Below are 56084 nucleotides of genomic sequence, written 5' to 3'. Positions count from 1 at the left end.
CCGACGACGATGAGTGCGGCATCCGAGAGCGCGCAGATCACCGCCACGGCCAGCACGTGCTCTCGGCGAATGCCCTGCCGCAGCACGAAGAGATTCTGCGCGCCGATGGCGACGATGAGTGAGAGCCCGAGCAGGAATCCGGGGAGCAGAGCAGTGGTCACCTCTTGACGGTAAGCGTCGCGCAGGATGAAGACCAGTTCGAATTACTATCGCGTCGTAAGCTCTGCTTATGACAATCCCGATCGACCTCGCCGAGACGTTGGCCGCCGTGGTCGACACCGGAACGATGGATGCGGCTGCCCGCCGGCTGCACATCACCCCGTCCGCGGTCAGCCAGCGGATCCGCGCGCTGGAAGAGCGGGTCGGGCAGGTGCTCCTCGTTCGCGCGAAGCCGGCCCGGGCGACCGAGGCGGGCGCGCGGGTGGTGCGCCTCGCCCGGCAGTACGCGCTGCTCGCCCACGACACGCTCGTCGAGCTCGGCATCGACGGCGCGGGCGTGGCCGGCGACCGTGCCGTCAGCATCCCGCTCGCTGTCAACGCCGATTCGATGGCGACCTGGTTCCTCGCTCCGCTCGCGGACGTCGCGACGGACCATCGCGTCGTGTTCGACCTGCACCGCGACGACCAGGACTTCACGGCCGCTCTTCTGGAATCGGGGGAGGTCGTCGCGGCGGTCACCTCGCGGACCGAGCCGGTCGCCGGCTGCCGGGTCAGCGCGCTCGGCACCATGCGGTACGAGGCGGTCGCCACGCCCGCCGTCGCCGAGCGCATGGGGGAGGATGCGGCATCCGTTCCCCTCGTCGACTTCGACCGCCGCGACGACCTTCAGTCGCGCTGGTTGCGCGAGCGGGGGATCGATCCGGCGACCCCGCCCCGGCATTACGTGCCGGGTTCGAACGACTTCGCGATCGCCGTTCGCGCGGGCCTCGGCTGGGGGATGCTGCCGGAGGTGCAATCGGAGGACGCCCTTGCGGCGGGGCGGATCGTGCGGCTCGGCGGCGCCCCGATCGACGTGCCGCTCTACTGGCAGCAGTGGAACATCGATTCGCCGCTCCTGCGCGCGACGGCAGACGCTGTCGCCGCCGGCGCGCGCCGTGCGCTCCGCCCGGTCAGTCGTCGCTGACGCGCAGCACCGTCTTCCCGCGGGTGTGGCCGCTTTCGACCGCCTCGTGCGCGGCGGACGCGTCGCCGAGATCGAACACCGAATCGATGTAGACCTGGATCGCGCGCGAATCGAGCAGGCGCCCGAGGGTGGCGAGGACGTCGCCATCCGGGGCCACCTTGTAGCTCGTTGCACGCAGACCCGCCGCCTCAGCGGCCTCGGCGTACCCGGGCCACGCGCCGGTCGGCACGAGCACGTACAGCCCGCCCGGCCGCAGTACCTGCAGCGACCGCGTACCCACCTCATCGGCGGTGTTGCCGACGAGGTCGATCACGACGTCGACATCCGCGACGACGTCTTCGAACCGGGTCGTCGCGTAATCGATCACCTCGGCGGCGCCCAGCTCGCGGAGCCATGCCGCGTTGCGGCCGGATGCGGTCACCGTCACCCGTGCGCCGAAGTACGCCGCGAGTTGCACCGCGAAATGGCCGACGCCGCCGCTGCCGGCGTGGATCAGCATCCGCTGCCCCTCGTGTGCGCGCGCCGTCTCCACGACGACGCCCCACGCGGTGAGCGCGGCGAGCGGAACACCCGCGGCCTCGACGTGCGACAGGCTCGTGGGTTTGCGCGCCAGCGACTGCGACGGAGCGACGACGTACTCGGCGTACGAGCCACCCGTCCGCGGGAACGACGCCAGGCCGTACACCTCAGTGCCCGGAGAGAGCGGATGCGCCTCGTACGGTGCGGAGACGACAACCCCGCTGAAGTCGAAACCCAGGGTCGCCGGGTACGCCGCGATGGCTGCGGACAGTCCCGATCCGGCTCGGGTCTTCGTGTCGATCGGGTTGACGCCCGCGGCGACGACCCGGATGAGGAGTTCGCTCAACACCGGCGACGGCACCGGGACGTCGAGGATGTGGAGAGCATCGGTGCCGCCAGTGGCATCGATGACGGACGCCCGCATCCGGTCTGGGACCGGCTCGGCGGAGTGGTCGGTGGCGGTGGTCGGTTTCAGCGGCCGGTGGTTCATCGGTCGCCCTTTCCCGTGCGTGTCGACGTCGGCAACGCGTGCCGTTGGAACGACACCAGTCAAACCCGAGATTGTCTCAACCGTGTTACGTCGGTGATACCGCTCGGAACGATCTCGTCAAGGATTGATGCCCGACGTCAGCGCGTGCAGCAGGCGACTGAGGTTGTGGATGTCTTCGATCGGCCAGTCGACGAGGTTCTCGAGCAGCGCGTTCTCCTGCGGCAACCGAGCCGCCGTGAGGCGCTCGAGGCCGAACGCGGTGGGGGCGAGAAGGCTCGAGCGGCCATCGTTCGGATCGGGAGTGCGCTCGACGAGCCCGAGCTGTTCTAGCTCGCGCACCGTGCGGCTCAGCTGGCCCTTGTCGACCATCAGGGCCTCCGCGAGAGCGGACTGGGTCACGCTCTCACGGCGGGCGATCGTGGTGAACACCTTGTAGGCGCCCGGCAGCATCCCCGGGCTCACCCGGTTCGCGTTCTCGGTGATGACGCGCCGGAATCGGTTGATGAGCTCGCTGAACTCGCCCTCGAGGGCGCGCACCGCTTCGGTGCGCGCCTCTCGAGTCCGATCCGTGGTCATCGTTTTCACCCTAGCGGCGCGAGCCGTGAGCGTCGGATGCCGCATCCGTGGTCCGCACCGAACCGGTGAGCGTCGCCATGGCCTCGGGCACCGACACGGTGGCGAGATCGGCTTCGCTCGCCGCGATGCGCTCGCTCGTGGTCATGGTGGTCAGCGACTTGTTCGGCAGGAACACGATCGCGAGCAGGCTCAGCACCGCGAACGGAACCGCGATGAGGAACGAGTGCGAGATGCCGTTCGCGTAGATGTCCTCGAACACCACGCGCAGGGCCTCCGGCATCGCCGACACCTGCGGGAGGGTGCCGCTCTGCAGCTGCGCCGCCCAGGTCTGCGCCTGGTCACCGAGGCTGGCGAGTGCCGTCGTGATGTCGCCCTGGCGCTCGGCGACGAGGTCGACGACCCGCGTCGACAGCGCCGCGCCCATGATCGAGACGCCGATGGTGCCACCGAGGCTGCGGAAGAAGGTGACGCCCGAGCTGGCGACGCCGATCTCGCTCGGCTTGGACGTGTTCTGCACCACGAGCACCAGGTTCTGCATGGTCATGCCGACGCCGGCGCCGAGCAGGAACATGTACAGCGAGACGAGCGCGAAGTTCGTGTCGTAGTGGATGGTCGAGAGCAGGAACGATCCGGCGATCAGGAAGACGGCGCCCACGATGAGGTACGGCTTCCAGCGGCCGAAGCGGGTGATGAGCGCGCCGACGCCGATCGACGAGAGCAGCAGGCCGGCGATCATCGGGATCGTCATGACGCCCGCCTCGGTCGGGGTCGCGCCCCGAGCGAGCTGCATGTATTGACCGAGGTAGACCGACGCGCCGAACATCGCGATACCGGTCGCGATCGACGCGATGACGGCCAGCGAGAACGTGCGGTTGCGGAACAGGGTGAGGGGAACGAGCGGCTCCTTGGAACGCAGCTCGACGATGATGAACAGCGCGGTGGCGAGCACGGCGCCGCCGACCATGAGCAGCGTCTGCACGCTCATCCACTCGAACGAGTCACCCGCGAGCGTGATCCAGATGAGCAGCAGCGAGACGGCGGCCGAGAGCAGCACGATGCCGACGTAGTCGATCGACACAGTGCGCTTGGTGCGCGCCGGCAGGTGCAGCGTGCGCTGCACGAGGATCAGGGCCGCAACCGCGAACGGCAGAGCGACGAAGAAGTTCCAGCGCCATCCCCACGCATCCGTGATGACACCGCCGAGCAGCGGACCACCGACCGTGGCGACGGCCATGACGGCGCCGAACAGTCCCATGTAACGGCCGCGCTCACGCGGGCTGATGATGTCGGCCATGATGACCTGGCTGAGGGCGGCGAGGCCACCCGCGCCGAGGCCCTGCACGGCACGGAAGGCGATGAGCATCGACGGGTCCTGCGAGAACCCGGCGGCGGCCGTGGCGAGCACGAAGATGCCGATCGCGAGCTGGAACAGCAGCTTGCGGTTGAAGAGGTCGGCGAGTTTGCCCCAGATGGGGGTCGAGATCGCCGTGGTGAGGAGGGTCGCCGTGACCACCCAGGTGAACGAGCTCTGGTTGCCGGAGAGATCGTGGATGATCACCGGGAGTGAGGTCGACACGACGGTCGAGGCGAGCATCGAGACGAACATGCCGAGCAGAAGGCCGGAGAGGGCTTCGAGTACTCGGCGTCGACTCATCGGAGCGGCAGCGGCCGTATCGGCCGGCGCGATCGCAGTCATGAGAATCCTTCGCATGGAGTGGGGGAGGCGGCAACGTCGGCGCGCGGAAGTTGACCGGAGTCAACTGTTGAACTGGGTCAACTATAGGTCTAATGGTTGAGGCGCGTCAACTATTCCCACGGGTGGGCGTGACTTCCCGCGGGTGGGCGTGGCCGCCGTGCGGTCTCGCCGTGGGCTCCGCCGCCGTCGATTTGTCCATGTCGGCTCCGCAGTCGTCGGACCGGTGGGGCTGAAGTGGTGTCCTGGGGTGGATGAGGCGTCTCGGCCGCGTTCGGTCCGACGACTCGCGGGGCATGGGGAGGGGGGTGTGTCGAGCGGGCGCGGCGTGTCGCTGCCTCGAGCGGGGTGGGCTCAGGAGGGGGGCGGGTGGTCGTCGCCGGGTCGTGGGTGACCGGGCCCCGGTGGACAGAGCGGCGAGAGCGGCGTGCGGCGTGCCGGGCCACCGCGGGGCGGGGGCTAGCGACTCGAAGGGCGGCGCGGAGGAATGCGGGCGATCAGTCCGCGAGGGCGAGGGCGCGATAAGCGGAGTCGAGCGCTCGCGACCGGGTCGGGCGGGCGGCGGCTTCGGCGGCCGCGAGAAGTGCCGCATCCGTGGCCTGGGATTCTTCGCGCGGAGCACTGGCACCCTGGGGGCGGACGCCGGTCGTGCGGAAGTACAACTCGTCGATCAGTGAGGTTGCCAGCCGCACGAGTTTGGCGATCTCGGCATCGTCGCGGTCGACCCACGCGCAGCGCGGTTCGTCGTCGACAGGCACGAAGCCGTCGTGCTGCTCCCAGGCGACAAGAGTCCGCTCTGCGCCCAAGACGTGCTGCTGCCACCACACCTGGCGGAGGTAGCCGCGCGGAATGGATCGCCACGACTTGTTGGTGGTCTTGATCTCGGCCAGCGAGATCCGTCCGTCGGCGTCGACGCCGATGCCGTCGGGGGTGGCCAGATGGCGCTTCTCGACGACGGCGTGGAAGAGCGCGCTCGAGGGCAGGATGCCGTGGGTTGCGGCGACCCAGGCGGCGATCTCGGGCTCACGGCGTCGCCCGTGGTCGGTGTACGCGTTGCCGGAGAAGCGCGATCCGCCCAGCTTCTGGTCCGCGGCCTTCGCGATGGCACGGTCGCTCGTGAGGGTGGCCACATCCGTCGCCGTGATCCCTCGGGAGCGCGCTCGCAGCCAGGCCACCCGGTCGCGGGAGTCCGCGACGATGCGGGCGGCGAGTTCGGGGGTCACCGTTCGAGCGTACGCGTCCCTCCGGACGCGCCCCGCCCGCGACGCGCGGCGACACCCATCCCCGCCGGCGGACCGTCCCGCGGCTGGGGGCGGGACGGCAAGTAGGGAGAGGGAGGGGCAGGGGATTTGGCGCGGGGGAAGGGGTGGCGTATGGTGAGGGAAGCCGAAGACCGCTGGTCATCGTCGTGCGTGCAAGCGCATGATGACCGAAGCACTGCGAAAGCAGGGGCCCGCGCAGGTGTACGAACGATTCTCTTGAGAACCGAGCTCCGTGCGCTTGCGCCGGAGCTTTCTTGTTTTTGCGGGCCTGGTCTCCGGTCGGCGCCTCACCACCGTGAGGTGTCTCGTACCCACCAAGGAGTGACCATGGCGCAGAAGGATGCAACGGTCTCCGAACTCACGAAGTCATTCGAGAGCTCGAACGCCGTCCTGCTGACCGAGTACCGCGGTCTGACGGTTGCCCAGCTGAAGCAGCTGCGCAACAGCATCCGTCAGGACGCTGAGTACGCCGTGGTGAAGAACACGCTGACCAAGATCGCCGCGAACAACGCGGGGATCACTGCGCTGGATGACGACCTCAAGGGTCCGTCGGCCGTCGCTTTCGTGCACGGTGACTTCGTCGCCACTGCCAAGGCTCTGCGTGACTTCGCCAAGGCCAACCCGCTTCTCGTGATCAAGGGCGGCGTGTTCGAGGGCAACTCCCTCACCGCCGACGAGGTCAACAAGTACGCCGCGCTCGAGAGCCGTGAGGTTCTGCTGGCGAAGGCTGCGGGCATGATGAAGGCGACGATGGGCAAGGCTGCCGCGACCATCGACGCGCTTCGCGAAAAGCTGGAGACCGCTGAGGCCGCGTAAGCGTCCGGCGATCTCGTTCTCATAAACCCCATCAATCTAGGAGATACACCATGGCTAAGCTCACCACTGAGGAGCTGCTCGAGCAGTTCGCCGGCCTGACCCTCGTCGAGCTCAGCGAGTTCGTGAAGGCGTTCGAGGAGAAGTTCGACGTCACCGCTGCCGCGCCCGTCGCCGTTGCCGGTGCCGCTGGCGCAGGCGCTGCAGAAGAGGTTGAGGAGAAGGATTCCTTCGACGTCATCCTCGAGGCCGCTGGCGACAAGAAGATCCAGGTCATCAAGACGGTCCGCGAGCTCACCTCGCTCGGCCTCGGCGAGGCCAAGGCTGTCGTCGACGGCGCTCCCAAGGCCGTCCTCGAAGGCGCCAACAAGGAGACTGCAGACAAGGCGAAGGAAGCCCTCGAGGCTGCCGGCGCGACGGTTACCCTCAAGTAATCACGTTCTGTGCGAAGGACCTCGCGGAATGAGAAAGCTATGACGATTCGATGAGAGGAATCTCACCGGAACGTCATCTGCTCGTACGCATTTCGTTCATCACTTCTGCCTAACCTCCTGAGGAACCCTCAGTCAGAACTCAGGAGACCCATGTCCTTTTCACAGCGGCAGCGTCGAACAGCGGCGCTCGCCTTCGGAGTCGGAACAGCGCTGATCGGTGGAATGCTCGTTCCGACGGCGGCCATGGCGGCGCCGGACGGCTCGGGCGTCATCATCAACGAGGCGTACGTCAACGGCAGCAAGGGCGCGCTGTACAAGAACCGGTTCGTCGAGCTGTACAACCCCGGTACCGCGGCCGAGTCCCTCCAAGGATGGTCGCTGCAGTACCGCTCGGCGACGGGCACGGGACAGACACAGGTGCAGAACCTCAGCGGTGACATCGCGCCGGGTGGCTACTTCCTCGTCTCTCTCCCGGGCAGCGCAGACGGTCTCGCCGACCTGCCGGTCCAGCCCGACCTGACCGGCACCAGCTTCGGCCCCGCCGGTGCCTCGGGGACGATCGTCCTCGCTGACACCACGCAGAACCTGACTCCCGCAGTCGGCTCCGTCATCGGCACGGCGAACGTGGTCGACCTCCTCGGGTACGGAACGAGCAACACCTTCGAGGGCGCGGCCGCCGCAACGCCCGCCCAACCGAACTCGCTCGTGCGCACGAACTTCGTCGACACCGACAACAACGCGGCCGACTTCACCGTCTCGACCGCGGTCACCCCGCAGAACTCCGGCGGCGCCACGACGCCCACGCCGACTCCGACGCCCACCCCGACGGCGTCTCCCACACCCACACCCACGCCCGAGCCGACCACGCCTCCGACCGAGCCGTCGACCGTGACGATCGACGCCATTCAGGGCACGGGTGCGACGAGCCCGCTCGTCGGTCAGACCGTCACGACGCGCGGCGTCGTCACGGCGGCCTACCCCACCGGCGGGCTCAACGGCTTCTACATCCAGACCCCCGGCACGGGCGGAACGCTGGATGCATCGCACACCGCATCCGACGCCGTCTTCGTCTACGGCGGCTCCGGTGCGACCGGTGCCGCTGTCGCGGGCCTCGTGAAGGTCGGCGAGTACGTCGAGGTGACCGGTCCGGTCGCCGAATTCCGCACGATGACGCAGCTCACCCCGGCCGCGACCGGCATCACCGTGCTCACGGAGCAGGCGGCTCCCGTCACTCCGGTGCCCGCCGCCTGGCCGACCACCGACGAGGCGCGTGAGGTGCTCGAGGGCATGCTCGTCGCCCCCGAAGGTGACTTCACGGTGACGAACACGTACGACACCAACTACTACGCATCCGTCGGTCTCGCCGCGGGCACGACCCCGTTGAAGAACCCGACCGACGTGGCTCGTCCCGGCACGCCCGAGTACGACACGGTCGTTGCCGACAACGCCGCACGTGCGGTCACGCTCGACGATGGCGCGTCGATCAACTTCAACTCCACGGCGAACAAGGGCATCCCGCTGCCGTACCTGTCGACGACGTCGCCGGTTCGTGTGGGCGCGCCCGTCACGTTCGCGGCCCCGGTCATCGCGGAGTACCGCAACGACATGTGGAACTTCCAGCCGACCCAGCAGCTGACGGTGGACAACGCCGCCACGGTGCAGCCGGCCACGTTCGCGAACACGCGCGAACCCGCCCCGAAGGATGTCGGCGGCGACCTGCAGATCGCGAGCTTCAACGTGCTCAACTACTTCACCACGACCGCGCAGGACTGGGTGGCCGCCGGTGGAAGCTGCACCTACTACACCGACCGCGAGGGCAACCGCGTCACCGCGAACAACTGCGGCGCCGGGCCCCGTGGCGCGGCAGAGGACGACGATCTCGCCCGCCAGCAGGCCAAGATCGTCGCGGCGATCAATGGACTCGGTGCCGAGGTCGTCTCGCTCGAAGAGATCGAGAACTCCACCATCGCGGGCGAGAACCGCGACGAGGCCGTGAAGACGCTCGTGGCCGCACTCAATGCGGCGCTCGGCTCGGACGAGTGGGCCTACGCTCCGTCGCCCGCGGCCGTGCCCGCGGGCGAAGACGTCATCCGCACCGCCTTCATCTACAAGAAGGCCGCGGTCGAGCCGCTCGGCGCATCGGTGATTCTCGACAACGCCGCGTTCGACAACGCGCGGCCGCCGCTCGCGCAGGCGTTCACGCCCACGGGCGGGAGCGACGACGACGCGTTCATCGCGATCGTCAACCACTTCAAGTCGAAGGGCGACAGCGAGCCGCCGGCAACCGGCGACAACGCCAACGGCGTGCAGGGCGCCTTCAACGGCGACCGCACGCGTCAGGCGCAGGCGCTCGTCGCTTTCGCCGACGGGCTGAAGGCCTCGGTGGGCACGGATGACGTGTTCCTGCTCGGCGACTTCAACTCGTACACGCAGGAGGACCCGATGCAGGTTCTCTACGAGGCCGGCTACGCGAACCTCGCCCCCACGGATGAGTACACCTACTCGTTCGGCGGCCAGGTCGGTTCGCTCGACCACATCCTCGCGTCCACCGAGGCGCAGAAGCTCGTCACGGGTTCGGATGTCTGGAACATCAACTCCGTCGAGTCGATCGCTCTGGAGTACAGCCGCTACAACTACAACGCGACGAACTTCTACGACGATTCGCCGTTCCGCTCGAGCGACCACGACCCCCTGGTCGTAGGCCTCGACCTCGACCCGACGGTTGAACTCAACCTGCTCAACATCAACGACTTCCACGGTCGGATCGATGGCACCACGCTGAAGTTCGCCGGAACGATCGAGCAGCTCCGCGCGCAGTACGGCGAGGACAACACGCTGTTCCTTTCGGATGGTGACAACATCGGTGCGTCGCTCTACGCCTCGGCGTTCCAGGGCGACAAGCCGACGCTCGACGTGCTGAACGCGCTCGGGCTGCAGGCGTCGGCCGTCGGCAACCACGAGTTTGATCAGGGGCTTGCGGATCTGAAGGGCCGCGTGTCCGACGTGGCCGCGTTCCCCTACCTGGGCGCCAACGTGTACGAGAAGGGCACGACCACTCCGGTGCTCGACGAGTACACGATCATCGAGGTCGACGGGCTCAAGGTCGGCGTGATCGGCGCCGTCACCGAGGAGACGCCGACGCTCGTGTCGCCCGGCGGAATCGCCGATGTCACGTTCGGTGACCCGGTCGAGGCCGTCAACCGCGTCGCGGCCCAACTGACCGACGGCGATCCCGCCAACGGCGAAGCGGATGTGATCGTGGCCGAATACCACGAGGGTGCTGCTGCCGGCGAGGTCGAGAAGGCCACACTGGAAGACGAGATCGCCGACGGCAAGGCGTTCGCCGACATCGCGACGAAGACCTCTCCTGCCGTCGACGCGATCTTCACCGGCCACACGCACAAGCTGTACTCGTGGAACGTGCCGATCCCGGGCACCGACAAGACGCGTCCGATCGTGCAGACCGGTAACTACGGCGAGAACATCGGCCAGGTCGTGTTGACGGTCGATGCCGAAACCGGCGACGTGCAGTCCTACACCGCGAAGAACGTGGCCCGCGTCGCGATCGTGGACGACAAGAATTCTGCCAATGACGCTCAGCAGAACGCTGATCTCGATGCGCAGCTCGTTGCCAAATACCCTCGGGTCGCCGCGGTGAAGACGATCGTCGACAAGGCGATCGCGGAGGCGAAGGTCGTCGGCAGCGTGAAGGTCGGCGATGTGTCGGCAGACATCACGACGGCCTTCACCGGAGGCACGTACGTCAACGGTGTCTACACCGGCGGCACGCGTGACAACCGGGCGAAGCAGTCGGCGCTCGGCAACCTCGTCGCCGACTCCCTGGTCGCGACGCTCTCCGAGGAACGCCTCGGCGGCGCCGAGATCGGCGTGGTCAACCCGGGCGGACTCCGCGCGGAGCTGCTGAAGGATGCCGACGGCATCACGGTCGCCGACGCGAACGCCGTCCTTCCCTTCGCGAACAACCTGTTCACGACGAGCCTGACCGGCGCGCAGTTCAAGAGCCTGCTCGAAGAGCAGTGGCAGACCAACGCGGACGGCACCATCCCGTCGCGTCCCTACCTCGCGCTCGGCCTCTCCGAGAACGTGCAGTACACGTTCGACGAGTCGGCGGCTCGCGGCTCGCACATCACCGGAATCTGGATCGACGGAGAGCCGATCGACCCCGCCCAGCAGTACCGGGTCGGTTCGTTCAGCTTCCTCGTGCAGGGCGGCGACAACTTCCGCACCTTCACCCAGGGCACCGACACGCGCGACTCGGGTCTCATCGACCGCGACGCGTGGATCAGCTACATCGAGGCAGCGGGAACGCTCACCCCGAACTTCGCGAGCCGCAGCGCGCAGGTGACGGGCGTGCCCGCATCCGCCGCCGAGGGCGAGACCGTCACGTTCCAGGTGTCGGGCCTCGACCTCACATCCGTCGGCAGCCCGGCCACCACGACGCTCCTTGCGAGCTTCGCGGGGAGCACGACGGTGTTCGACCCGATCGCCGTCAGCGGCGGTTCGGCGACGGTCACGCTGAAGGTGCCGGCCGATGCTGCCGCCTCCAGCACGATCGTGCTGCAGGCCCCCCAGAGCGGCACCGAGGTGCGTGTTCCGATCGCGGTGACGTCCGTCGAGGAGCCGCCGACCGGCGAACCGGGCACCGGTACGCCGACGCCCACGACGCCGCCCCTGCCCGAGACCGGCGGAGGCAGCACGCCGCCGACGACCACGCCGCAGCCGGTGTCCGTCTCCGAGCTCATCGAGGCGCTGAAGAACGTGATCCAGGTTACGATCGGCAACCTCGTCGCCGGGGGAGAGATCACCATCTACGTCGGTACCAAGTACGCCGGCGCGTGGGTCTCGATCTGGCTGTACTCCACCCCGCAGCAGCTCGGCGGGTGGCAGCAGGTGAGCGCGGCCGGTACGGTCACCGTCACTCTGCCGGATGGCGTGTCGGGCTCGCACCGTCTCGTGGTGCTCGACGCGGCCGGTGACGTGATCGGATGGCAGCCGGTCACCATCGCGGCACGTTCCGGAGCGCTCCCGGCGACGGGCGGCGACTACGGCTGGGTCGGTGGAGCGGCGCTCCTCGGCGCCCTGCTGATCGGCTTCGGCATCATCGCCCGCACGACGGGTCGCCGCCGGCACAGCTGATCGGGAAGACACAGAGCGGGGCCTCGGCGAGAGCCGGGGCCCCGCTCTCGTGCTCTCGTGCTCTCGCGGTCAGCCGACCGGCAGGATTCCGTTGTCGGCGACGACGACGGATGTGGACGGGTTCACGGGCGCGGTCGAGTTGCGCACCACGAGCCGGGGTTTCACGCGCACCACGACGGGCTCCGCATCCGGGTCCTCGATCTGCCGCATGAGCAGGTCGACGGCGGTGCGGCCCTGCTCGCGCGGGTCCTGGTGAAGGGTCGTGAGTGCGAACATCTCCGCGTGCTCGTGGTCGTCGATGCCCACGACGCTGAGGGCCGCCGGCACCTGGATGCCGAGGCGTCGCGCCGCGATGATGGCGCCGATCGCGACCTCGTCGCACGCCGCGACGATGGCGGTCGGCCGAGCACGCGAGTCACTGAGCAGGTCGACCGCGGCCGCGTAGCCGGAGGGCATGGTGAGCGCGCACGGTACGTGGGCGATCGTCTCGTCGAGCCCCGCACGACGCATTGCTGCGTGGTAACCGCTGACGCGCGCCGACTCGACGTGCGGGCGGTGCGGATCCGCGCCGGCACCGAGGAAGGCGATGTCGCGGTGGCCGAGGGCGATCAGGTGCTCGGTCGCCCGGTGCGCGGTGTTGCCTTCGTCGAGCGAGACGGCGCTCGTCCTCGGGTGATCGCCGATGACGCTCACGACCGGCTTGCCGAGCGACAGCATGCTCTCGAGTTCGTTCTCGGCGGGTTCCAGACCGACGGCGATGAGGCCGTCGAAGCGCTTGCGGGCGAGGAAATCCTCGAAGATCCGCCGTCGGCTCTCGGTTCCGGGCTTCGCGTCGTAGAGCATCAGGTCGAGGCCGCGCTCCAGGAGCTCCTGCTGGATCCCCTCGAGCACCTCCGCGAAGAACCACCGGTTGATATATGGCATCACGACGCCGATGTTCTGCGTCCGGCCGGTAGACAGACTCTGCGCGTTCGTCGAGGGGACGTAGCCGAGGGATGCGGCGGCAGCGGCGACTCGTTCTTTCGTGGCGGCCGAGACGTAACCGGCGCCGCTGAGCGCCCGACTCGCGGTCGACTTCGACACACCCGCGAGGTGCGCCACATCGGAGATCCCGCTCATCATCACCACCCCTCTTCCTTGATGGGCTCGGGTCCGCAGTCATCGTAGTACGAGTCGGCCGAAAAAGATGAAACCGGTTCCACATACGAAATGCATTGAGGGAGCGCTCCCATTCCCAGGTCGGAAGCGAGGGAGCGCTCCCATCGCAGCTTTACCGAGTTGTGATGCGGCGACATTGTGTTGTCTGTCAGATTGGTTTACGTTTGCCTGGAATCGGTTCCTGAGGAGCCGGATGCGTGGGTGCAAGGAGCATGCGCGTACTCGAAGAGGAGGAATCACATGATCAGATCGCAGCGACGCCGCCTGGTCGCACCGATCGCGCTGCTGGGGGTTGCGGGACTCGCACTCGCCGGTTGTGCGGAGGGCGGCTCCAGCGACAGTGGATCGGTCGAGGGGCAGACCGTCCAGATCTCCGGAGGGATCACGGGTGTCGAGGCAGACGACCTGAACGCCTCGTTCACGCAGTTCACCGAAGACACCGGTATCAAGGTCGAATACACCGGTGACAAGAGCTTCGAGGGCAACATCGTCACCAAGGTGACCGGTGGTTCTGCTCCCGACATCGCCATCGTTCCGCAGCCGGGTCTGCTGAAGGCGCTCGTCGACACGGGCGAGGTCCAGGCCGCGCCCGAGGCTGTCGAGTCGAACGTCGACGCGAACTGGTCGGCCGACTGGAAGAGCTACGGCACCGTCGACGACACGTTCTACGCCGCGCCGATGCTCGCCAACGTCAAGGGATACGTCTGGTACTCCCCGAAGAGCTTCGCCGAGTGGGGTGTCGAAGTTCCGAAGACCTGGGACGACTTGCTGACGCTCACGCAGACCATCCGCGACACGACCGGCGCCGCCCCGTGGTGCGCCGGCTTCTCGTCCGACGCCGCGTCCGGCTGGCCGGGCACGGACTGGATCGAAGACCTCGTGCTGCGTCAGTCCGGCGCCGACGTGTACGACGACTGGGTAGCCGGCGACGTGCCGTTCACCGACTCGAAGATCAAGGATGCCTTCGACTCGGTCGGCGACATCCTCCTTAACCCGGACTTCGTGAACGCGGGCTACGGCGATGTGAAGAGCATCAACTCGACCGCGTTCGGTGACGTCGCCGCCGCCGTCGCGGACGGTCGCTGCGCTCTGACGCACCAGGCGTCCTTCCTCTCGGCGAACTTCCTCGAGGCGAAGACCGCATCCGGTGAGGCCCCGACGATTGCCCCCGACGGCGACGTCTACGCCTTCCTGCTCCCGGGCATCACGGCCGATGGCGAGACCTACGTCGAAGCCGGTGGCGAGTTCGTCACCGCGTTCTCCGACTCGGAGGCCGTGCAGAAGGTGCTCGAGTTCATGTCGACGCCGGAGTTCGCTGACGCTCGTGTCGAGCTCGGCGGGGTCATCTCGGCCAACAAGGGCGCCGACCCGTCGCTCGCATCGAGCGAGTTCCTGACCGACGCCATGACGATCCTCCAGGACCCGAGCACCGTCGTTCGCTTCGACGCCTCGGACCTGATGCCGGCCACGGTCGGTAACGGTTCGTTCTGGAAGGGCATGGTCAACTGGATCGACGGTCGCCCGACCGACCAGGTCCTGAGTGACATCCAGGCGGGATACGAGAACTAGCCCACCCGGGCTGCGCCGCACGGGGGTCGCTCGATACGAGCGGCCCCCGTGCCTGCACCCCTCAGCCGGAGAGATAGGACAGTGATGTCGCAGACCACCACGAAGGAGCCGCACGTCGTTCCCGACGACGCGCTCGCACCCCCCGCTTCCGCGCGTTCGCGCCGCACGACGGGCATCGTCGCCCTCGCCGCCGCAGCGATCGCGCTCATCGCCCTCGTCCTGCTCTTGATGAGCACGCCCGTGGACGACGCCCGGCCGACCTCGCTGGGATTCTCGCTCAACAGCTTCTTCACCTGGATCGGCAACCTGAACCCGCTGGTGCAGATCCCGATCATCGTCGTGGTGTTCGGCATCGTCGTCGGTGTGGTGCTGCTTCTCATCGAGTTCGCACCGCGCCGCGGCAAGGGCTACATGTGGCTGCGTCTGGCCGCCTGCTTCGTCATCCCGGTGCTGGCGTTCATGCTGCTGCGGCCGTACCAAAACGCGCTGCTCTACGTCGTGGCGATCGCGCTCGGCGTCGGCGCGCTGCTGTTCTTCGCGGACTACCGCTCGCGCGAGGGCTCGGGCTACGTGTTCCAGCTCGTCGTGTTCCTGGCACCCGCGCTGCTGATGCTGCTCCTCGGGCTCGTGTACCCGGCGATCTCGACCATCTTCTCGTCGTTCTTCGACAAGACGGGTGACACGTTCGTCGGCCTCGACAACTACATCTGGACCTTCACGAACCCCGAGGGCTTCTGGTCGGTCGTCAACACGATCATCTGGGCGCTGTTCGCCCCGACGCTCTCGACCGTCATCGGCCTCGCCTACGCGGCCTTCATCGACCGCGCCCGCGGCGAGAAGATCCTGAAGGTGCTCGTGTTCATGCCCGTCGCGATCTCGTTCGTCGGCGCCGGCATCATCTGGAAGTTCGTCTACGACTACCGTCAGGGCGAGCAGATCGGTCTGCTGAACGCGATCGTCACGATGTTCGGCGGGCAGCCGGTCGGCTGGCTGGACGCGCAGCCGCTGCTGAACACGTTCGCCCTACTCGCGGTGTTCATCTGGACCCAGACCGGATTCGCGATGGTCATCCTGTCGGCCGCGATCAAGGCTGTTCCCACCGAACAGCTCGAGGCGGCGCAGCTCGACGGCGCGAGCCCCTGGCAGCGGTTCCGCAACGTCACGGTTCCCGGCATCCGCGCCTCGTTGATCGTCGTGCTGACCACGATCACCATCGCATCGCTGAAGGTCTACGACATCGTCGCTGTGATGACCGGTGGTCGCTCGAACACCTCCGTCCTCGGTTTCGAGATGGTCAACCAGCAGCAGCGGTTCCAGAGCTACGGGCACTCGTCCGCGCTCGCCGTCGTGCTGTTCCTGTTCGTTCTGCCGCTGATCATCTACAACGCGCGTCAGCTGCGCCAGCAAAGGGAGATCCGATGAGCGCCATCGCTCCGGCCGAGACGCCCCCGGCATTCGATCGTCGGGCGACCCGCAAGACGGCGCGAGACACGCGTCGCAGCGAGAACATCGCCCAGAAGAAGCTCACGTCCAAGACCGCCACGATCATCGCGGTCATCATCGCGATCTTCTGGACCATCCCGACCTTCGGGTTGTTCGTGACGTCGTTCCGACCCGGCTCCGACTCGCAGACCTCGGGCTGGTGGACGGTCTTCACCAACCCGAGCTTCACCCTGCAGAACTACGCGGATGCGTTGACCTCGGGGGGAACGGCGCTGACCCTCGGTCAGTCGTTCATCAACTCGCTGGCCATCGCGATTCCGGCCACGATCATCCCGATCGCGCTCGCGTCCCTGGCCGCCTACGCGTTCGCGTGGATCGATTTCAAGGGCAAGAATCTGCTCTTCGTCTTCGTCTTCGCGCTGCAGATCGTTCCGATCCAGATGGCTCTCGTGCCGCTGCTGACGCTGTTCTCGCGCGGACTCGAGATCAACGGCGTCGGGGTCTTCCCGGGCTTCGAGCTGCGCGATGTGGACCACTCGTTCGCGACCGTCTGGATCGCGCACGCGATCTTCGCGCTGCCGCTCGCGATCTTCCTGCTGCACAACTTCATCGCGGAGATCCCGAGCGAGGTCATCGAGGCCGCGCGGGTCGACGGTGCCGGGCACGGACAGATCTTCTTCCGGATGATCCTGCCGCTGGCCATGCCGGCGATCGCCTCGTTCGCGATCTTCCAGTTCCTCTGGGTGTGGAACGACCTGCTCGTGGCGACGATCTTCGCGCCATCGTCGTCGTTGCCGCTGACGCAGACGTTGAACTCGCTGTCGGGCTCGTGGGGCGACCGCTGGTACCTGCAGTCCGCGGGCGCGTTCATCTCGATCATCGTGCCGTTGATCGTCTTCTTCGCGCTGCAGAGGTTCTTCGTCCGGGGCCTTCTGGCTGGGGCGACGAAGGGCTGATCCGCCGCATCCGCAGTACTCGTCGCGCGGGAGTGCACCATCCGGTGCCTCCCGCGCGACGCGTATGTGGCGGCGCGTCGAGACGACGTCACGCGGCGATCGAACGCAGGCGATGGACGTGACAGCGTGAGTGGATGTCCCGAAGCGCTCGTCCCGCGGTCGTCGCTCCGCTCCCGAGCATCAGGACGACTGTGCGGGAGACTGAGCAGATGACCGACTTCGCCGCGCCCCTGGCCGACCTCTACCGCGATCTGCATCGCCATCCGGAACCGGCGTTCGAAGAGACGCGCACGGCGGGCGTCGCGGCGGCCCGTCTCCGATACTCCGGCTACGAGGTCATCGAGAGAGTCGGCCGGACGGGCGTCGTGGGAGTGCTTCGCAATGGCGAAGGCCCGACCGTTCTGCTTCGCGCGGACATGGATGCGCTTCCGGTGCACGAGGACACCGGCCTGGATTACGCCAGCACGGTCGAGGGCATGATGCACGCGTGCGGGCACGACGTGCACGTCGCGGCTCTGATCGGTGCGGCCGATCGACTCGCACAGACCCGACACGAGTGGTCAGGGACGGTGATCGCCCTGTTCCAGCCCGCCGAAGAGAGCGGCGACGGCGCGCAGACGATGATCGACGACGGCCTCTACGAGAAGGTGCCCCTACCGGACGTGGTCCTCGGTCAGCACGTGGGTCCGGCCCCCGCCGGTGTGGTCGGCGCCCATTCGGGTCCGGCCTTCGCGGGGGCGAATAGCATCGACATCACGGTCTACGGGCGCGGCGGGCATGGATCCCGCCCGGAGACGACCATCGATCCGATCGTGCTCGCCGCGTCCATCGTGCTCCGCCTGCAGACCATCGTCGCTCGTGAGGTAGCGCCGCAGGAGACAGCGGTGGTCACTGTGGGGCGTATCTCCGCGGGCACGAAGAACAACATCATCCCCGACACGGCGAGTCTCGGCCTCACCGTGCGCGCCTTCAGCGAGCCGGTGCGTATTCGCATCATCGAGGCGATCGAGCGCATCGTGCGCGGCGAAGCCGCCGTTTCCGGTGCGCCCGAGCCGCGCATCCACTACGCACAGTCGTTTCCCGTGATGGTCAACGACGCTGACGGGACGGCGCGCACGAACGCGGCATTCCGCGCGGCGTTCGGCGACGCCAGCGTACTGGCACCGGGGGCCGTCAGTGGCAGCGAGGATGTCGGCATCCTGGCCGCGGCGGCGCAGGCGCCCCTCGTCTACTGGATCCTCGGTGGAGCGGACGCCGCGTTGTACATGGCTGCGGCCGCCGCGGGCACGCTCGACAGTGACGTGCCATCTAACCACTCGCCGCACTTCGCGCCCATCATCGAACCGACGCTCGCCCGCGGCGTCGATGCCCTGGTGGTCGCCGCGCGCGCCTGGCTCGCCCCACAGTCGTGGGAGATGAAGCGCGGAGAGATCCGGTCGCTCTGACCGAGCAGGTCGGACGGAACTGTTTGCCCGCGCGACGCGCGTATGCGGCCATCGTTACAGTGAGCCTATGAACGCGGGGGATGCAGTGGCGGACGCGACCGATCGATCCCCGAAGGTCGACCCGGCAATCGGTCTCACCGCCGCGCAGGTCGCGGAACGCAAGACCGACGACCGCGACAATGCCTACGTCGCCGACACGAGCCGCAGCGTCGGCAGCATCGTGCGGGCGAACGTGTTCACGCTCTTCAACGGCATCGTCGGCGGGTGCTTTCTCATCCTGCTGCTCGTCGGGCGCTGGCAGGATGCGCTGTTCGGCCTCGCGGCCTTCGCCAACGCGATCATCGGCACCGTCCAAGAGTTCCGGGCGAAGTCGGCACTCGACAAGCTCGCGCTTCTGAACGCCGCGCAGGCACGGGTCCGCCGGGACGGCATCGAGGTCGAGATCGCTCCGGTGGAGGTGGTGCAGGATGACGTCCTGGTGCTGCGCGCCGGAGACCAGGTCGCCGCCGACGCGGTCGTCGTCACCTCCCGCGGACTGCAGATCGACGAGTCGATGCTGACGGGCGAGGCAGATGCGGTCGACAAGAAGCCGTCCGATGAGGCGCTCTCGGGCTCGGTCGTGGTCGGTGGCGAAGGGGACGCCATTGTCACCCGAGTGGGGGCGGATTCGTACGCCAACCGGTTCCAGGGGGAGGCGAAGCGGTTCTCGCTGGTGTCGAGCGAGCTGCGTTCGAGTCTCAATCGGGTCCTGAAATGGGTGAGCTGGGGCATCGGGCCGATCGGCCTGCTCGTGCTCAACGCCCAGGTCATGGTGACGGGAGGCTGGGCGACGATCTTCGGTGAAGGACGCTGGGTGCAGGCGGTCGTCAATACGATCGCCTCGCTGACCGCGATGATCCCGCTCGGACTCGTGCTGATGACGTCGATCGCCTTCGCGGTCGGTGCGGCGAAGCTCGCCGCGAAGCAGGTGCTCGTCAACGAGCTTCCCGCCGTCGAGGGCTTGGCCCGCGTCGATGTGATCTGCCTCGATAAGACCGGGACCCTCACCGTGGGCGAGATCGCCTACGACGATGTGCACGCACTGCCGGGTGAGGTGGGCGGATGGCGTGACGCGCTCGCGTGGTACGCGGCGGCTCCCGACGCGAACGCGACGGCGCGGAGCCTTCGCGAGGCCTACCCCGTGCATGAGACCCGCGCTGCGGTGCGCACGATCCCGTTCTCCTCTGCCCGCAAATGGAGTGCCGTCTCGTTCGACGGCGACGGCACCTGGGTGCTCGGGGCGCCCGAGATGGTCTTCGGCGACGACGCGACGGATGCGGCATCCGACCTCGGCGCCCAGGTGGTGACGCTGGCGTCCCGGGGCCTCCGGACCCTCGTCCTCGGACACGCGCCGACGGTGTTGTCGGAGGAGGACGCGGATGCGGAGCACCTGCCCGCCCGCCTCCGCCCGATCGCGGTCGTGACCTTCCGCGAGCAGGTCCGCGACGACGCCGCGCAGACGCTCGCGTACTTCCGCGCCCAGGGCGTCGGTGTGCGGATCATCTCCGGGGACAATCCGCGCACGGTCGCTGCGATCGCGCGGGAGGTCGGGCTCGACGTCGCCGAGGGCTACGACGCGCGCACCCTGCCGACCGATCAGGAGGCGATGGCGGCGGTGTTGGAGGCGCACACCGTCTTCGGTCGGGTGACCCCGGAGCAGAAGAAGGACATGGTGGTCGCTCTGCAGAGTCGCGGGCATACCGTGGCGATGACGGGCGACGGTGTGAACGATGCACTGGCCATCAAGACGGCCGACATGGGGATCGCGATGAACTCGGGGGCCGCCGCCACCAAGGCGGTCGCCCGTATCGTGCTGCTCGACGGGCGGTTCTCGCACCTTCCCGACGTCGTCGCGGAGGGTCGCCAGGTCATCGCCAACATCGAGCGCGTGTCGATGCTGTTCCTGACCAAGACCGTGTACGCGACGGGGCTCGCGCTGCTGTTCGGACTGCTCGTGCTGGAGTTCCCGTTCCTGCCGCGGCAGCTGTCGATCACCGACGGGCTCACGATCGGCATCCCGGCGTTCTTCCTCGCGCTGATGCCCAACGCGCGCCGCTACATTCCGGGGTTCCTCCGCCGTCCCCTGTCGTTCGCCATCCCGAGCGGTATCGTCGTCGCGCTCACGCTCACGGGATACACGCTCGTCGCGCAGTCGCTCGGGGTCGGCGTCGACGAGTTGCGAACCGGTGCGACCATCATCCTCGCCGTCGTCGGAATCTGGGTGCTGGCGATCCTGTCGCGCCCGCTCAACCGCTACAAGGTGCTGGTCGTCGGGGGCATGTTCATCGCGTTGACCGCGATCTTCACCGTGCCGTTGTCGGTGCAGTTCTTCGCCCTCGTCGACCCGGGACGCGAGGCGGCGTACGCGCTGACGGCGTTCACGATCGGCGCGATCGGTGCGATCGAGATCGTGCGGATCTTCCACATCCGCTTCGTCCGCCGCGCGCTGCGCACGGCGACGGCTCATGCGTAGGGGTCTGCCGCTACCGTTCGAGAGACGAACCAGCGGGACGCCGGGGGAATCCAGACGATGACCAGCAACGCCACCTGGACAACGATCTGAGCGGTCGATACGGCGTCCCACGCGTCGCTCGTCGCGATCGCCACGGCGTGCAGAACGAGCTCCGCTGCGAGGTACAGCGTTAGCAGCAGGCGGGACAATCGGCTGCCCCTCGCCATCCCCGAGGCGACCGCGAGGGTCAGGAGCCCGAACAGGATGATGCCGATCCCGATGAGGGAGACGGACAACACGTCATCGGCCGGCACGTCGTACCGGCTCAACAGGATCAGGATGCCGAGCGCCGTGTTCGCGAGTCCGCTGAGAGTGACCAGGACGACGACGATTGTCACCAGCAGGGGACGCCGAGCGATCTGGGTGGCCACGCGACCACCCTAGCCTCAGCCCGCGCAGCCCAATCGGTTCTGGATGGACTGCATCGCGCCGATCTCCGCGCCCTGGTTCGTGGCCATGGTCTCGGCGACCTGTAGCACCCGCGGGATGCTGCCGAGATCGGCGACCGCATCCGTCATCTCGAGTGCGCCCTGGTGGTGGCGGATCATCAGGCCGAGGAACATGCAGTCGGCGGGGGTGCCGGTGGCGGAATCGAGCGCGGCGAGTTCGGCATCCGTTGCCATGCCCATCTGCGCACGGAGCTCGTCCTCGGTCGCCGCGGACCCGGCCGAGTGGGCGTGCTCGTCGGAGTCCGCCATCCACGACATCAGATCGCCGGACTGCGGCACGTTCCACTGCACGAGCCAGTCGAACATCTCGCCGCGCTGAGCGGCCTGCCCGGTCGCGATGTCGTAGGACAGCGCGCGGATGTCGTCGTCCGCGGTCACGCGGTAGATCGACATGGCCATCTGCACGGCTTGATCGTGGTGCACCTGCATGTCGCGGGCGAAACCGATGTCGGCCGCGTTCGGCACGGCAGGACCGTTCGAGAAGAGCGAGAACCGTCCGATGGCGAACGCGAGCGCCGCCACGCCCACGACGGCCAGCACGATGATCGGCCAGCGTCGAGGGCGGGCGGCGTCGGTCGTCATCGGGTCACTGCCGTCCTTCTGCGTCGACGCCGCCGCTGCAGACGGCGTTCGGCTCGGGAGCGTTCTGGCTGCGCCAGTACTCTTCGAAGAACTCGGGGATGCGGCTGTCTTCGGCGGAGTCGACCTTCAGCTGCGCGTTCCACGCGCTGAGGACGATGGGGGAGTCCAGGCCCTCGTAGGGCGTGAGCAGCGCGTAGCTCGAGGGAAGCTGGGCGCGGAGCGCGGCGACCTCGTCTGCGCCCACGCGCGATGCGTCGTACGTCACCCAGACGGCGCCGTGCTCCATCGAGTGCACGGCGTTCTCGTTGGGAACGGGCTGGTCGTAGACACCGCAGTTCAGCCAGATCGGCGCGTGCGGGCCGCCGGCGGGAGGCGACTGGTCGTAATCGACCGTGCCCTCGACGTGCGTGGTGACGTTCTCGAACGTCTCGACGCCGTCGATGACGGCACCGGTGGAGTCCTGCGCGCCGTAGGTGACGGGCCGCGGGGTGAACACGATCGAGGCGACGACGACCGCGACGACCAGCAGCGCGGCCGTGGAACCGACGATCCACCAGACGAGCTTTCCGCGCTTGCGGCGCGCGACCTGGCGCTGGTACTCGGCGAGCTTCTCCTGCCGACGTTGTTCACGCTCCTGCTTTGCAGTCAGGGCGATCTTGGCTTGTTCGGCGGGGTTTCCGCTCCGGCGCTTGTCGGGCGTCGTGCTCATGTCGGGAGGTCCTCAGATCAGCGCGGTCGAGCCGCGGGGCCGTGCGGGCGTGCGCCGTGGAGCGGATGGCGCCTGTCGAGCCTATGTGAACGCATACGCCCGGGGCTGGGAGAGCGCCCGGACGGGGGCGGCTTCCATCCGGCGTCCTCGGGGCGGATCACCGTGGCGGGGTTGCTGCGGCCGGGTCGTCCGCTAGCATGGGAGAACACGCGTCGAATCGTTTCGAGATTCCCGCGCAGCGTGACCCCGCCCTGGCCGGCGAGAGCGTCCCCACCCCGTTCGTCCTTCAGTGAAGTGGTTCCCCCTGTGACCGACACCTCGTCCATCCCTGTCGTGCCCGACTCCGCCCCCGAGCGTACGGCGACCGGCTCGGTGCGGACCCCGCGGTCCTCGACCGGCGCGATCCGTACGCTCGGGTCTAATCCGCGCACCGCGCCCATCGTGCTGCATCCGGGGGATGCGATGCCCACCTGGCGACGGGTGGTCTACATCATCCTGCTCGGCGCGCTCACGGCGCTCGGCCCGTTCACGATCGACCTGTACCTTCCCGCCTTCCCGGTGCTCGAGGCCGACTTCAACACGACCGCCGCAGCGATCCAGCTGACGTTGACCGGCACGATGATCGGGTTCGCGCTCGGACAGCTCGTGGTCGGCCCGCTGAGCGACAAGGTGGGCCGCCGCGTGCCACTGCTCGCGGTCACCGCACTCCACGTCGTCGCCAGCGCCGCGGCCGCGTTCGCCCCCGACCTGCTGCTCCTCGGCGCGACCCGCGTACTCATGGGCGCCGGGGCGGCGGCCGGCGGCGTGGTGGCTGCGGCGATCGTCCGCGACCTCTTCGGCGGTCGTCGCCTCGTCGTGATGCTGTCGCGACTCGCCCTCGTGTCGGGCGTCGCGCCCGTGCTCGCCCCCCTGGTCGGATCCTGGCTCCTCGGCGTCATGCCCTGGCGCGGATTGTTCGTCGTGCTCGCGATCTACGGTGTCGTGATGCTGATCGCGGCGGTCATCTTCGTGCCCGAGACGCTGCCCCCCGCGCGTCGCCGCGAGCGTGGTCTGACGGTCTGGCAGCGCTACCGCAGCGTGTTCAGCGACCGCGTCTTCCTCGGCGTGCTTGTGATCGGCGGCATGACCTTCAGCGGGCTGTTCTCCTACTTGTCCGCATCCTCGTTCCTGTTCCAGCAGAGCTTCGGTTTCGATGCGCAGCAGTACGGGCTGTTGTTCGCCATCAACTCGGTGGGCGTCGTGGTCGGCGTTCAGACCGCCTCGCGTCTCGCCGCCCGGTTCGGCCCGCAGTGGGTCATGGCGTTCTCGACCGCCGCGCTCGTCATCTCCGCCGTCGCGATCATCGTGGCCGACCAGGCCGGTCTCGGGCTGTGGGGCATCGTCGTGCCGCTGTTCGTCTTCATGACCGCGTGCGGTTTCACGTTCCCGTGCGCCCAGGTGCTCGCTCTCGACCGGCACGGCAACGCGGCCGGCACGGCGCAGTCCATCCTCGGGGCGACGAACTTCGGTGTGGCGGGGATCGTCTCCCCGCTCGTCGGGCTGATCTCGCATGACTCGGGGATCACCGCGACGACGATGGCGACGGTGATGGCCGGATGCGGCGCGATCGCAGTTCTCGCCCTGTGGTTCATCGTGCGCCCGCGGTCGGTGGCACAGCTGACGCCCTGAGGAAAGGGGCCGCTCCGGCGAGTCCGGTGGGGCCAGAATGTGGCGATGACCGACTCTTCTCTCGTCGCGCACCGCACTTCGCGGCGCCGCGCCGTCACCGTCGGCGCGGTCGGGGGAGCGCTGCTCCTGTGCGCGGTGGTGTTGGGCGTCTGGATCTTGAACCGCGGACCGGAGCCCTTTGCCGTCGACGAAGCCTGGAACCGCGGCATGATCGACGTCGACGGGGCGGGTTTCGACACCCTCGCGATGTTCCTGAACGTCGCGGGCGGAGTGCTCGCCAGCTCGCTCATCGTCCCCGGCGTCGCCATCGCGGTGCTGCTGTACCAGCGGCGCCCCTGGTCGGTCGGGTATCTGGTCGCCAGCCTCGTGCTGTCGGCGCTGTTCGTGCAGGCCCTCAAGCACCTCTTCGGGCGCGCGCGCCCGGAAGACATCCTGGTCGTGAGCGATTACGGGTCGTATCCGTCGGGTCACGTGGCCAACGCGGCGACCCTCGCGGCGATCCTGGTGGTTCTGCATCCGCGCATCTGGACGGCGATCGCCGCCTCCGTCTGGGTCGTGATCATGGCGCTCAGCCGCACCTACCTGCACGCCCACTGGCTCAGCGACACTCTCGGAGGCGCTCTCGTCGGGGTCGGGATCGCGCTGGCGTGCGCCGCGTTCATGGCGGAGCGGCTGCGCGGCGAACGGCGTCCGGGGCGAGCGGTTCCCGCGGGATGAACCCGGCGCGGATCCCCTGCCCGGCTGTCGGACCGCGGGGTTAGCATCGGACCATGGTGACGAAGCCTCCGCAGAACGACATCGACGAGACCGCGCTGCGCGTATCGAAGGCGAAGAAGGTCGCGGTGGGTGTTCCCGCGGTCGTTCACGCGCTCGAGATGTCCATCGAGCAGATGGGTGCGGTCCGCTCGGCGAGGGCCTTGCTGCGCGTCAATCAGAAGGACGGCTACGACTGCCCCGGGTGCGCCTGGCCCGATCCGGCCCACCGCCACGTGGCCGAGTTCTGCGAGAACGGCGCCAAGGCTGTCGCCGAGGAGGCGACTGTGCGGACGGTCGGTCCGGTTTTCTTCGCCGAGCACTCGATCGACGAGCTCCGCGGGCACGACGACTTCTGGCTGGGCCAGCAGGGGAGGCTGACGCATCCGATGGTCCTCGATGAGGGCGCGACGCACTATCGCCCGGTGAGCTGGGACGACGCGCTCGGCGAGATCGCCGACCAGCTCCGCGCGCTCGCCGACCCCGATGAGGCCGTGTTCTACACCTCCGGGCGCACGTCCAACGAAGCGGCGTTCCTCTACCAGCTGCTCGTGCGCGGTGTCGGCACGAACAATCTGCCGGACTGCTCCAACATGTGCCACGAGTCGTCGGGATCGGCGCTCACCGAGACGATCGGCATCGGTAAGGGAACCGTCTCGCTGGAAGACATCTACGCCGCACGGCTCATCATCGTCGCGGGCCAGAATCCCGGCACCAACCACCCGCGCATGCTCAGCGCGCTCGAGAAGGCGAAGCAGAACGGCGCGAAGATCATCGCAGTGAACCCGCTGCCCGAGGCGGGTCTGCTGCGGTTCGAGAACCCGCAGACGGTCAAGGGTGTGCTGCTGGGCGGCACGCCGATCGCGGATCAGTTCGTGCAGATCCGTCTGGGCGGAGATCAGGCGCTCTTCCAAGCGATCGGCAAGCACTTGCTCGAGGCCGACGCGCACATGGGCGGTGTGCTCGATCACGGCTTCATCGACACGCACACGACCGGCCTCGATGCGTACGCGCGGGCGATGGCGGATGCGGAGTGGCCCGAGCTCGAGGCCGCGACCGGACTCGACGAGCTCGAACTCCGCGACATCGCCGAGGCCGTCCGGCTCTCGCCGTCGACGATCGTCTGCTGGGCGATGGGGCTCACCCAGCACAAGAACTCGGTGCCGACACTGCGCGAGGTCGTCAACGTGCTGCTCCTCCAGGGCAACATCGGGCGCGAGGGCGCCGGCGTCTGTCCCGTGCGCGGCCACTCGAACGTGCAAGGCGATCGCACGATGGGGATCTACGAGAAGCCGTCGGAGGCGTTCCTCGACGCCCTCGACGAGGAGTTCTCCTTCGCCGCCCCGCGCGAACACGGATTCGACACGGTCGCCGCCATCCGCGCGATGGATGCGGGGCGGGTGCGCTTCTTCATGGGAATGGGCGGCAACTTCGTCAGCGCAACCCCCGACACCGAGGTCGTCGAGCGGGCCATGGCACGGCTCGATCTGACCGTGCACGTGTCGACGAAACTCAACCGGTCCCATGTGATGACGGGACGACGCGCGATCATCCTGCCGACCCTCGGCCGCACCGATCGCGACCGTCGCGGCGGGCGGGAGCAGCGCGTCTCCGTCGAAGACTCGATGGGCGCCGTGCACTCCTCGCGCGGCCGGCTCTCGCCGCCCGCCGACGACCTGCTGAGCGAGGTCGCCATCATCTCGCGCCTGTGCGACGCACTGTTCGGGCGGGGCGCCCGGCCGGGACGCACCCCCTCGCACTCGGGCGATGTCGACCATGATCAGGTCGAGCGTCTTCCCGCCGAGCACCCCGTCAGGGCGGATGCGGCGGGTAGCGCCCGCCCCGCGAACACGCCTCAGGCCGACTGGCGGGCGATGGAGGCGGACTACGCGCTGATCCGCAGGCACATCCAGAACGTGATCCCCGGTTTCGAGGATTACAACGCGCGCATCGACAAGGGCCGTACGTTCTTCCTCCCGAACGGCCCCCGAGACGCGCGACGGTTCGCCACCAGTGACGGCTTCGCGCATTTCACGGTGAACCCGTTGGAGTACCCGCGGATCCCGGCGGGCCGGCTGCTGCTGCAGACCCTCCGTTCGCACGACCAGTACAACACCACGATCTACGGCAAAGACGACCGTTACCGGGGCATTCACGACGGGCGCCGGGTGGTGTTCGTGCACGCCGACGACATCGCCGAGTTCGGTTTCACCGACGGAACGATCGTCGACCTGGTGTCGGAGTGGACGGGGGTCGACGGTGTTCTGCAGGAGCGCCGGGCCGAAGCGTTCCGCATCGTGTCCTACGCCACACCGCGTCGGAACGCCGCGGCCTATTACCCCGAAACCAACGTCCTGGTACCGCTCGACTCCGTCGCCGACGTGAGCGGTACGCCGACCTCGAAGTCGGTCGTCGTGCGGCTCGAGGCGCGCGCGGCCTAGCAGCTGCCGGAGCGTGGTGCGGCGAGCGTCGGATGCGCCATCCGGCTGGATGCCGGCGAGCGTCGGATGCGCCATCCGCAAGCCCCCGGGTTCGCGGATGAGGTCGGCGTAACGTCGCTCGCATGATGGAACTGACGACCCCCACCGGGCGCGAGCCGGCGCTTCGCGCGGTGCCCCGCGCGGATGGAACAGCCCCGCGCGCCCTCGTCCTCGGGGCGACCGGCTACATCGGCGGCCGGCTCACGCCGCGCCTGCTCGCGGCCGGGTACCGCGTGCGCGTGCTGGCGCGCGACGCCGGGCGGGTCGCCGCATTCCCCTGGGGTGCGGAGGTCGAGGTCGTCGAGGGATCGGCGACCGACGACGCGTCGGTGGCGCGTGCGACCGAAGACGTGGACGTCCTGTTCTACCTCGTGCACGGGATGGGCGGCGGCAAGGGCTTCGAGGAGACCGATCTGGTCGTGGCGCGGACGGTCGTCGCGGCAGCGGATGCCGCATCCGTCGGCCGGATCGTGTACCTCGGGGCGCTGCATCCGGACCACGTGCCGCTCTCGCCGCACCTGCGATCGCGGGTCGAGGTCGGCGACGTCTTCCTCGCCGGCCCGGTTCCGACGCTCGTGCTGCAGGCCGGAATCGTGATCGGGTCGGGGTCGACGTCGTTCGAGATGATCCGGCACCTGACCGAGGTGCTGCCGTACATGCCGGCGCCGAAGTGGGTGCGCAACCGGGTGCAGCCGATCGCCGTGCGCGACGTCATGCACTACCTCCTCGGCGCGGCCAGGCTCGACCCGTCGGTGCACCGCGCGGTCGACATCGGCGGTCCGGATGCGCCGCGGTACGGCCAGATGATGAACGGCTACGCGGTCGAGGCGGGGCTGCCGCAGCGGCCGATCGCTCCTCTGCCGGTGCTTACTCCCGGCCTCGCGTCGCACTGGGTGAACGTCGTCACGCCGGTGCCGCGCTCCATCGCCCGCCCGCTCATCGCGTCGCTTCAGAACGAATGCGTGATGAAGGATCACGACATCGACACGCTGATTCCGCGGCCCGAGGGCGGGCTCACGTCGTACCGACGGTCGGTGCAGCTCGCGATCGGCCGCGTCGACGCGGATGCCGTCGAGACCAGTTGGCAGGATGCGGAGGTGTCGGGCCTGCCGAGCGATCCGCTTCCGAGCGACCCGGAGTGGGCCGGCCGCACGGTGTTCGTCGATCAGCGGACGGTGACCTCGACCGCGACTCCCGCGGCCCTGTGGCGCGTGATCATCGGGATCGGCGGCGAGAACGGCTGGTACTCGACCCCGGGACTGTGGGCTCTCCGCGGATTCATGGACCGGATCGTCGGGGGAGTGGGGCTCCGCCGTGGACGCCGCAGCCGCACCTCGGCGGTCGTCGGCGACGCGATCGACTTCTGGCGCGTCGAAGCGATCGAGCCGGGACGCATGCTGCGCCTTCGCGCCGAGATGAAAGTGCCGGGTCTGGCCTGGCTGGAACTGCGCGTCGTCCCCGACGGGGACGTTACGCGGTACGAGCAGCGGGCCGTCTTCTTCCCCCGAGGATTGGCGGGCCGGGCGTACTGGCTGCTCGTTCTCCCGTTCCACGCGCTGATCTTTCCGGGCATGGCCGCGCGCATCACCGCGACCGCGCAGGAGAGCGTCGCCGACTGACGCTGCGCGGGATGGTAGGGGTCGTGGCCGCGCCGGCGCAGCGGCGCTGTGCGGGGGTGCGACGATGCGGCCGCGCCGGCACCGCGGGGCGGAGCTAGGGTGAAGAGATGCGGCGTGCCACAGTGATCACGGTGTCGGACCGGTCGGCCGCGGGGCTCCGCGAAGACGCGTCCGGGCCCGTGGGAGTAGACCTTCTCCGCGAAGCGGGGTGGGACTGCCCGGATGCGGTCGTCATCCCCGACGGCGCCGATTCCGTCGAGCGCGCGCTGCGCGCCGCGGTCGCATCCGGTGTCGAGCTCGTCGTGACGACGGGCGGAACAGGCGTGTCACCGAGAGACGAGACCCCCGAGGGCACCGCGCGCGTCATCGAGCGGGAACTTCCCGGCCTGGCCGAGGAACTCCGGCGCCGGGGAGCGGCGGAGAAACCGGCCGGCATGCTCACCCGCGGCGTCGCGGGCGTCGTCGGGCAGACCCTAATCGTCAACCTGCCCGGAAAGCCCGCTGCCGTGTCGTCCGGCATCCCGATCGTGTTGTCGGTTGCCGGGCATGTCGTCGACCAACTCGCCGGAGGAGACCACTGATGCCTGTCGTGCACGCGGCCATCTCGACCGATGCCCTCGACGTCGATGCCCATCTCCGCGCGGTCGACGACGCCGCATCCGGTGCCCTGACGACGTTCGTGGGTCGGGTTCGCGACAACGATCCGGATGCCGCCACCGCCGTAGTCGCGCTCGAATACTCCTCTCACCCGGATGCGGAGCAGATCCTCCGCGGCATCGCGGAGCGGGCGATCGGCGACACCGGCGCGCTCGTCGCCGTGAGTCACCGCATCGGGCGCCTCGCCGTCGGCGATGCCGCTGTGGTGATCGCCGTCGCATCCGGGCACCGGGACGTCGCCTTCACCGTGTGCCGCGAGGTCATCGAGCAGATCAAGCACGAGCTGCCGGTGTGGAAGCGTCAGGTCGAGTCCGACGGCACCACCGCCTGGAAGGGCCTCGGCGGCTGACCCGAGCCCCGCGCCGCGCTCGGCCCCGCCCGTAGCGAGGTGATCTGCCGTAGCGAGGGCGGATGTGGGGGTTGTGGTCCTCGCTCCGGCAGATCTCCTCGCTTGGGGCCGGGATTCGACCGGTCGGGGTGAGCTGGGGGCCCGGACTGGGCGTCGCCCGTGTGTGGCATCTGCCGGGGCGAGGTGATCTGCGGGGGTGAGGTGGGTGCTCGGACTGGGATCGTCGCCCGGGTGTGGCATCTGCCGTAGCGAGGTGATCTGCCGGGGCGAGGGCGGATGTGGGGGTTGTGGTCCTCGCTTCGGCAGATCTCCTCGCTTGGGCAGATCGGGCAGGGCAGATCGGGCGAGGCAGATTCGGCGAGGCAGATTCGGCGAGGCAGATTCGGCGAGGCAGATCGGGCCGGGCGGATCGGGGTAGATCGGGCTGGATCGGGCCGTGAGTATCCCCCGAGTGAGGGATGCGGCGCGCCGCGCTCAGCCGCCGGCGAAGGGGGGCAGAACGTCGACGACGGTGTCGGTGCCGAGCGGGGTGTCGTCGTCGGTCCGCGCACCCGCGACGAGCACGGCGCAGCGGGGAAGGATGCCGCCGAGTCCGGGCCGGTCCGCTGTGAGTGCCCGGCGGAGCTCACCGAGGGTCTGCTCACTGCGGGTCTCCTCGGCGCGACCGGCGAGCTCTTCGGCGGCGGCGAAGTAGCGGATGCGGGCCATCAGCGGGGCCACTCGGCGGCGAGAGCCGAGATGGCCGCGGCCGCCTCGCGCACCTGGTCGGGGGATCCTCCGGCGCGGCCGGCGGCGAGCCCGGCGGCGAACGCGCTGAGCGGTGCGGCGGGGCGAGCCACCCCTCGGGCCACGTCGCCGGCGAGATCCAGGATGAGCGAGATCGGAAGGTCGTCAGCGCCGAGGCCCAGGCGCTCGCGGATGGCGTCGGCCCAGGCGTCCAGCGCCTCGGGGGGCAGATGTTCGGTCATGGGGTCTCCTCCTCGAGGCGGCTCGGGCCGCCCACGGCCTGTGCATTCGCGGTGTCGTCGTAGAGCCGCCGCGCCTGCTCCAGATCCTGCCACGTGTCGACGTCGTGGACGATGTCGTCGGGGACGCGGAAGACGGCGATCGACAGGTCGTCCAGCAGTGCCCGCACGGGGGCATCGCGGCCCGCATCCGGTATCGCCTTCGCGGCGCGTCGGAGGGATGCGGTGCGATACGCCCCCGTCAGCCACTGCGGGCGCGACGAGCCGTCGGCGAGGCACACGCCGTCGGTATCGGCCGGCAGAAGAGCCAGGTCGGCGACGAGTCGGGCGACCGCCGCATCCGGTCGCGCCAGATCGGCCGCCAGCACGAGCATCCACTCCGGATCGTTTGCCGCGCCCGCCTCCCGCCCGCCCAGCGCGCCGAGCCCCGCGACGATCGCGGCGGCCGGCCCGGCGAACGCCGGCTGCTCCTGCACGCGCACCGTGTGTGGCAGTTCTGCGCCGGGCGGTCCGACGATGACGACGGATGCTGCGCCCGCCGCCTGCGCCGCGGCCACGGCGCGTTCCAGCAGCGAGATGCCGCCGACCTCGAGCGCCGGCTTGTCGACGCCGTCCAGACGCGTCGCCCGGCCCCCGGCCAGCACGATCGCGCCGAGAGTCGCGCTCATTCCTCGCCGGGGCGGGTCCAGGTGCCGGACTTGCCGCCCTCTTTGCGCACGATGCGGACGTTGTCGATCGAGGTGCCCTTGTCGAGCGCCTTGACCATGTCGACGACGGTCAGCGCCGCGACGGACACGGCGGTCATCGCCTCCATCTCGACCCCGGTGCGGTCAGCGGTCCGGACGGTCGCTTCGATCTCGATCCCCGCATCGACGATGACGAGGTCCACGGTGGCGCCGTGCACGCCGATGACGTGCGCGAGCGGGAGGAGATCCGGGGTGTGCTTGGCGGCCTGGATGCCGGCGATGCGCGCCACGGCGAGCACGTCGCCCTTCGGAACGCTGCCGTCGCGGAGCGCCGCGACGACGCCCGGCGCACAGCGGACGAACCCGCGCGCGGTCGCCGCGCGAACCGTGGTCTGCTTCGCGGTGACATCGACCATGCGCGCGTGGCCGGCCGCATCCAGGTGCGTGAAACTCATGCCATCAGCATGACATCGACGAGATCGCCCTCGGCCACGGCGTCGATCTCGGCAGCGACGATGGCATACGCCTCGGCGCGGGCCAAACCGCCGGCCAGGTGCGAACCCGACCCCCCGCCGGTTGCCGGCCGCACGGTCCACCGCGCCGGGTCGGATCGGTCGATCGCCGCGGGCAGGTACTGCCGGCGGGACGGCGGCGTGCGCCATCCGGATGCGGCGGGCAGCCGCAGGATCGGTCGGTAAATCTCCGAGCGCCCTTGCATGCGGAGGAGCGCCGGGCGCACGAAGACCTCGAACGAGACCGCGGAGCTGACCGGATTTCCGGGCAGCCCGAAGAGCAGCGCGCCGGTCGGGAGGCGGCCGAACGCCTGGGGCTTTCCGGGTTGCATGGCGACCTTGGAGAAGGCGACATCGCTGCCCTGCAGCACGTTCTTGACGACCTCGAAGGCTCCCGCGCTCACCCCGCCGCTCGTGATCACGATGTCGGCGCGGGCCTCGGCGGCACGCCGCAGCGCCTCGAGGAACGCCGCGTCGGTGTCGTCGACGCTCGTGCGCCAGACGATCTCCGCGCCGGCATCCGTCGCGAGCGCCGCGAGCAGAAGGCCGTTCGACTCGGGGATCTGGCCCCGACCCAGCGGTTCGCCGGCGGCGACGAGCTCGCTCCCGGTGGAGATGACGGCCACACGGGGCCTCGCGTGCACCGAGACGACGGCAACGCCCGACGCGGCGGCGGCAGAGAGCTGCAACGGGCCGAGCGCGGTTCCGGCGGCGACGATAACATCGCCGACCGACGCATCCGCCGCCCGCCGACGAAGGTGCACCCCGGTCGCCTGCGGGGCATGCCGCACGATGACATCGGTGAGCGAATCGGCGAGCCCGCCGACGGTGTCTTCGAACGGCACGATCGTGTCGGCCGACGTCGGTACCGGAGAGCCTGTCATGATCCGCGCGGCCTCGCCCGCCTGCAGGACGGGGTCGAGCGCGGTGCCCGCGGGCAGGTCGGCGACGACGCGCAGGGTCACCGGATGCTGCGGGTCCGCCGCCGCGACATCGGCGTAGCGCACCGCGAAGCCGTCCATCGCGGAGTTGTCGAACACCGGAATATCGACGGCCGCGCGCACGTCGCGCTGCAGCGTGCGACCCTGCGCCTGCGCGAGCGGCACCGACTCGGCGGCGGTCGGGGCGACCTCAGCGAGGACGCGCGCCACCTGTTCTTCGACGGTACGCAGCTCGTCGCTCATGCGGTCGCCCGGTGTCCGGTGCCCTGCCAGGCATCCATTCCGCCGGAGAGGACGGATGCGGATGCCCCGGCCCGAAGGAGCGCCACCGCGGCTCGCTCCGCCCGCACGCCCGCCTGGCAGACGACCACGAAGGGGCCGGTGCCGAGCGCCGACGGGTCGGCGAGCACCTCGCCGAGGGGAACCAGGCGCGCGCCCTCGATCGTGCCCGTCGCCGTCTCGCGCGGCTCGCGCACATCGAGCACCGTGGCGCCGGCGGCCCGGCTGTCATCGAGGAGGGTCGGGGAAACGTGCACCGGCACCGGCGCATCCGGCACGCGGGCGGGTGATGCCGAATCCGCCTCGCCGCTCAGGCCCGTCTTGCCGCTCAGGCCCGTCTCGCCCATCAGGCCCGTCTTGCCGCTCGGAAAGGCGGCGTCCGTCGCTGGGGCGGGGGTGGGCGATGACCGCAGCGGGATCTCGCGCTGCCGGGCCCGGAGCGAGTCGATCAGCAGCACGCGTCCGAGTAGCGGTTCGCCGATGCCCGTGAGGAGCTTGATGGCCTCGATCGCCAGCAGGCCGCCCACCTGCACGCAGAGTGCGCCCAGCACTCCGACCTGCGCGCACGTCGGAACCTCGCCGACGCTCTCGGGGGGATAGAGATCATGCAACACGACGGCGTCGTGGCCGGGCGGTGGGCTCGACCAGAAGACCGTCACCTGCGCGTCGAACTCCTGCAGGGTGCCCCACACGAGCGGGATGCCGGATGCCTCGGTCGCCGCGGCGACCGAGGCACGGGTCTCGAAGGTGTCGGAACCGTCGATGACGAGGTGCGCGCCGGCGAGCAGCTCCGCCGCGTTGTCGGCGGTGAGTCGCTGCCGTACCGCGCGGACGGTCGTGGTGGGGGAGAGGTCGGCCGCGGCGCGCACCGCGCTGTCGACCTTGGGGGCGCCGAGATCGGCGTGCCGATGCAGGATCTGCCGGTGCAGGTTCGATTGATCGACCATGTCGTCGTCGATCACGACGAGTTCGCCGACGCCGGCCGCAGCGAGGGCGAGCACGACGGGAGAGCCGAGGCCGCCCGCGCCGATCACGGCGACGCGGGATGCGGCGAGCCGTCGCTGCGAGAGTTCGCCGAAGCCGGCCAGCGTCGCATGCCGGGCGGTGCGCACCCGCTCGGCGTCGCTCAGAGTATCGGTGGGCTCGACCAGCGGCGGGAACGGCATGGATCCAGCGTAGGCCCGCCGCATCCGCCCGGATCGGGAACGCTCGCATGTCGCAATCCGTCGCCCGGGATCGCGGATCGCGTCACGTGAGCGAAGGATCGCGCCTTCACGAGCTCCGGTTTGCACGCAGATGCGGAGATATCTCGCGCCTTAACCCGTATGTGCGGCACTAGAGTGGCGGGATGCACAGCTACAAGGTCGCCCAGGCCGCCCGGTTGCTCGGGGTGAGCGACGACACGGTGCGCCGGTGGATCGATCAGGGGCTGCTCCCCGTGACCGACGCGACCCCGGCGGAGATTCCGGGCGCCGCCCTGGCCGAGCGGGCCGTCGCGCTCGCGGCATCCGCATCCCTCCCCGGCGATGTGCTCTCGAGCGCCCGCAACCGGTTCACCGGCCTCGTGACGCGCGTGCAGATCGACGGGGTGATGGCCCAGGTCGATATCCAGGCGGGCCCGCACCGGGTGGTGTCGCTCATGTCGGCCGAGTCGGCACGCGAACTCGCGCTCGAACCCGGGTCGCTCGCGGTCGCCGTCGTCAAAGCCACCACCGTCATCGTCGAAACCCCGAAGGACTGACATGCGCCGCCGAGCCGCCCTCGCCGCTCTCCTCGCCGCTCTCCTCGCCACGACTGCCTTCCTCGCCGCGGGCTGCGCGGGCAGCACCGCCCCGGCCGCATCGACGGCCGCGAGCGACGAGCTCACCGGATCGCTCACGATCTCGGCCGCCGCCTCGCTCGGCACCGCGTTCGACGAGATCGCCGCGGTCTTCGAGGCGCAGCATCCGGGAGTCGATGTGCGCCCGATCTCGTACGACGGATCGTCGACGCTCGCCAACCAGATCATCGAGGGCGCGCCGGTCGACGTGTTCGCCTCGGCGGACGAGAAGAACATGGCGAAGGTCGTCGACGCGGGTCTCGCCGCAGACCCCACGCTCTTCGCCTCCAACACGCTCGTCATCGTCGTGCCCGCTGGCAACCCGGCCGGCATCTCGTCGCTGGCCGATCTCGCGGCACCGGATGCGACCGTCGTGCTCTGTGCGCCCGAGGTGCCGTGCGGCGCGGCCTCCCAGACCCTGCTCGCGAACGCGGGGGTCACGGTGACGCCCGCCAGCGCCGAGCAGAATGTGACGGCGGTGCTGACGAAGGTCGCCGAGGGCGAGGCCGACGCGGGGCTCGTCTACGCGACCGACGCGCTCGGCAACGCCGACGTCGAATCAATCGTTCCGGACGGCGCCGCCGACGTCGTCAACCGCTACCCGATCGTGGCACTCACAGACGCACCGGATGCCGACGCCGCCGCGGCCTTCGTCGCGTTCGTCGCGGGAGACGAAGGTCGCGCGATCCTCGCCCGTCTCGGCTTCGGACCGGCGTGAGTCGTCGGACTCCCGCGTTCGTGCCGCGTGCGCTTGTCGCGCCCGCGGCACTCGGTCTGGCGTTCCTCGTCGTTCCCCTGGTCGCGCTCGTCGCGCGCGTGCAGTGGTCGACGCTGTGGCAGGACGTCACCTCTCCGGCCGCGCTCTCGGCCCTCGGCCTCTCGCTCGGCACCGGGCTCATGGCGACCGTCCTGTGCCTGCTCGTGGGTGTTCCGCTCGCGCTCCTGATCGCCCGTTCCGGGGCGAGGGCCGCCGCGATCCTCCGTGCGGCCGTGACGGTGCCGCTCGTGCTGCCGCCCATGGTGGGTGGAATCGCGCTCCTGTTCCTCTTCGGTCGCAACGGGTGGCTCGGCGGCGCCCTGGATCTCGTGGGCGTCCGGTTGCCGTTCACGACGGCGGCGGTGGTGCTCGCGCAGGCCTTCGTCGCGCTGCCGTTCCTCGTGCTGGCCCTCGAGGGGGCGCTCCGGGCGACGGGCACCGGGTACGAGCAGGCGGCGGCCGCCCTCGGTGCCGGGCGCTGGACAGTGCTCCGTCGGGTGACCCTGCCGTTGGCCGCCCCGGGGCTCGTGACCGGAACGGTTCTGTGCTTCGCGCGGGCAATCGGCGAGTTCGGCGCCACCGCGCTGTTCGCGGGGAACGCGCCGGGCGTGACCCAGACCATGCCGCTCGCGATCTACACCGCGTTCAATGGCGCCGGGGTGTCGCAGGGCACCGCCGTCGCGCTCGCTCTCCTGCTGCTCGTGACCGCCGTGCTCGTGCTCGTGCTCGTGCGGGCCTGGCGACCGGAGGCGGTGCGATGAGCGAGACGCTCGATGCCGACGTCACGGTCGACTACCCCAGCGGGTTCACGCTGTCGGCGCGGCTCGTGGCCGCATCCGGCACCACTGTGGCCGTCATGGGTCCGAGCGGCGCCGGCAAGTCGACCCTGCTCGCCGCGATCGCCGGGCTGGTGGCGCTGGACGCCGGACACGTCAGGCTCGGCGAGCGCACCCTGTCGGACGGGCGGATGCGGATCGCCGCCGCGCGTCGCGGCACGGTGCTGCTCGGGCAGGATCCGCGGCTCTTCCCGCACCTCTCCGCGCGTGAGAACGTCGCCTTCGGTCCGCGCGCCGCCGGTGTCGCGGTGGCCGAGGCGCGCCGGACGGCCGACGAGCTGCTCGCGCGCGTCGGTCTCGCCGAGGCGGGCGACCGGCGCCCCGCAGCCCTTTCGGGGGGTCAGCAGCAGCGCGTCGCCGTCGCGCGGGCGCTCGCCGCATCGCCCGGCCTCATCCTTCTCGACGAGCCGTTCACGTCGCTCGATCCGGTGACCGCGAGCGGCATCCGGACGATGCTCAGTGCCCAGCTCGCCGACCGCACGTGCATCATCGTCACGCACGACGCCGTCGATGCGGTGGCGCTCGCCGACCGGGTCGCCGTCGTCGAGGACGGGCGGATCACCCAGTCCGGGCGCGTCCGCGACGTGCTGCGTGCACCCTCGACGGCCTTCGTCGCCTCGCTCGCCGGTCTCAACCGGGTCGTCGGCGTCTCGGCCGATGGCGCGTGCCGCGTCGGCGACGTGGCGTTCGCGGGGGACCGCGGGGCCCGCGTGCCGGACGGCCAGTCGGTCGCCGCCGTCTTCCGGCCCGCCGACGCGCGCATCGTGCCCGGGAACGTGCACGGGAGCAGCACCAGTAGGACGACCACCTGGCACGCCGTGGTCGCACGACTCGAGCAGACCGTCGGCGGGGTGCGCGTGCACACGGTGGCCGCGGGCGGCAGCATCGAGGTGGCGGTCGACGTCGCGACCGACGAGCTGGCGGATGCGGGCCTGGTTCCCGGTGTTCAGATCGTGGTGCAGGTGCCGGCGACGACCGTGCGGTTGCTGCCGGTCTGAGCGGACGGGCTCGGGAGAGCCGGGCCCGCGTCGTAGGCTCGGCGGATGAGCCGCATCCGCCCTTTCCGCGTCGGCGATGAGACCGACCTCGCCGACATCTGCGTGCGGACGGCCGCCGCCGGCGCGGATGCGACGGGCACGCTGTCCGACGACGGCATCTGGGCCGAGATCTTCGTGCTGCCCTACGTGGCGCGGCACCCCGACACCGCGTTCGTGGTCGAGGGAGAGGGACGCGTGCTCGGCTACGCCGTGGCCGCTCCTGACACGGTCGCTTTCGAGGAGTGGTTCCGGTCGGAGTGGTGGCCGGTGCGCGCCGCCCGCTTCGCCCGCGAGGGCGCCGACCCGCGCGAGGCCGGGCTGCTCGCGTACGCCGACGCGCGGGGCAGTCGCGTCGATCCGCGCGCGGCGGAGTATCCCGCCCATCTGCACATCGATCTGCTTCCGGACCTGCAGGGGCAGGGGTTCGGGCGCGCCCTGATCGAGCGGCTCGGTGAGACGCTCCGTTCGCGGGGTGTCACGGGCATCCACCTGGTCGCGTCCGCCGAGAACACCGCCGCCGTCGGGTTCTACGACCGGCTCGGCTTCACGCGACTGCCGTCGGCCGCGGGGGAGCAGGCCTTCGGGCTCATCCTCTAGCCCGCGACGGAGGCTGCGGTCAGGCCATGCGCCCGGCTTCCAGGCGCACCTCGCGGTCGACGAGTCCGGCCGGCACGTCGACGTGCGAGATGAGGATGACGGCGCGTTCGGTGCCGACGGCGCCGAGCAGGTCGCCGAGCAGCGCATCGGAGGCGGCGGGGTCGACCCCCGCTGTCGGTTCGTCGAGCACGAGCACCGGGAAGTCGGCGAGGAGGGCCCGCGCGAGGGCGATGCGCTGGGCCTGGCCGCCCGAGACGAGCGCGCCGCGTTCGCCGAGGCTCGCGTCGAGCCCCCCGCGCTCTGCGGCCCACCCCGCGAGACCGACGCGTTCGAGCGCCGCCCACAGGTCGTCGTCGGTGGCCGAGTCCCGGGCGAACAGCAGGTTCTGCCGCAGGGACTCGTCGAACAGGTACGGCGACTGCTCGCACAGCCCCACGGTGCGCCGCAGATCATCGCCGTTCACCGTGCGGGCCTCGACATCGCCGATCCGATACGACCCGCCGTAGTCCAGGAAGCGCACCAAGACGTGCGCGAGCGTCGTTTTTCCCGCGCCGCTCGGCCCGGTGATCAGCACGCGCTCGCCCGGCGCGACGTCGAGATCGACCGCGATGAGTCGGCCCGAATCGGAGTCGGATGCATCCACCGGCGGTGCGGGCGTCGCCGCGGTGGGCGCGACGGCGTCTCCATCGACGTTCCCGCCGCGGTCGGGCCAGCGTGCGCTGAGGCCCCGCAGCGAGATACCGGTGCCGAGGGCAGGCGCCGATCCGGTCGCGGCCGGTTCGTTCTGCGGAATGCCGGCGGGCACCGCATCCGGGACGGTCCGTGCGACGCGTTCGGCCGCAGATCGCACCTGGCGCCATGACGCGAGCGCGAGCGGAACCGGGCCGAAGATCTCGAAGACGGCCATCGGCAACAGCACGACCACGGCGAACGCCGGGCCGGCCATCGCGCCCGCGCTCAGCCCGGGCAGAGCGACGAGCAGGGCAGCGACCGAGGCGACACCCGCGAGCAGTGATACGGCGCCGGAGGTGAAACCCTGCGCTCCGGCGCGGCGGACGATCGCTCGGCGCAGCGCCTCGTCCGCGGCACGAACCCGGGCATGCGCCGCATCCGTCGCATCGAACGCGGTCAGCACGTCGAGCGACGTCAGCTCGTCGACGAGCGCGTCGGCCAGACGTGAGCGCAGCGGAGCGATCTGACGCTCGGCGCGGGCGCCGAGGAGCCAGCCGAGCCAGACCGCGAGAGCGAAGGCGACGAGGAGACAGGCGGCGAGGGTGACGGCGGCCAGGGGAGAGAGGAATGCGACGAAGACGACGCTCGCGAGCGACGCCGTTCCGGCCACCGCGAGCGGCATGACCACGCGCAGCGGCAGATTCTGCAACTCGTCGACGTCGTCGACCAGCCGCGAGAGCAACGCGCCGCGCCGCGCGCCGCCCAGGCCGTCCGGGGCGAGCGGCACGATCCGGCGCACCAGCGCCGCGCGCACCCCGGCGAGCTGACCGAGCGTCGCGTCATGCCCGGTGAGACGTTCGAGGTAGCGGAAGACGCCGCGACCGAGCGCGAACGCGCGTACCGCGACGACGACGGCCGTGATGTACATGACCGCGGGCTGTTCGGCCGATCGTGTGATCAGCCAGGCGCTCGCGGCCAACAGGGCGATCGCGCTGACCGCTGTGCCGAAACCGGCGGCCAGCGGTCCCCAGAAACGACGGATCGGGGGTTGGGCGGAGCGCAGCACCTCGGCGGTTCTCATGCGCGTCCTCCGCTCGCACCCTCGAGCGCGGGCAAGGAGGTGATGCGGTCGGCGATGTCGCGGGCGGACCGGCGGTGCGAGATCAGCAGCACGCCCGCCTGCTCGGTATCGGCCACCCGTCGAAGCGTCTGCCACAGCCGAGCCTCGGTCGCGCCGTCGAGGGCACTCGACGGCTCATCGAGAGCGAGAACCCGTGCACGTCCGCTCCGCAGGCGGTACAGCGCGCGCGCGATCGCGACCCGTTGCGCCTGCCCGCCCGAGATTCCCGCCCCGGCAGCGCCCAGAACGACGGATGCGGGCACATCGACGCCCGCATCTGCGAGGCATCGGGCGACGCGTTCCGCATCCGGTGCCGGATCGCCGAGCGCGACGTTCTCCGCGATCGTGCCGGAGAGCAGGCCCGGGCGCTGGCCCGCCCACGCCAGCACCTCACGCGCCGACGTCGCGCCGGCGTGGATGATTCCCTCGGCGGGCACGAATCCGAGGAGTGCGGACAGGATGCTGGACTTGCCCGCGCCGCTCGGCCCCTCGAGCAGCAAGATCTCGCCCGCGGAGACGTCGAGGTCGAGCGGTCCGATGACGCGCTGGCCGCGGCGCACGACCAGGCAGCGCGCCGCCACCAGCGGCCCGGCCGGCACGGCGTCGGCCCGCGCTTCCGGGGCCGTCGGTGCCGGGACGCCCTGCGCCGCATCCAGCACCTGGAAGATCTCGTCGGTCGCCGCCACGCCCTCGGCCGCGGCGTGGAACTGCACGCCGACCTGGCGGAGCGGCAGATACGCCTCGGGCGCGAGCAGGAGCACGAAGAGTCCGACGAGCAGCGGCATCTCGCCGCCGAGGAGGCGGAAGCCGATCGTCACCGCGAGGATCGCCACCGAGATCGAGGCGAGGAACTCCAGCGCGAAGCCCGACATGAACGACACCCGCAGCACCGACATGGTCTCGCGCTTGTAGTCGCGGGTGACGGTCTCGATGCCCTCGGCGGCCCGGTGCTGACGGCCGAAGATCTTCAGCGTGCCGAGGCCCGCGACCGTGTCGGAGAACCGTGCCGCGAGTCGGTGGAGCGTCGCATACTGCCGGTTCTGCACCGCGCGCGTCGCCAGACCGATCAGCACCATGAAGACGGGGATGAGCGGGATGGTGACGATCACCGTGATCCCCGAGATCGGGTCGGCGACCAGGATCGCGAGGATGAGGATCGGCATCGTGATCGCGGTGGCGACCAGCTGCGGCAGGTACCGCCCGAAGTAGGCGTCGAGGGCTTCCAAGCCATGGCCGGCGGTGACGGCGAGCGACGAGGTGTTGCGCGCCGCCAGCCATCCCGGGCCGAGGGCCTCGACGGCCCGCACCAACCGGTCGCGGAGCTGCAGCGACGCCCGCGCCGCGCCGATCGCCGACGTGCGTTCGGACGCCGCGATGAGCAGGCCGCGGAGGAGGGCGAGTGCGGCCGCGCCGGCGAGTGCGGGGACGAGATCCGCGACCGGTTCGCCGGCGATCGCACCGACGAGGGCGACGGTCAGGAGCCACGCGAACCCGAGGATCACGCCGGTCTGGGCGAGCACGATGGCCGCGGTGACCAGCAAGAACCCGCGCGACGCGGTGCTGTACCGCAGCAGGCGCGGATCGACCGGCCGATTGCTCACGCGCGGGGCGGCGGGAGCAGCATCCGTGGTCACTCTACGATCCTGCCTCATCATGCGGGGACGGACTGCGGGAGTGCGGCGCGGGCGGGCGCCGCACCCCGATCAGTGCGCGACCGCTGCTGCCTTCTCGATGCGCGACCGCGTGACGCGCTTGCGGAAGATCCAGTACGTCCAGCCCTGGTACAGCAGGACGAGCGGAAGGAAGATCACCGCCGCCCAGGTCATGATCGTGAGCGTGTAGTCGGTGCTCGACGCGTTCTCGATCGTGAGCGTGCCCGCCGGGTCTCCCGTGGAGGGCATCACGTTCGGGAAGAGCGCGAACCACAGGGTGAGCACGGCGAACGCCACCGTTGCGGCGCCGAACGCGAACGCCCAACCCTCGCGGTCGATCCGGTTGGCGATCAACGAACCGATCAGCAGCACGGCGGCGAGGCCCGCGCAGACGACCACGAGCATGAGCGCCGGTGCGCCCGCGTTCGTCGCGTTCAGCACGGTCCAGAGCAGGAACACAGCGGCGACGACGACCGTGAGCAGCCCCGATCGGCCCGCGAGTCGACGTGCATCGGAGCGCACAGCGCCATCGGTCTTCAGCGCGACGAAATACACGCCGTGGGTGAAGAAGAGCAGCAGAGTCGTCAGGCCGCCGAGCAGGCCGTACGGGTTCAGCAGTGTCAGCAGGGAGCCGGTGAACTCGTGAGCGGCATCCAGCGGCACGCCCTGCACGATGTTCGCCACGGCGACGCCCCAGAGGAACGCGGGGACCGCGGAGCCGACCACGATCATCGTGTCGAAGCCGCGCTTCCACTTCAGGCTGTCGCGCTGATGGCGGTACTCGAACGAGACTCCGCGGACGATGAGCGCGAGCAGGATCAGCAGGAGCGCGAGGTAGAACCCGCTGAAGAGCGTGGCGTACCACTCCGGGAATGCCGCGAACAGGCACGCGCCGGCCACGATGACCCAGGTCTCGTTGAGGTCCCAGACCGGTCCGATCGTGTTGATGATCTGCCGGCGACCGATGTCGTCCTTACCGAGGAAGGGCAGCGACATGCCGACGCCGAAGTCGAACCCGTCGAGCACGAAGTACCCCACGAACAGGATGCCGACGATGAAGAACCAGACGTATGCGAGATCCATGCCGCGCTCCTAGTAGACCGTGGTCGGGGTGTAGTGGCCGTCGGAATCCGCATCCGCGCCCTCACCCGGCTCGGGGATGGGCTCCGGCCCCGCCTGCGCGGCCTTGCGGATGAGGCCGAACTCGACGACCGCGAGCACGGCGTAGGTCAGCGTGAATGCGACGAGCGATATCAGGACCGTCCATCCGGGGACGCTGGGGGAGACGCCGTCCTCGGTGAGCATGAGCCCGAACACGATCCAGGGCTGCCGGCCCATCTCGGTGAAGACCCAGCCGACCAGGCTGCCGAGCTTGGGGAGGGGCGCCGACCAGATCGCGACCCGCCATGCCCACTGCGGCACCGCGCGCTTCGCCTTCGTGCGGGTGAGCCACAGGCCGACCACGGAGACGAGCGCGGCGGCCGCGCCGAACGCCATCATCCAGCGGAACGACCAGTACGTGACCCAGATGACGGGCGCGAACGGAAGTTCGCCGCCGAGCTGGTCGGCGAACATCGGCCAGTTCTGGGTGTAATCGGCGTTCAGGTTGTTGATGCCTTCGACGCATCCGTCGAACGTGTGGGTCGACAGGAACGAGAGCAGATACGGCACGCGCAGCGACCAGATCTCGCTCGTCCCGTCGGGCGTGCCGAGGGAGAAGAGGGAGAACGAGGCATCCGGCCCGCAGGCGGTGTTGTACAACGCTTCCGCCGCCGCCATCTTCATCGGCTGCGTCGCCACCATCTGGAGACCGAGGGCGTCTCCGGCGATCGCAACACCGGCGAAGGAGATGAGCATCATCCACATGCCGAACCGCAGCGCCGGACGCATCGTCTCCTGGTTGCGGTGACGCGAGAGGTGCCAGGCGGCGACCGCGATAACGACCGCCGCGGCGAACATGAAGGCGGCGAACATGGTGTGCGGGAAGGTCGCTAGAGCGACGCGGTTGGTCAGCACGGCTCCGATGTCGATGAGTTCGGCGCGGCGGCCGTCGGCAGACATCTGGTACCCGACCGGGTTCTGCATGAACGAGTTCGCGGCGAGGATGAAGTAGGCCGACATGACGGCGCCGATCCACGCCATCCAGATGGTCGCGAGATGCAGTCGTTTCGAAAGCCGATCCCAGCCGAAGATCCACAACCCGATGAACGTCGCCTCGAAGAAGAAGGCGAGAAGTCCCTCGAAGGCGAGGGGAGCTCCGAAGACGTCACCGACGAAGCGCGAGTACGACGACCAGTTCATGCCGAACTGGAACTCCTGCACGATGCCCGTCACCACGCCCATGGCGAAGTTGATGAGGAAGATCTTGCCGAACAGGCGCGTCAGCTGCAGCCACTTCGTGTGACCCGTGCGCACCCACGCAGACTGGAAGATCGCGACGACCAGACCCATGCCGAGAGTGAGGGGGACGAACAGGTAGTGGTAGAGCGTGGTGAGCCCGAACTGCCAGCGCGCAAGCGCGAGCGGATCCAGAAATTCCATCGACATCTCCTTCTCGGCCGTGCCGACGAGAGCGGAGCCGATCTCGAGGCGGCGCCGCCGGTACGGGTCGCCTTCAGTATGACACAGAGGTAAGACCACTGGAAGCGCAGATCCGCCGTCTCGACCCTCGTCGGGTCCTGCGCCGCGTACCCTCGAGACATGACGACGGAGATCATCGGGCGGGCGGGCGCGTGAGCGTCGTTCCGGTCGCGATCGCGCGCCGTCGTCCGAGCGCGGCGCTCGACGCCCGGGGCACGATGACCGCTCCCGGCGAAGGCGGTCCGCTCGCCGACACGTTCGGCCGAGTCCACCGCGACCTGCGCATCTCCTTGACCGACCGCTGCTCGCTGCGCTGCACCTATTGCATGCCCGAGCAGGGCAACGAATGGCTGGCGCGTCAGAGCATTTTGACGCTGGATGAGATCGTCCGGGTCGCCCGCGTCGCCGCCGCCGCCGGGATCACGACGTTCCGCCTGACCGGCGGGGAGCCGCTCCTGCGCCGCGACATCGTCGATGTCGTCCGCGAGCTCGCCGCCATCGAATCCCCCGACGGCCCGGTGCAGATCGCGATGACCACCAACGGCATCCGTCTTCCCGACGTCCTGCCCGCGCTCATCGACGCGGGTCTGAAGCGGGTGAACATCTCGATCGACACCCTCGACCGGGAGAAGTTCGCAGCGCTCACCCGCCGGGACCGCCTCGACGACGTGCTCGAAGCGATCGCGGCGGCGTCCGCATCCGGTCTCCGCCCGCTCAAGCTGAACGCCGTCGCGATGCGCGGCGTGAACGACGACGAACTCGCCGATCTCGTGGCCTTCGCGATGGAGCACGGGGCGCAGATGCGTTTCATCGAACAGATGCCCCTCGACGCCGGACACACCTGGGATCGTTCCGCGATGGTCACGCGGGAAGAGATCGTCGCCGCGCTCGCCGCGCGCTGGACCCTCACGCCCGTGCCCGGTCGCGGCGGCGCACCCGCCGAACGGTGGACGATCGACGGGGGCCCCCACACCGTCGGTGTGATCGCCTCGGTGACGGCGCCGTTCTGCGGTGACTGCGACCGACTGCGCCTCACCGCCGACGGCCAGCTGCGCAACTGCCTCTTCTCCGAGACGGAGTACGACCTCGTGCCGATCCTTCGCGCGGACGGTACGGATGCGGACGTCGACCGGATGCTGCGCTCCTGCGTGCACGGCAAGCTCGCCGGCCACGCGATCGACGACCCGTCGTTCCTGCAGCCCGCGCGCGGCATGAACGCCATCGGCGGCTGACGTGGGGCGCATCACGACCCGGCGGCCCGTGGTTCGGATCACCCTCGGGCAAGAACCGCACAAGCGAGCCGACGTGCTCGCGGCCGAAGAGCCCCTCGAGATCCGGGTCGGCGGTCGCCCGCTCGCTGTGACGATGCGCACCCCCGGACACGACGTCGAGCTCGCCGCGGGCTTTCTCGTCTCGGAGGCGATCATCGGTCGCGGTGACGAGTTCTCGAACGCGATCCACTGCGGCGGGCCGGGAACGGGCGGCGTCGAGAACACGTACAACGTGCTCGATGTGACACTCGCCCCGGGCGTCGCACCTCCCGCCCCGGAAGCGACGCGGAACTTCTTCACGACCAGCTCGTGCGGTGTCTGCGGGAAGGCATCGATCGAGGCGATCGAGACGGTGTCGCGCTACGACGTCGCCGGCGATGATTCCACCGTGGATGCGGCCCTGGTCGCGACCTTCCCCGACCGACTCCGCGCGGAGCAGGCGGTGTTCGCGAAGACCGGCGGCCTCCACGCCGCCGCGCTGTTCGATGCGGCGACGGGCGAGCTTCTCGTGGTTCGGGAAGACGTCGGTCGCCACAACGCGGTCGACAAGGTCATCGGCTGGGCGGCTCTCCACGACCGCTTGCCGCTCCGGGGCGCCGTGCTCCAGGTGTCGGGGCGCACGAGCTTCGAGCTCGTGCAGAAGGCGGTCATGGCGGGGATCCCGATCCTCACCGCCGTCTCTGCGCCGTCCTCGCTCGCGGTCGAGCTCGCGGATGCGTCCGGTCTCACGCTCGTCGGCTTTCTCCGACCGCCGTCGATGAACGTCTACGCGCGGGCTGACCGCATCCGGACCTGAGCCTGCGGGGGATCCGGAGCGCGGTGGGTCAGACGGCGACGGGCAGGCGGGTGGATGTGGCGGCGCGCTCGGCGAGCATCAGGCGCACGATGCACTGCTTCGGGTCGCAGGATGCGGCCATCGCGTCGACGCGGAGCGGGCCGTCCGCCTGGGCGAGGACCGAGTTCATGAGTCCAAGGTGCACGGCGCACAGGGTCTCGCGGTGGGTGGGCTCGGCGCTCGCGTGGGGGCAAGGGCTGATGTCGACCGTCAGGGTGCGTTCGTCCACGGCCGGGTCGAAGCCTGCTTCAACGAGGTCCTCCACGAGGGCATCGATCTGGTGCACGGCGCTGGTCGGAAGGTCCGCATCCGCGTCATCGGTCCACGGCATCACACGCCGCATGAGGTCTCCGCGCTGGGCGGCCTCGCGCGCCTTGCGCTGAGCGATGGGACTGACACGGTGGGCTCCGGTGGCGGCGCTGTAGAGCGTGCGCGGCCGCCCGCGCGTGGTGCGGTGCTCGGTCTCGGTGATGACGTACCCGCCGTTGATGAGACGCTGCAGGTGTTCGCGCACCGTGTTCGGGTGCAGGTCCGTCGCCGCGCACAGATCGGCGATCGTTCGTTGCCCGCGAACCTGCAGCGACTGGAGGATCTTCACGCGTGAGTAGCTCGAGATCGCGTTGTACGGTGCAGTGGTCATACCTCTAAGTATGGACCTGTCCGGGTCGGATTGCGAGCATGAGTCCGCCGCGATCGCGAGCGGGAGAATTGTCGCTGGCCGAGGCCGCGAAATACCGGTCGGCGTGCCGCGGTGCAAGCCCGAGTTCGCCGGTGCCACGCGGGTGAGAGAGTAAGCGCATGACTCCTCTGCGCGCCGGCATCGTCTTCAACCCGAGCAAGATCTCGCGAGAGCAACTCGAAGCGGCGTGGGACGCGGAGGCCGACGGCGCCACGGCGGAATGGTTCGAGACGACCGTCGAGGATCCCGGCCAGGGGCCGGCGCGCGCGGCGCTGGATGCGGGGTGCGATGTCGTCATCGCGGCCGGCGGTGACGGAACGGTGCGTGCGGTTGCCGAGGCGCTCGGCGGGTCGGATGCGGCCTTCGGCATCGTGCCGCAGGGCACCGGCAATCTTCTCGCCCGAAACCTGGGCGTGCCGCTCGGGAATCCGCGCACGGCGCTGCGCCGCATCCTCACGTCCGAGCCGAAAAAGCTCGACATGGGGTGGATCGAACTCGACGGCGGCGAGCCCCAGGCATTCGTCGTCATGGTCGGATTCGGGCTCGACGCGCAGATGCTCGCCGCGACCGACGACGAGGCGAAGGCGAAGGCCGGATGGCTCGCGTACGTCGCCGCGATGGGGCAGGCCCTGACGGCGTCCGAGATGGTGTCGGTGAAGGTGACCGTCGACGATCGTGAACCCCGCGAAGTGCAGGCGCACACGGTGCTGATCGGCAACTGCGGCACGCTGCAGGGCGGTCTTACCCTGTTCCCGGATGCGGAGCTCGACGACGGCGTCCTCGATGTGCTGATCGTGAGCGCGGAGGGTGCCGTCGAATGGATGGACACGCTTCGTGCCGCGGTGTGGGACAACGGCATCATGCGGCTCTTCGACAAGCAGAAGACGGCGACGAGCACTGAGGCCGCCCGTCACGGGCAGGCCGTCCGTATCGAGGTCGAGCTTCCTCAGCCCCACTCGTTCGAGATCGACGGCGAAGAGGTCGGCGACGTGCAGCGGTTCACCGCGCGCATCGATCCGGTTGCGCTGCGCGTCTACTGACGCGGCGACGATGCCCGAAGTCCGGCGTTCCTGCCGGGTTTCGGGCAAAGGAAAAGGCCCCGGTGCACCCGCGTCGCCAGACGCTCGCACCGGGGCCTTCGCCGTGTCAGACGCGGCGGTAGCTCGCAGCCATCGGGCAGTCGAACGGGTCGCGGGCAGCCAGTCCCACGCGGTTCAGGTAGTCGATGACGATCGCGTACGAGCGCCACAGCGACGTCTCGGCGTACGGCACGTTGAGCGTGGCGCAGTGCTCGATCACGATCGCGCGGGCGCGGGCGAGGTGCGGGCGCGGCATGTTCGGGAAGAGGTGGTGCTCGATCTGGTAGTTGAGGCCACCCATCAACCAGGTCGCCCACCATCCGCCGCGGATATTGCGGGAGGTGCGCACCTGCTTGCTGAAGAAGTCGAGCTTGGCATCGCGAGCGATGACCGGCATGCCCTTGTGGTTCGGTGCGAACGATGCGCCCATGTAGAGGCCGAACACCGCGAGCTGAACGCCGAGGAAGGCGAACGCCATGCCGAGCGGCAGGAAGAAGAAGATCGGCGTCAGCACGACGGCGAACCGCGTGAACAGGAGGGCGATCTCGATGAATCGCCCCTTGACCGGCTCGCGGCCGAACAGGTGGCGCACCGAGATGAAGTGGAGGTTCGCGCCTTCGAGAAGCAGCAGGGGGAAGAAGAACCAGCCCTGCTTGCGGGTGATGAGGCGCTGGATGCCGCGGGCCTTCGCTGCATCCTCTTCGAGGAATGAGATCGTGTCGATCTCGATGTCGGGATCTTTGTCGACCCGGTTCGGGTTCGCGTGGTGACGCGTGTGCTTCGTGGTCCACCACGAGTAGCTCATGCCGACGACGCCGGTCGCGAGGATGCGGGCGAGGCGGTCGTTGGCGGGGCCGGACGCCAGGATCTGGCGGTGCGCGGCTTCGTGGCCGAGGAAGGCGACCTGGGTGAAGAGGATGCCGAGGGCTGCGGCGATGAGGAGCTGGAACCAGCTGTCGCCGAGCAGGATGAAACCGGTGATCGCGCCGCCGAAACCGACGGCGATGACGGCACCGACGATGGCGTAGAAGCCACGTGCGCGGTTGAGAAGACCACTCTCTCGAACGACCTGCGAGACGTCCGTGTACGCGCGGGCAATCGGGGGGAATTCCGCTGTTCCGGAATAGGTCTGGCGAACGGGTCCGAGCCGCGGCTCGAGGGTGGTGGAGGAAATAACGACACCTTGTCGATCGTCGACCGCTACAGCCGTGAAGTGTGAGGCGGATGCCTCGTGCTTGCGGTTCAGCGTACGCGGATACGCATCCGTGAAACGGAATACGATCGATCTCTCAGGGAGTCGTCAGCCGGGGCGGTTGCCCGCCCCGGCTGAGGAAAATTCAGAGCGGACGGATGTTCGCTGCCTGCATGCCCTTGGGGCCACGCTCGGCGTCGAATTCGACCTTCTGCTCCTCGCGGAGCTCCTTGAAGCCGTTGCCCGTGATCGCGCTGTAGTGCGCGAACAGGTCGGCGGAGCCGTCGTCGGGGGCGATGAAGCCGTAACCCTTCTCGGAGTTGAACCATTTCACGGTGCCAGTGGCCATCGTGTCTTTCCTTCTACTTTTCGGGCCGCGAATGCGACCGGTGGTGCCGCGCCGACGTGTGCGGTGCGGACGGGCGAGGTGCTGCATGTCCGAGGGGACGTGTGCGGCACGAGTGTGGTGGGCGTCGACGGCGCTGCGCGCTTCGTCGTCGCCGGAGTGCGAACCGAGGTCTTCGCCACGCGGGCCACTCGCAACGAAACCGAGCGAGGTCGTGGTGACGAAACCGGCGTATTCGCCGTGCGAAGTGGCGACGAAGACATCGTCGTCCGCCTGGCGCCACTCGAGCGAGTAGGTCATCAGGAGGGAGGTGGTACTGAACGGCAAGAAGAAAGGCTTTCGAGAAGACGTTGTGACGTCGGAAGACGCGCCAGAAGCGCTAAAACAGTTGGGGCGCCGACCGATGTGAACAGGTGGCGCATGGTTCGTATCGATGACTCCACAACGAGGATCGAGCTTCGAAGCAGTGTGTCCGTTACGTGCGGGACGTCATTACTGTATCACCGGATCGCCCGTCAGTGCTAGAGCGGTCCGGAACCTTCGCCGGCGCCGTGCCGAGCGAGGGAAACGGACGTACGGTCGGCGTATGCGCCATCCGAAGCCAGATCCCGTCCAGCCCGGCCAGGAATCCGTCTGGAGCTATCCGCGTCCGCCCCGCCTCGAAGCGGTCGACCGGCGCGTCGTCGTCCGCCTCGGCGGTGCGGTGATCGTCGACACCTCCGACGTCGTACGGGTGCTCGAGACGAGTCATCCCCCGGTGTACTACCTTCCGGTCAGCGCGTTCGCGGACGGAGCGCTGAGAGTTGGTGTGGGAGCGTCGTTCTGCGAATTCAAGGGGTCTGCTCGGTACCTCGACGTCGCCGGCGGGGTCGCTCTGCGGCAGCGCGCGGCGTGGAATTATCCGCATCCGTCGCCCGGATTCGCCGAGCTCGCCGATCGCGTCGCGCTCTATCCCGGGATGATGGACAGCTGCACGATCGACGGCGAACTCGTGATGGCCCAGCCGGGCGGATTCTACGGCGGCTGGATCACGTCCGACATCGTCGGCCCCTTCAAGGGCGTTCCCGGGTCGATGGGCTGGTGAGCCTCAGGTGACCTGAGCGCCGCAGTTGCCGCACAGGCCGGTCGCGGAGACCTCCATGAAGCAGTCGGGGCAGACGGCGCGAGGGCGCTCCGGTGCGGCCTCGACGCGGCGCGCAGCCGCGGCGCGCGGGCTCGCACTGCGCGGGGCGCGGGGGGCGCCCGCACGCTTGGTCGCGGCGACCGGCGCGGGCTCCGGCTGGCTGATCTCGGGGACGTGCTCGGCGCAGTAGAACCGAACGAATCCGGCGTGGTTGTTCGGATGGCGATGCTTCACGGCCCAGAGCTCGTCGCGGGGGAGCGGCTCGGACAGGACCCCGCACGTCGCGCAGCGGGTGGCCTCTCCGGGTGCAACGGTGTCGGCGACCAGAGGGGTCTCGAACGGGATGGCATCTCGCCAGTCGGCGGAGGCGACGATTTTCACGGGTGTCCTGTTCTCGCGGCGGGCGCGGGTGGAGCTCGGGTCGGGTCCCGGACTCCGGGGGAGTACCCCTCTCTCTACGGTACGTCCTGCGGGGCGAGGGCGCGCCGGAGGCGGTTCGTACTGGCATCGCTGAGCGGTCGGCTCACGGCTCACGGTGGGCCGCCGCTCGGTTCGCGCTGGGTGGCGGCTCGGTTCGTGCTCGCTGCCGCCGTCGGCTGGGTCAGCGGTCTTCAGGTCTCGCTCGTCGTGTCACTCGCCCGGATTCGCGCTCGTCGTGCCGGCCGGGAAGGGCGCTGGGTCGCGCTCCTCGTTCGTCGGTGAGCTCTCCGCGGTGGCCGCCATCAGCGCGCAGCGGCGTGAGCGTGCGATCGTGAAGAAGAGCATCGCGGTCACCGGTTCCGCGCCGGGCGCACGTCGCCGACGCTGAAGCAGCCCGGGCAGGGAACCGCGATCAGGTCCCCGGCGCGAACATCGTCGGGGAGTCGCACGACCCCGAGGGGTGACGGGCTGTCGGCCCCGGCGATCGGCATCCGCAGCTCGTACGCGTGCGACACCCGGCCGAGAAGGCGTGCCTCGCGCCAGAGCGGTGCGTGGCCGTGGAAGGTCGCGTCGAGCACGATGCCCGCACCGCTCACGCCCGTCACCCGCGCGATGACGATGGTCGTCGAGTCGGTCGGCGAGGCGTGGCCGCCGCTGTGCGGGAGCACGGCCGCGCCGGTGTAGACGCACGGGGTCGCGCAGATCTCCGCGATGCGACGAACGGACACGCCCGCCACCACGACATCGTCGGTGGTCGCGCGGGTGTGCACGGGCCAGACGCTGTCGTCCAGGGGAGCGGGGATCGAATCGCGGAGCGTCGGGAGGATCGAGGTGAGGGTCATGTCCTCAGGCCTACGCCGGTGTGTCGACGTCGTCGCCGGCGCTGACGGAACCCATACGGCCGGCGAGCGGATGCTGACGAAAGCCCGACGAGCGGCCGCGTGCGACGGATGCGGCGGCGCATTCGGGTCGCCGGAGCACCCTGTAGGATGGGTCGCACTGGTGACGTACTCAAGTGGCCGAAGAGGCACGCTTGGAAAGCGTGTGTTGTGCAAGCAACCGAGGGTTCGAATCCCTCCGTCACCGCCAAGTTGTACACGTTGGAACCCCCGTCAGGCGAAAGCCCGCCGGGGGTTCTGTTTTGTATTTTGGGGTCGCGTTGACCGCCAGTTTTGGCCTGCGTCTGGCCCTGTGCGCCCGCGTGTGGCCTGTTCGTGCCCGCCAGGGCATCCTCTAGGACCAACGCCATTGCGGCCACCGGTTCGCTGAATAGCCCATCAGCAGCTATCTCGCCGCGCTCAAACGGTTGCGGGTCATCGTCGATGACGTCAACGCGAATGCTTGTGAAAACAGCCCGGTTTAACCACCCCTTGTGCTCGTCGGACACCTCGTCGTAGAGCGTCACCGCTTTGCTCATGAGGCGGAGTAGGAGCGCAACGCGTTGCTGCGCGACCTCGACGCTGAACTCGCTTTGGCGAATCAGACGCTTTGCATCATCTATCTCGGACAGCAACCCGCCCTGTCGGTTCTTCAAGTCATCTTCTTCGATAACGCCGTCAAGGTAGGCGTCGAGTAGGCGTTGCTTCTTGCGCTCGAGCACGACCAACCGACGATTCTGCGTCTCGACGAGCGTGAGGTCATTGGCTTGATGTAGCTCGAGCTGGATTTGGACATCTGCGCTCACCTCCTCGATTTGCTCGCTACTGAAATGCACCTTCCGTCGCCATTCGCGGCGGACCTCTTTCTCTACCTCCTCGGCCGGAAGGTATGGAAGGTCGCAGGTGGTACGCCCGGTGTGTCGGCCGAGGCAGAAGAAATACGCATACTGCCCACCTTCGCCGCGCGAGTACCCGAAGCCCATGCGTCCGCCGCAGCGGTGACATGTCAGCGACCCCTTGAGGAAGTGATTGTGTTTCCAGCTGCGATCTCCGGCGATACGGCGTCCAGAGCGAACCCTCTGCACTTCGTACCAGGTGTCGTCGTCGACAATCGGCTCGTGCGCGCCGTCGTGGATGACACCGCGGTGCACGATCTTCCCGATGTAGTACGGGTTGCCAAGCATGCGGTGCACCTGCGCGTTGCTGAGCGGACTCCCGACGTATTTGAGCGTCTTGCGGCTGCGGAGCCCTCGTTCTTCGAGGAGGTCTTTGAGCTGCGAGATGCTGGTCTGCCCTTCGGCGTAGAGGCGGAATCCCCAGCGGATGTGCTCGGCCCGGTCGGTATCGACCATGACGCCTTTCACCTCGCGTCCGTCGATCCGGGCGACCGTGTTGAGGTAGCCGAGCGGGGCGACGCCGTGGGTACCGCCGCTCTTGGCTTTCTGCGCGATCCCCTTCTTCGCTTCGTGAGAGAGGTTGGACGAGTAGTACTCGGCCATGCCGGCCATGACGGCGTGCTGGAACTTTCCGGCCGGGGTGTCGTCGATGTTCTCCGTGACGGAGATGAGCACCGCTCCGGCGCTCTTGATCGCAAGCAGGATCGCGACGTCATCGGCGCGGTCACGGGCCAGGCGGTCGAGCTTGTGCACAACGACATAGCTGACATTGTTCTCTCCGATGAAGCGCAGCATCTCCTGCAGCCCTGGACGGTCTGCGGAGCGAGCTGAGGCTCCGGCGTCGGTGAACTCACGGATCACTTCCGCTCCGAGCTCCCCAACTCTTCGAGCACAGGCATCACGCTGCGCAGGGATCGAGTACCCCTCCGCTTCGCCGTTCTTGTGGGCTTGTCGGGACGTGGAGACGCGCAGGTACGTGACCGCGTGAGGTGCGCCTGCCTCCTCCGTGTCGACACCAGACATATCTTCGATGCGCAGGGCATCTGCGACCAGTTCGTTGTTCATGAGAGAGCCCCCTTTCTGCCGGGTTTCGAGGGGCTATTTCGGGTGCGCCCTCTCTGTTGGCCCTCGGACAGTACCTCTGATGAGAAAAACGGTCAATGCACCGATCGCTCTCTCACGGGAGACCCACCGGAGCGACCGGACGGGTGTCCTCGGGGGTGAAACCGCCGTTTCTGTCCCTGTTTTCGCATGTTGTAGTTTTTGCATCGCTGGGGGCGACTGGTGCAGGCAAACAGAGGCGAAACGGGAGACCGCTGCCCGCCGTGAGCATGAGAAGGACACCCGAATTCGGGTGGAGTCCCATCCCAACAGGGGTGACATCTGCCGAAAAGACGGGACGAACCAGGGGGTGCTCAGTGCAGCGACTGGAGCACCGACTGGACGGGTGATCCGAGCGTGTGAGCAAGCAAAAGGAGCCACACATGGTGGCTCCTTATCGAAACTGATAGCGGCTACTTTAACTTGAGTGTCGCACCGGTGAACTTGAAGTACTGGTCGTTGGCGACGGTGATGTACTTCTCGCTAGTGAAGTTGTCGTTCGAGATGATCGAGTCAGTGCTGTCGCTGGCACTCGAGGCAACCTGGAGATATCCGCTGCTCCCGGTCGGCGTGATTTTGTACTCGCCGGCGGGCAGATCAACACCTACCTTGTACTTGCCTGCGGGGAGCGTAGCGCCCGATGTGTCTACCTTCGGCGCTTCATCCCATGTGTACGCACGGCCTGAGAACTGAACGTACTGTCCGCTACTGACCGTGATGATCGTGCGGTTCGTGTAGTTGTCATTCTCAACGATGCTCTCGAAGCTTCCTGTGGAGTCGGAGGAGATCTGGAGGTAGCCGTTTCCTACGACGACGTACTCGCCTGCAGGCATGTCGGTACCAACCTTGTAGTTGCCTCCAGCGATACCTTTTGGAGCTTCTTGGACTGGCGTGTCCGCAGTCCGGGTGGTTTCGGCGGTTGACGATGCCGTGTCTCCTGGGACATTCGTTTTGCTACCACCGTTAATGGCCGCAATTACTATTACGACCACGACGGCCAAGACTACGAGCGTGATGACGCCCACCTTCTTCTCTTGGGGTGTCATTTCGTCCCAGGTTTTTTGTTTACCGTTATCCCGTGCCTGCTTGTTCGCCATGTGGTCTCCCATATTTAGTTGTTGAGCTCGAGTGATGTGATTCCTTGAGGTTTGCGCTCTGAGCTTTACTTGGTTATAGCATTTTGCGTGTTTTCTGACCATGGTCTACGCATAGTGCACGCTTAGAGTGGGCTGTGTGTCAGATGCTCCAACTTGACGCAGTTCGCCCCATGCTTCATAGTCATGCGCATCATGACGACCGCTGACGCAACGACCTCCACAAACACACGCCCTGGCGCGACGAAGACCAAGTTGGACT

The 56084-nt window shown here is 68.9% G+C and carries 51 protein-coding genes, 1 tRNA gene and 1 pseudogene (2 of these 53 only partly in view); 26 read left to right on the top strand and 27 right to left on the bottom strand.

The window, feature by feature from the left end:
* A protein-coding gene (locus LMI96_RS12065) for a LysE/ArgO family amino acid transporter (protein WP_228361645.1) crosses the window boundary here: on the bottom strand, nt 1–161 show its beginning. It extends 595 nt beyond the left edge of the window; only the first 161 of its 756 coding nucleotides appear in the window; it begins with the start codon at nt 159–161; the stop codon falls past the left edge of the window.
* Nucleotides 162–229: 68 nt separating this feature from the next.
* Here LMI96_RS12065 and LMI96_RS12060 point away from each other — a divergent pair, with 68 nt between their 5' ends.
* Complete coding sequence (locus LMI96_RS12060) at nt 230–1123, top strand: LysR family transcriptional regulator ArgP (RefSeq protein WP_228361644.1); 894 nt, start codon at nt 230–232, stop codon at nt 1121–1123.
* Here LMI96_RS12060 and LMI96_RS12055 read toward each other — a convergent pair.
* The 4 genes from LMI96_RS12055 to LMI96_RS12040 form a co-directional block, all read right to left on the bottom strand.
* Nucleotides 1110–2132, bottom strand: coding sequence for an NADP-dependent oxidoreductase (locus LMI96_RS12055; RefSeq protein WP_374197924.1), 1023 nt, complete (start codon nt 2130–2132; stop codon nt 1110–1112). The genes LMI96_RS12060 and LMI96_RS12055 overlap by 14 nt on opposite strands.
* 117 nt (nt 2133–2249) lie before the next feature.
* Nucleotides 2250–2708 carry a MarR family winged helix-turn-helix transcriptional regulator gene (locus LMI96_RS12050; RefSeq protein ID WP_228361643.1) on the bottom strand — a complete coding sequence of 153 codons (459 nt, stop codon included), beginning with the start codon at nt 2706–2708 and terminating at the stop codon, nt 2250–2252.
* A gap of 10 nt (nt 2709–2718) precedes the next feature.
* Complete coding sequence (locus LMI96_RS12045) at nt 2719–4404, bottom strand: MDR family MFS transporter (protein WP_228361642.1); 1686 nt, start codon at nt 4402–4404, stop codon at nt 2719–2721.
* A gap of 494 nt (nt 4405–4898) precedes the next feature.
* Nucleotides 4899–5624, bottom strand: coding sequence for a YqaJ viral recombinase family protein (locus LMI96_RS12040; protein WP_223722766.1), 726 nt, complete (start codon nt 5622–5624; stop codon nt 4899–4901).
* A gap of 366 nt (nt 5625–5990) precedes the next feature.
* On the opposite strand from LMI96_RS12040, the gene rplJ reads away from it, so the two are divergent.
* The 3 genes from rplJ to LMI96_RS12025 all read left to right on the top strand — a co-directional run bounded on the left by rplJ (nt 5991) and on the right by LMI96_RS12025 (nt 12067).
* Complete coding sequence (gene rplJ, locus LMI96_RS12035; RefSeq protein WP_223722767.1) at nt 5991–6479, top strand: 50S ribosomal protein L10; 489 nt, start codon at nt 5991–5993, stop codon at nt 6477–6479.
* A 50-nt stretch (nt 6480–6529) separates the two neighbouring features.
* On the top strand, nt 6530–6910 hold the full coding sequence (gene rplL / locus LMI96_RS12030; RefSeq protein ID WP_223722768.1) for a 50S ribosomal protein L7/L12: 381 nt from the start codon (nt 6530–6532) through the stop codon (nt 6908–6910).
* 150 nt (nt 6911–7060) lie between these two features.
* Complete coding sequence (locus LMI96_RS12025) at nt 7061–12067, top strand: ExeM/NucH family extracellular endonuclease (RefSeq protein ID WP_228361641.1); 5007 nt, start codon at nt 7061–7063, stop codon at nt 12065–12067.
* 69 nt (nt 12068–12136) lie between these two features.
* Here the strand turns inward: LMI96_RS12025 and LMI96_RS12020 are convergent, their stop codons facing one another.
* Nucleotides 12137–13186 carry a LacI family DNA-binding transcriptional regulator gene (locus tag LMI96_RS12020; RefSeq protein ID WP_223722770.1) on the bottom strand — a complete coding sequence of 350 codons (1050 nt, stop codon included), beginning with the start codon at nt 13184–13186 and terminating at the stop codon, nt 12137–12139.
* Nucleotides 13187–13465: 279 nt separating this feature from the next.
* On the opposite strand from LMI96_RS12020, the gene LMI96_RS12015 reads away from it, so the two are divergent.
* The 5 genes from LMI96_RS12015 (at nt 13466) to LMI96_RS11995 (ending at nt 21150) form a co-directional block, all read left to right on the top strand.
* Nucleotides 13466–14794: an ABC transporter substrate-binding protein gene (locus tag LMI96_RS12015; protein ID WP_223722771.1), complete on the top strand. Its 1329-nt coding sequence runs from the start codon at nt 13466–13468 to the stop codon at nt 14792–14794.
* Between the two features lie 84 nt (nt 14795–14878).
* On the top strand, nt 14879–16216 hold the full coding sequence (locus LMI96_RS12010; RefSeq protein ID WP_223722772.1) for a carbohydrate ABC transporter permease: 1338 nt from the start codon (nt 14879–14881) through the stop codon (nt 16214–16216).
* On the top strand, nt 16213–17193 hold the full coding sequence (locus LMI96_RS12005) for a carbohydrate ABC transporter permease (protein WP_223722773.1): 981 nt from the start codon (nt 16213–16215) through the stop codon (nt 17191–17193). The genes LMI96_RS12010 and LMI96_RS12005 overlap by 4 nt, the downstream gene beginning before the upstream one ends.
* Before the next feature lie 209 nt (nt 17194–17402).
* A complete protein-coding gene (locus tag LMI96_RS12000; protein WP_228361640.1) occupies nt 17403–18638 on the top strand; it encodes an amidohydrolase in 1236 nt (411 codons plus the stop codon).
* Nucleotides 18639–18705: 67 nt separating this feature from the next.
* Nucleotides 18706–21150 (top strand): HAD-IC family P-type ATPase, encoded by a 2445-nt coding sequence (locus tag LMI96_RS11995; protein ID WP_228361639.1) that lies wholly within the window; start codon nt 18706–18708, stop codon nt 21148–21150.
* Here the strand turns inward: LMI96_RS11995 and LMI96_RS11990 are convergent.
* Genes LMI96_RS11990 through LMI96_RS11980 form a run of 3 tightly spaced genes read right to left on the bottom strand, consistent with a single transcriptional unit; the run spans nt 21141 to nt 22929 of the window.
* Nucleotides 21141–21560 carry a hypothetical protein gene (locus tag LMI96_RS11990; RefSeq protein WP_223722775.1) on the bottom strand — a complete coding sequence of 140 codons (420 nt, stop codon included), beginning with the start codon at nt 21558–21560 and terminating at the stop codon, nt 21141–21143. The two genes, LMI96_RS11995 and LMI96_RS11990, sit on opposite strands and share 10 nt — an antisense overlap.
* 15 nt (nt 21561–21575) lie before the next feature.
* The gene (locus LMI96_RS11985) at nt 21576–22220 is read right to left on the bottom strand and encodes a DUF305 domain-containing protein (protein ID WP_228361638.1); all 645 of its coding nucleotides are present in this window, start codon (nt 22218–22220) and stop codon (nt 21576–21578) included.
* 4 nt (nt 22221–22224) lie between these two features.
* Entirely contained in the window at nt 22225–22929 is a 705-nt protein-coding gene (locus LMI96_RS11980; protein ID WP_228361637.1) for a DUF3105 domain-containing protein, read from the bottom strand.
* 306 nt (nt 22930–23235) lie between these two features.
* Between LMI96_RS11980 and LMI96_RS11975 the strand changes: the two genes are divergently transcribed.
* The 6 genes from LMI96_RS11975 (at nt 23236) to LMI96_RS11950 (ending at nt 30455) form a co-directional block, all read left to right on the top strand.
* Complete coding sequence (locus LMI96_RS11975; protein ID WP_228361636.1) at nt 23236–24597, top strand: multidrug effflux MFS transporter; 1362 nt, start codon at nt 23236–23238, stop codon at nt 24595–24597.
* A 45-nt stretch (nt 24598–24642) separates the two neighbouring features.
* Complete coding sequence (locus LMI96_RS11970) at nt 24643–25314, top strand: phosphatase PAP2 family protein (protein ID WP_228361635.1); 672 nt, start codon at nt 24643–24645, stop codon at nt 25312–25314.
* A gap of 53 nt (nt 25315–25367) precedes the next feature.
* Nucleotides 25368–27791, top strand: a complete 2424-nt coding sequence (locus tag LMI96_RS11965; protein WP_228361634.1) for an FdhF/YdeP family oxidoreductase — start codon at nt 25368–25370, stop codon at nt 27789–27791.
* 122 nt (nt 27792–27913) lie between these two features.
* Nucleotides 27914–29449 (top strand): SDR family oxidoreductase, encoded by a 1536-nt coding sequence (locus tag LMI96_RS11960; protein ID WP_228361633.1) that lies wholly within the window; start codon nt 27914–27916, stop codon nt 29447–29449.
* A 107-nt stretch (nt 29450–29556) separates the two neighbouring features.
* Entirely contained in the window at nt 29557–30030 is a 474-nt protein-coding gene (locus LMI96_RS11955; RefSeq protein WP_228361632.1) for a molybdenum cofactor biosynthesis protein B, read from the top strand.
* A complete protein-coding gene (locus LMI96_RS11950; protein ID WP_228361631.1) occupies nt 30030–30455 on the top strand; it encodes a molybdenum cofactor biosynthesis protein MoaE in 426 nt (141 codons plus the stop codon). Before LMI96_RS11955 ends, LMI96_RS11950 begins: the two co-directional genes overlap by 1 nt.
* Nucleotides 30456–30929: 474 nt before the next feature.
* Here the strand turns inward: LMI96_RS11950 and LMI96_RS11945 are convergent, their stop codons facing one another.
* Genes LMI96_RS11945 through LMI96_RS11920 form a run of 6 tightly spaced genes read right to left on the bottom strand, consistent with a single transcriptional unit; the run spans nt 30930 to nt 35004 of the window.
* Nucleotides 30930–31163, bottom strand: coding sequence for a MoaD/ThiS family protein (locus tag LMI96_RS11945; RefSeq protein WP_228361630.1), 234 nt, complete (start codon nt 31161–31163; stop codon nt 30930–30932).
* Nucleotides 31163–31423 carry a DUF6457 domain-containing protein gene (locus LMI96_RS11940; protein WP_228361629.1) on the bottom strand — a complete coding sequence of 87 codons (261 nt, stop codon included), beginning with the start codon at nt 31421–31423 and terminating at the stop codon, nt 31163–31165. The genes LMI96_RS11945 and LMI96_RS11940 overlap by 1 nt, the downstream gene beginning before the upstream one ends.
* Nucleotides 31420–32088, bottom strand: a complete 669-nt coding sequence (locus LMI96_RS11935) for a molybdenum cofactor guanylyltransferase (protein WP_228361628.1) — start codon at nt 32086–32088, stop codon at nt 31420–31422. The genes LMI96_RS11940 and LMI96_RS11935 overlap by 4 nt, the downstream gene beginning before the upstream one ends.
* A complete protein-coding gene (gene moaC / locus LMI96_RS11930; RefSeq protein ID WP_228361627.1) occupies nt 32085–32561 on the bottom strand; it encodes a cyclic pyranopterin monophosphate synthase MoaC in 477 nt (158 codons plus the stop codon). Before moaC ends, LMI96_RS11935 begins: the two co-directional genes overlap by 4 nt.
* A complete protein-coding gene (glp, locus tag LMI96_RS11925; protein ID WP_228361626.1) occupies nt 32558–33802 on the bottom strand; it encodes a gephyrin-like molybdotransferase Glp in 1245 nt (414 codons plus the stop codon). The genes moaC and glp overlap by 4 nt, the downstream gene beginning before the upstream one ends.
* Nucleotides 33799–35004 carry a ThiF family adenylyltransferase gene (locus LMI96_RS11920; protein WP_228361625.1) on the bottom strand — a complete coding sequence of 402 codons (1206 nt, stop codon included), beginning with the start codon at nt 35002–35004 and terminating at the stop codon, nt 33799–33801. The genes glp and LMI96_RS11920 overlap by 4 nt, the downstream gene beginning before the upstream one ends.
* A 182-nt stretch (nt 35005–35186) precedes the next feature.
* Between LMI96_RS11920 and LMI96_RS11915 the strand changes: the two genes are divergently transcribed.
* From LMI96_RS11915 to LMI96_RS11895, 5 genes are read left to right on the top strand one after another with little or no spacing between them, the layout of a single operon-like run.
* On the top strand, nt 35187–35579 hold the full coding sequence (locus tag LMI96_RS11915; RefSeq protein WP_223722790.1) for a molybdopterin-binding protein: 393 nt from the start codon (nt 35187–35189) through the stop codon (nt 35577–35579).
* A gap of 1 nt (nt 35580) precedes the next feature.
* Nucleotides 35581–36375, top strand: a complete 795-nt coding sequence (gene modA / locus LMI96_RS11910) for a molybdate ABC transporter substrate-binding protein (RefSeq protein WP_228361624.1) — start codon at nt 35581–35583, stop codon at nt 36373–36375.
* Entirely contained in the window at nt 36372–37175 is an 804-nt protein-coding gene (locus LMI96_RS11905) for an ABC transporter permease (RefSeq protein ID WP_228361623.1), read from the top strand. The genes modA and LMI96_RS11905 overlap by 4 nt, the downstream gene beginning before the upstream one ends.
* The gene (locus LMI96_RS11900) at nt 37172–38248 is read left to right on the top strand and encodes an ABC transporter ATP-binding protein (RefSeq protein WP_228361622.1); all 1077 of its coding nucleotides are present in this window, start codon (nt 37172–37174) and stop codon (nt 38246–38248) included. The genes LMI96_RS11905 and LMI96_RS11900 overlap by 4 nt, the downstream gene beginning before the upstream one ends.
* Nucleotides 38249–38293: 45 nt before the next feature.
* Entirely contained in the window at nt 38294–38884 is a 591-nt protein-coding gene (locus tag LMI96_RS11895) for a GNAT family N-acetyltransferase (protein WP_228361621.1), read from the top strand.
* 19 nt (nt 38885–38903) lie between these two features.
* Here LMI96_RS11895 and LMI96_RS11890 read toward each other — a convergent pair whose 3' ends face one another.
* The 4 genes from LMI96_RS11890 to LMI96_RS11875 form a co-directional block, all read right to left on the bottom strand.
* Complete coding sequence (locus LMI96_RS11890) at nt 38904–40637, bottom strand: amino acid ABC transporter ATP-binding/permease protein (protein ID WP_228361620.1); 1734 nt, start codon at nt 40635–40637, stop codon at nt 38904–38906.
* The gene (gene cydD / locus LMI96_RS11885; RefSeq protein WP_228361619.1) at nt 40634–42310 is read right to left on the bottom strand and encodes a thiol reductant ABC exporter subunit CydD; all 1677 of its coding nucleotides are present in this window, start codon (nt 42308–42310) and stop codon (nt 40634–40636) included. Before cydD ends, LMI96_RS11890 begins: the two co-directional genes overlap by 4 nt.
* A gap of 69 nt (nt 42311–42379) precedes the next feature.
* Nucleotides 42380–43411, bottom strand: a complete 1032-nt coding sequence (gene cydB, locus LMI96_RS11880; RefSeq protein ID WP_223722797.1) for a cytochrome d ubiquinol oxidase subunit II — start codon at nt 43409–43411, stop codon at nt 42380–42382.
* Between the two features lie 9 nt (nt 43412–43420).
* Nucleotides 43421–44869, bottom strand: coding sequence for a cytochrome ubiquinol oxidase subunit I (locus tag LMI96_RS11875; protein WP_228361618.1), 1449 nt, complete (start codon nt 44867–44869; stop codon nt 43421–43423).
* 257 nt (nt 44870–45126) lie between these two features.
* Between LMI96_RS11875 and moaA the strand changes: the two genes are divergently transcribed.
* Both moaA and fdhD read left to right on the top strand, forming a co-directional pair.
* Complete coding sequence (gene moaA, locus LMI96_RS11870) at nt 45127–46140, top strand: GTP 3',8-cyclase MoaA (protein WP_267059793.1); 1014 nt, start codon at nt 45127–45129, stop codon at nt 46138–46140.
* A gap of 1 nt (nt 46141) precedes the next feature.
* Nucleotides 46142–46975: a formate dehydrogenase accessory sulfurtransferase FdhD gene (gene fdhD, locus LMI96_RS11865; RefSeq protein ID WP_228361616.1), complete on the top strand. Its 834-nt coding sequence runs from the start codon at nt 46142–46144 to the stop codon at nt 46973–46975.
* A gap of 28 nt (nt 46976–47003) precedes the next feature.
* Here the strand turns inward: fdhD and LMI96_RS11860 are convergent, their stop codons facing one another.
* Nucleotides 47004–47654 carry a metalloregulator ArsR/SmtB family transcription factor gene (locus LMI96_RS11860; RefSeq protein ID WP_223722801.1) on the bottom strand — a complete coding sequence of 217 codons (651 nt, stop codon included), beginning with the start codon at nt 47652–47654 and terminating at the stop codon, nt 47004–47006.
* Nucleotides 47655–47812: 158 nt separating this feature from the next.
* Between LMI96_RS11860 and LMI96_RS11855 the strand changes: the two genes are divergently transcribed.
* Nucleotides 47813–48733 carry a diacylglycerol kinase family protein gene (locus LMI96_RS11855; protein WP_228361615.1) on the top strand — a complete coding sequence of 307 codons (921 nt, stop codon included), beginning with the start codon at nt 47813–47815 and terminating at the stop codon, nt 48731–48733.
* A 106-nt stretch (nt 48734–48839) separates the two neighbouring features.
* On the opposite strand, the gene LMI96_RS11850 is transcribed toward LMI96_RS11855, so the two are convergent.
* Together LMI96_RS11850 and LMI96_RS11845 are read right to left on the bottom strand one after the other, a co-directional pair.
* Nucleotides 48840–49946 (bottom strand): acyl-CoA desaturase, encoded by a 1107-nt coding sequence (locus LMI96_RS11850; protein WP_228361673.1) that lies wholly within the window; start codon nt 49944–49946, stop codon nt 48840–48842.
* A 163-nt stretch (nt 49947–50109) separates the two neighbouring features.
* Entirely contained in the window at nt 50110–50313 is a 204-nt protein-coding gene (locus tag LMI96_RS11845; RefSeq protein WP_047547396.1) for a cold-shock protein, read from the bottom strand.
* Nucleotides 50314–50896: 583 nt separating this feature from the next.
* On the opposite strand from LMI96_RS11845, the gene LMI96_RS11840 reads away from it, so the two are divergent.
* A complete protein-coding gene (locus LMI96_RS11840; RefSeq protein ID WP_228361614.1) occupies nt 50897–51394 on the top strand; it encodes a DUF427 domain-containing protein in 498 nt (165 codons plus the stop codon).
* A 3-nt stretch (nt 51395–51397) separates the two neighbouring features.
* On the opposite strand, the gene LMI96_RS11835 is transcribed toward LMI96_RS11840, so the two are convergent.
* The 3 genes from LMI96_RS11835 to LMI96_RS11825 all read right to left on the bottom strand — a co-directional run bounded on the left by LMI96_RS11835 (nt 51398) and on the right by LMI96_RS11825 (nt 52695).
* Entirely contained in the window at nt 51398–51814 is a 417-nt protein-coding gene (locus tag LMI96_RS11835) for a glucose-6-phosphate dehydrogenase (protein ID WP_228361613.1), read from the bottom strand.
* 249 nt (nt 51815–52063) lie between these two features.
* Nucleotides 52064–52207: a hypothetical protein gene (locus LMI96_RS11830; RefSeq protein WP_228361612.1), complete on the bottom strand. Its 144-nt coding sequence runs from the start codon at nt 52205–52207 to the stop codon at nt 52064–52066.
* Nucleotides 52204–52695 (bottom strand): hypothetical protein, encoded by a 492-nt coding sequence (locus LMI96_RS11825; protein ID WP_228361611.1) that lies wholly within the window; start codon nt 52693–52695, stop codon nt 52204–52206. Before LMI96_RS11825 ends, LMI96_RS11830 begins: the two co-directional genes overlap by 4 nt.
* 159 nt (nt 52696–52854) lie before the next feature.
* Here LMI96_RS11825 and LMI96_RS11820 point away from each other — a divergent pair.
* Nucleotides 52855–52942 (top strand) — tRNA-Ser (locus tag LMI96_RS11820).
* Between the two features lie 697 nt (nt 52943–53639).
* Here LMI96_RS11820 and LMI96_RS16430 read toward each other — a convergent pair.
* Nucleotides 53640–54650, bottom strand: a pseudogene (locus LMI96_RS16430) (recombinase family protein); the annotation flags it as partial.
* Between the two features lie 491 nt (nt 54651–55141).
* Complete coding sequence (locus LMI96_RS11810; RefSeq protein ID WP_228361609.1) at nt 55142–55825, bottom strand: DUF2271 domain-containing protein; 684 nt, start codon at nt 55823–55825, stop codon at nt 55142–55144.
* 192 nt (nt 55826–56017) lie between these two features.
* Between LMI96_RS11810 and LMI96_RS11805 the strand changes: the two genes are divergently transcribed.
* Nucleotides 56018–56084, top strand: the start of a protein-coding gene (locus tag LMI96_RS11805) for a hypothetical protein (protein WP_228361608.1). Its footprint extends 386 nt past the window's final position; the window shows 67 of its 453 coding nt (coding positions 1–67); its start codon is at nt 56018–56020; the stop codon falls past the right edge of the window.

The sequence above is a fragment of the Microbacterium sp. cx-59 genome (assembly GCF_020805625.1).
In the GTDB taxonomy this organism is placed as follows: Bacteria; Actinomycetota; Actinomycetes; order Actinomycetales; family Microbacteriaceae; genus Microbacterium.
The sequence above is the reverse complement of the archived record's forward strand: the minus strand, read 5'-3'. Positions and strand labels throughout refer to the sequence as shown.

Bases quoted from the DNA above. Each gene is read 5' to 3' on its own strand.
- LMI96_RS12060 (WP_228361644.1), top strand. From the start codon at position 230: ATGACAATCCCGATCGACCTCGCCGAGACGTTGGCCGCCGTGGTCGAC.
- LMI96_RS12055 (WP_374197924.1), bottom strand. From the start codon at position 2,132: ATGAACCACCGGCCGCTGAAACCGACCACCGCCACCGACCACTCCGCC.
- LMI96_RS12050 (WP_228361643.1), bottom strand. From the start codon at position 2,708: ATGACCACGGATCGGACTCGAGAGGCGCGCACCGAAGCGGTGCGCGCC.
- LMI96_RS12045 (WP_228361642.1), bottom strand. From the start codon at position 4,404: ATGACTGCGATCGCGCCGGCCGATACGGCCGCTGCCGCTCCGATGAGT.
- rplJ (WP_223722767.1), top strand. From the start codon at position 5,991: ATGGCGCAGAAGGATGCAACGGTCTCCGAACTCACGAAGTCATTCGAG.
- rplL (WP_223722768.1), top strand. From the start codon at position 6,530: ATGGCTAAGCTCACCACTGAGGAGCTGCTCGAGCAGTTCGCCGGCCTG.
- LMI96_RS12025 (WP_228361641.1), top strand. From the start codon at position 7,061: ATGTCCTTTTCACAGCGGCAGCGTCGAACAGCGGCGCTCGCCTTCGGA.
- LMI96_RS12020 (WP_223722770.1), bottom strand. From the start codon at position 13,186: ATGAGCGGGATCTCCGATGTGGCGCACCTCGCGGGTGTGTCGAAGTCG.
- LMI96_RS12015 (WP_223722771.1), top strand. From the start codon at position 13,466: ATGATCAGATCGCAGCGACGCCGCCTGGTCGCACCGATCGCGCTGCTG.
- LMI96_RS12010 (WP_223722772.1), top strand. From the start codon at position 14,879: ATGTCGCAGACCACCACGAAGGAGCCGCACGTCGTTCCCGACGACGCG.
- LMI96_RS12005 (WP_223722773.1), top strand. From the start codon at position 16,213: ATGAGCGCCATCGCTCCGGCCGAGACGCCCCCGGCATTCGATCGTCGG.
- LMI96_RS12000 (WP_228361640.1), top strand. From the start codon at position 17,403: ATGACCGACTTCGCCGCGCCCCTGGCCGACCTCTACCGCGATCTGCAT.
- LMI96_RS11995 (WP_228361639.1), top strand. From the start codon at position 18,706: ATGAACGCGGGGGATGCAGTGGCGGACGCGACCGATCGATCCCCGAAG.
- LMI96_RS11985 (WP_228361638.1), bottom strand. From the start codon at position 22,220: ATGACGACCGACGCCGCCCGCCCTCGACGCTGGCCGATCATCGTGCTG.
- LMI96_RS11980 (WP_228361637.1), bottom strand. From the start codon at position 22,929: ATGAGCACGACGCCCGACAAGCGCCGGAGCGGAAACCCCGCCGAACAA.
- LMI96_RS11970 (WP_228361635.1), top strand. From the start codon at position 24,643: ATGACCGACTCTTCTCTCGTCGCGCACCGCACTTCGCGGCGCCGCGCC.
- LMI96_RS11965 (WP_228361634.1), top strand. From the start codon at position 25,368: ATGGTGACGAAGCCTCCGCAGAACGACATCGACGAGACCGCGCTGCGC.
- LMI96_RS11960 (WP_228361633.1), top strand. From the start codon at position 27,914: ATGATGGAACTGACGACCCCCACCGGGCGCGAGCCGGCGCTTCGCGCG.
- LMI96_RS11955 (WP_228361632.1), top strand. From the start codon at position 29,557: ATGCGGCGTGCCACAGTGATCACGGTGTCGGACCGGTCGGCCGCGGGG.
- LMI96_RS11950 (WP_228361631.1), top strand. From the start codon at position 30,030: ATGCCTGTCGTGCACGCGGCCATCTCGACCGATGCCCTCGACGTCGAT.
- LMI96_RS11945 (WP_228361630.1), bottom strand. From the start codon at position 31,163: ATGGCCCGCATCCGCTACTTCGCCGCCGCCGAAGAGCTCGCCGGTCGC.
- LMI96_RS11940 (WP_228361629.1), bottom strand. From the start codon at position 31,423: ATGACCGAACATCTGCCCCCCGAGGCGCTGGACGCCTGGGCCGACGCC.
- LMI96_RS11935 (WP_228361628.1), bottom strand. From the start codon at position 32,088: ATGAGCGCGACTCTCGGCGCGATCGTGCTGGCCGGGGGCCGGGCGACG.
- moaC (WP_228361627.1), bottom strand. From the start codon at position 32,561: ATGAGTTTCACGCACCTGGATGCGGCCGGCCACGCGCGCATGGTCGAT.
- glp (WP_228361626.1), bottom strand. From the start codon at position 33,802: ATGAGCGACGAGCTGCGTACCGTCGAAGAACAGGTGGCGCGCGTCCTC.
- LMI96_RS11920 (WP_228361625.1), bottom strand. From the start codon at position 35,004: ATGCCGTTCCCGCCGCTGGTCGAGCCCACCGATACTCTGAGCGACGCC.
- LMI96_RS11915 (WP_223722790.1), top strand. From the start codon at position 35,187: ATGCACAGCTACAAGGTCGCCCAGGCCGCCCGGTTGCTCGGGGTGAGC.
- modA (WP_228361624.1), top strand. From the start codon at position 35,581: ATGCGCCGCCGAGCCGCCCTCGCCGCTCTCCTCGCCGCTCTCCTCGCC.
- LMI96_RS11900 (WP_228361622.1), top strand. From the start codon at position 37,172: ATGAGCGAGACGCTCGATGCCGACGTCACGGTCGACTACCCCAGCGGG.
- LMI96_RS11895 (WP_228361621.1), top strand. From the start codon at position 38,294: ATGAGCCGCATCCGCCCTTTCCGCGTCGGCGATGAGACCGACCTCGCC.
- LMI96_RS11890 (WP_228361620.1), bottom strand. From the start codon at position 40,637: ATGAGAACCGCCGAGGTGCTGCGCTCCGCCCAACCCCCGATCCGTCGT.
- cydB (WP_223722797.1), bottom strand. From the start codon at position 43,411: ATGGATCTCGCATACGTCTGGTTCTTCATCGTCGGCATCCTGTTCGTG.
- LMI96_RS11875 (WP_228361618.1), bottom strand. From the start codon at position 44,869: ATGGAATTTCTGGATCCGCTCGCGCTTGCGCGCTGGCAGTTCGGGCTC.
- moaA (WP_267059793.1), top strand. From the start codon at position 45,127: ATGACCGCTCCCGGCGAAGGCGGTCCGCTCGCCGACACGTTCGGCCGA.
- LMI96_RS11860 (WP_223722801.1), bottom strand. From the start codon at position 47,654: ATGACCACTGCACCGTACAACGCGATCTCGAGCTACTCACGCGTGAAG.
- LMI96_RS11855 (WP_228361615.1), top strand. From the start codon at position 47,813: ATGACTCCTCTGCGCGCCGGCATCGTCTTCAACCCGAGCAAGATCTCG.
- LMI96_RS11845 (WP_047547396.1), bottom strand. From the start codon at position 50,313: ATGGCCACTGGCACCGTGAAATGGTTCAACTCCGAGAAGGGTTACGGC.
- LMI96_RS11840 (WP_228361614.1), top strand. From the start codon at position 50,897: ATGCGCCATCCGAAGCCAGATCCCGTCCAGCCCGGCCAGGAATCCGTC.
- LMI96_RS11825 (WP_228361611.1), bottom strand. From the start codon at position 52,695: ATGACCCTCACCTCGATCCTCCCGACGCTCCGCGATTCGATCCCCGCT.
- LMI96_RS11810 (WP_228361609.1), bottom strand. From the start codon at position 55,825: ATGGCGAACAAGCAGGCACGGGATAACGGTAAACAAAAAACCTGGGAC.